Source organism: Dietzia sp. Alg238-R159 (assembly GCF_900537145.1).
Taxonomy (GTDB): domain Bacteria; phylum Actinomycetota; class Actinomycetes; order Mycobacteriales; family Mycobacteriaceae; genus Dietzia; species Dietzia kunjamensis.
On sequence record NZ_UNRI01000003.1, the window covers coordinates 276,655 to 334,325 of the forward strand.

44 protein-coding genes and 1 tRNA gene (2 of these 45 only partly in view) are annotated in these 57,671 nt (G+C 71.4%); 25 read left to right on the forward strand and 20 right to left on the reverse strand.

Going from position 1 to position 57,671, the window contains the following annotated elements:
* Nucleotides 1-865, reverse strand: partial view of an SRPBCC domain-containing protein gene (locus G6R20_RS09775; protein ID WP_163376272.1) — the 5' portion only. 77 nt of this gene lie to the left of the window's left edge; only the first 865 of its 942 coding nucleotides appear in the window; its start codon is at nt 863-865; its stop codon lies off the left edge, out of view.
* Between the two features lie 93 nt (nt 866-958).
* Here G6R20_RS09775 and G6R20_RS09780 point away from each other — a divergent pair, with 93 nt between their 5' ends.
* Nucleotides 959-2,278, forward strand: a complete 1,320-nt coding sequence (locus G6R20_RS09780; protein WP_163376273.1) for an MFS transporter — start codon at nt 959-961, stop codon at nt 2,276-2,278.
* Between the two features lie 8 nt (nt 2,279-2,286).
* Entirely contained in the window at nt 2,287-3,093 is an 807-nt protein-coding gene (locus G6R20_RS09785; protein ID WP_163376436.1) for a fructosamine kinase family protein, read from the forward strand.
* Nucleotides 3,094-3,098: 5 nt separating this feature from the next.
* Here G6R20_RS09785 and G6R20_RS09790 read toward each other — a convergent pair whose 3' ends face one another.
* The 4 genes from G6R20_RS09790 to G6R20_RS09800 form a co-directional block, all read right to left on the reverse strand.
* A complete protein-coding gene (locus tag G6R20_RS09790) occupies nt 3,099-4,013 on the reverse strand; it encodes a PQQ-dependent sugar dehydrogenase (RefSeq protein WP_240341373.1) in 915 nt (304 codons plus the stop codon).
* Nucleotides 4,014-4,026: 13 nt separating this feature from the next.
* On the reverse strand, nt 4,027-4,404 hold the full coding sequence (locus G6R20_RS18715; RefSeq protein WP_240341374.1) for a hypothetical protein: 378 nt from the start codon (nt 4,402-4,404) through the stop codon (nt 4,027-4,029).
* 158 nt (nt 4,405-4,562) lie between these two features.
* Nucleotides 4,563-5,468 carry a MaoC/PaaZ C-terminal domain-containing protein gene (locus G6R20_RS09795; RefSeq protein ID WP_163376274.1) on the reverse strand — a complete coding sequence of 302 codons (906 nt, stop codon included), beginning with the start codon at nt 5,466-5,468 and terminating at the stop codon, nt 4,563-4,565.
* Nucleotides 5,469-5,474: 6 nt separating this feature from the next.
* The gene (locus G6R20_RS09800) at nt 5,475-6,830 is read right to left on the reverse strand and encodes a 3-oxoacyl-ACP reductase (RefSeq protein WP_205475827.1); all 1,356 of its coding nucleotides are present in this window, start codon (nt 6,828-6,830) and stop codon (nt 5,475-5,477) included.
* 117 nt (nt 6,831-6,947) lie between these two features.
* Between G6R20_RS09800 and G6R20_RS09805 the strand changes: the two genes are divergently transcribed.
* Together G6R20_RS09805 and G6R20_RS09810 are read left to right on the forward strand one after the other, a co-directional pair.
* Nucleotides 6,948-8,261, forward strand: a complete 1,314-nt coding sequence (locus G6R20_RS09805) for an acetyl-CoA C-acetyltransferase (protein WP_163376276.1) — start codon at nt 6,948-6,950, stop codon at nt 8,259-8,261.
* A 195-nt stretch (nt 8,262-8,456) separates the two neighbouring features.
* Nucleotides 8,457-10,400 carry a peptidoglycan binding domain-containing protein gene (locus G6R20_RS09810; protein WP_163376277.1) on the forward strand — a complete coding sequence of 648 codons (1,944 nt, stop codon included), beginning with the start codon at nt 8,457-8,459 and terminating at the stop codon, nt 10,398-10,400.
* Between the two features lie 179 nt (nt 10,401-10,579).
* On the opposite strand, the gene G6R20_RS09815 is transcribed toward G6R20_RS09810, so the two are convergent.
* Together G6R20_RS09815 and ppsA are read right to left on the reverse strand one after the other, a co-directional pair.
* Entirely contained in the window at nt 10,580-12,418 is a 1,839-nt protein-coding gene (locus G6R20_RS09815; protein WP_163376278.1) for an acyl-CoA dehydrogenase, read from the reverse strand.
* Nucleotides 12,419-12,606: 188 nt separating this feature from the next.
* The gene (gene ppsA / locus G6R20_RS09820) at nt 12,607-14,943 is read right to left on the reverse strand and encodes a phosphoenolpyruvate synthase (protein ID WP_163376279.1); all 2,337 of its coding nucleotides are present in this window, start codon (nt 14,941-14,943) and stop codon (nt 12,607-12,609) included.
* Nucleotides 14,944-15,046: 103 nt separating this feature from the next.
* Here ppsA and G6R20_RS09825 point away from each other — a divergent pair, with 103 nt between their 5' ends.
* Entirely contained in the window at nt 15,047-16,063 is a 1,017-nt protein-coding gene (locus G6R20_RS09825; RefSeq protein WP_163376280.1) for a methyl-accepting chemotaxis protein, read from the forward strand.
* Nucleotides 16,064-16,116: 53 nt separating this feature from the next.
* Here G6R20_RS09825 and G6R20_RS09830 read toward each other — a convergent pair.
* Nucleotides 16,117-16,187 (reverse strand) — tRNA-Gly (locus G6R20_RS09830).
* Between the two features lie 61 nt (nt 16,188-16,248).
* A complete protein-coding gene (locus tag G6R20_RS09835) occupies nt 16,249-16,503 on the reverse strand; it encodes a hypothetical protein (RefSeq protein WP_067719492.1) in 255 nt (84 codons plus the stop codon).
* Nucleotides 16,504-16,719: 216 nt separating this feature from the next.
* Here G6R20_RS09835 and G6R20_RS09840 point away from each other — a divergent pair, with 216 nt between their 5' ends.
* From G6R20_RS09840 to G6R20_RS09855, 4 genes are all read left to right on the forward strand, one after another.
* Nucleotides 16,720-17,568 (forward strand): DUF2470 domain-containing protein, encoded by an 849-nt coding sequence (locus tag G6R20_RS09840; RefSeq protein WP_240341375.1) that lies wholly within the window; start codon nt 16,720-16,722, stop codon nt 17,566-17,568.
* A 170-nt stretch (nt 17,569-17,738) separates the two neighbouring features.
* Complete coding sequence (locus G6R20_RS09845; protein WP_163376281.1) at nt 17,739-18,569, forward strand: hypothetical protein; 831 nt, start codon at nt 17,739-17,741, stop codon at nt 18,567-18,569.
* Nucleotides 18,550-19,113, forward strand: coding sequence for a dCTP deaminase (dcd, locus tag G6R20_RS09850; RefSeq protein ID WP_067719486.1), 564 nt, complete (start codon nt 18,550-18,552; stop codon nt 19,111-19,113). Before G6R20_RS09845 ends, dcd begins: the two co-directional genes overlap by 20 nt.
* Before the next feature lie 95 nt (nt 19,114-19,208).
* Nucleotides 19,209-20,630 (forward strand): UDP-glucose/GDP-mannose dehydrogenase family protein, encoded by a 1,422-nt coding sequence (locus G6R20_RS09855; RefSeq protein ID WP_163376282.1) that lies wholly within the window; start codon nt 19,209-19,211, stop codon nt 20,628-20,630.
* A gap of 51 nt (nt 20,631-20,681) precedes the next feature.
* Here the strand turns inward: G6R20_RS09855 and G6R20_RS09860 are convergent, their stop codons facing one another.
* Both G6R20_RS09860 and G6R20_RS09865 read right to left on the reverse strand, forming a co-directional pair.
* Nucleotides 20,682-21,935, reverse strand: coding sequence for a pyridoxal phosphate-dependent aminotransferase (locus G6R20_RS09860; protein WP_163376283.1), 1,254 nt, complete (start codon nt 21,933-21,935; stop codon nt 20,682-20,684).
* 66 nt (nt 21,936-22,001) lie between these two features.
* Entirely contained in the window at nt 22,002-23,084 is a 1,083-nt protein-coding gene (locus tag G6R20_RS09865) for a helix-turn-helix domain-containing protein (RefSeq protein WP_163376284.1), read from the reverse strand.
* A gap of 68 nt (nt 23,085-23,152) precedes the next feature.
* Between G6R20_RS09865 and G6R20_RS09870 the strand changes: the two genes are divergently transcribed.
* Complete coding sequence (locus G6R20_RS09870) at nt 23,153-24,997, forward strand: NAD(P)/FAD-dependent oxidoreductase (protein WP_163376285.1); 1,845 nt, start codon at nt 23,153-23,155, stop codon at nt 24,995-24,997.
* Between the two features lie 81 nt (nt 24,998-25,078).
* On the opposite strand, the gene G6R20_RS09875 is transcribed toward G6R20_RS09870, so the two are convergent.
* Together G6R20_RS09875 and G6R20_RS09880 are read right to left on the reverse strand one after the other, a co-directional pair.
* Nucleotides 25,079-28,315: a (Fe-S)-binding protein gene (locus G6R20_RS09875; protein ID WP_163376286.1), complete on the reverse strand. Its 3,237-nt coding sequence runs from the start codon at nt 28,313-28,315 to the stop codon at nt 25,079-25,081.
* Nucleotides 28,316-28,489: 174 nt separating this feature from the next.
* Complete coding sequence (locus G6R20_RS09880; protein ID WP_163376287.1) at nt 28,490-30,118, reverse strand: S1 family peptidase; 1,629 nt, start codon at nt 30,116-30,118, stop codon at nt 28,490-28,492.
* A 239-nt stretch (nt 30,119-30,357) separates the two neighbouring features.
* Between G6R20_RS09880 and gdhA the strand changes: the two genes are divergently transcribed.
* The 8 genes from gdhA to G6R20_RS09920 all read left to right on the forward strand — a co-directional run bounded on the left by gdhA (nt 30,358) and on the right by G6R20_RS09920 (nt 40,944).
* Complete coding sequence (gene gdhA, locus G6R20_RS09885; protein WP_069388614.1) at nt 30,358-31,704, forward strand: NADP-specific glutamate dehydrogenase; 1,347 nt, start codon at nt 30,358-30,360, stop codon at nt 31,702-31,704.
* Between the two features lie 345 nt (nt 31,705-32,049).
* Nucleotides 32,050-33,903 carry a molecular chaperone DnaK gene (gene dnaK, locus G6R20_RS09890; RefSeq protein WP_069388613.1) on the forward strand — a complete coding sequence of 618 codons (1,854 nt, stop codon included), beginning with the start codon at nt 32,050-32,052 and terminating at the stop codon, nt 33,901-33,903.
* Complete coding sequence (grpE, locus tag G6R20_RS09895) at nt 33,900-34,517, forward strand: nucleotide exchange factor GrpE (protein WP_163376288.1); 618 nt, start codon at nt 33,900-33,902, stop codon at nt 34,515-34,517. Before dnaK ends, grpE begins: the two co-directional genes overlap by 4 nt.
* A gap of 105 nt (nt 34,518-34,622) precedes the next feature.
* Nucleotides 34,623-35,804 carry a molecular chaperone DnaJ gene (dnaJ, locus tag G6R20_RS09900; protein WP_120286435.1) on the forward strand — a complete coding sequence of 394 codons (1,182 nt, stop codon included), beginning with the start codon at nt 34,623-34,625 and terminating at the stop codon, nt 35,802-35,804.
* Nucleotides 35,801-36,241: a MerR family transcriptional regulator gene (locus tag G6R20_RS09905; RefSeq protein WP_163376289.1), complete on the forward strand. Its 441-nt coding sequence runs from the start codon at nt 35,801-35,803 to the stop codon at nt 36,239-36,241. The genes dnaJ and G6R20_RS09905 overlap by 4 nt, the downstream gene beginning before the upstream one ends.
* Nucleotides 36,242-36,292: 51 nt before the next feature.
* Nucleotides 36,293-38,941 carry an AMP-binding protein gene (locus G6R20_RS09910; protein WP_163376290.1) on the forward strand — a complete coding sequence of 883 codons (2,649 nt, stop codon included), beginning with the start codon at nt 36,293-36,295 and terminating at the stop codon, nt 38,939-38,941.
* A gap of 63 nt (nt 38,942-39,004) precedes the next feature.
* A complete protein-coding gene (locus G6R20_RS09915) occupies nt 39,005-39,859 on the forward strand; it encodes a carbon-nitrogen hydrolase family protein (protein WP_163376291.1) in 855 nt (284 codons plus the stop codon).
* Nucleotides 39,856-40,944 (forward strand): hypothetical protein, encoded by a 1,089-nt coding sequence (locus G6R20_RS09920; protein WP_205475811.1) that lies wholly within the window; start codon nt 39,856-39,858, stop codon nt 40,942-40,944. The genes G6R20_RS09915 and G6R20_RS09920 overlap by 4 nt, the downstream gene beginning before the upstream one ends.
* A gap of 174 nt (nt 40,945-41,118) precedes the next feature.
* Here the strand turns inward: G6R20_RS09920 and G6R20_RS09925 are convergent, their stop codons facing one another.
* Nucleotides 41,119-42,423: an FAD-binding oxidoreductase gene (locus G6R20_RS09925; protein WP_163376292.1), complete on the reverse strand. Its 1,305-nt coding sequence runs from the start codon at nt 42,421-42,423 to the stop codon at nt 41,119-41,121.
* Between the two features lie 160 nt (nt 42,424-42,583).
* Complete coding sequence (locus G6R20_RS09930; protein ID WP_163376293.1) at nt 42,584-43,279, reverse strand: hypothetical protein; 696 nt, start codon at nt 43,277-43,279, stop codon at nt 42,584-42,586.
* Nucleotides 43,280-43,411: 132 nt separating this feature from the next.
* Between G6R20_RS09930 and G6R20_RS09935 the strand changes: the two genes are divergently transcribed.
* Nucleotides 43,412-44,464 (forward strand): DUF368 domain-containing protein, encoded by a 1,053-nt coding sequence (locus G6R20_RS09935; RefSeq protein WP_163376294.1) that lies wholly within the window; start codon nt 43,412-43,414, stop codon nt 44,462-44,464.
* A gap of 52 nt (nt 44,465-44,516) precedes the next feature.
* Here the strand turns inward: G6R20_RS09935 and G6R20_RS09940 are convergent, their stop codons facing one another.
* Together G6R20_RS09940 and G6R20_RS09945 are read right to left on the reverse strand one after the other, a co-directional pair.
* Nucleotides 44,517-45,500, reverse strand: coding sequence for an SRPBCC family protein (locus tag G6R20_RS09940; protein WP_163376295.1), 984 nt, complete (start codon nt 45,498-45,500; stop codon nt 44,517-44,519).
* A 39-nt stretch (nt 45,501-45,539) separates the two neighbouring features.
* Entirely contained in the window at nt 45,540-45,902 is a 363-nt protein-coding gene (locus G6R20_RS09945; RefSeq protein ID WP_163376296.1) for a metalloregulator ArsR/SmtB family transcription factor, read from the reverse strand.
* A 166-nt stretch (nt 45,903-46,068) separates the two neighbouring features.
* Here G6R20_RS09945 and G6R20_RS09950 point away from each other — a divergent pair, with 166 nt between their 5' ends.
* Nucleotides 46,069-49,482 (forward strand): DEAD/DEAH box helicase, encoded by a 3,414-nt coding sequence (locus G6R20_RS09950; RefSeq protein WP_163376297.1) that lies wholly within the window; start codon nt 46,069-46,071, stop codon nt 49,480-49,482.
* A 42-nt stretch (nt 49,483-49,524) separates the two neighbouring features.
* Here the strand turns inward: G6R20_RS09950 and G6R20_RS09955 are convergent, their stop codons facing one another.
* From G6R20_RS09955 to G6R20_RS18720, 3 genes are all read right to left on the reverse strand, one after another.
* Nucleotides 49,525-50,316, reverse strand: coding sequence for an ROK family protein (locus tag G6R20_RS09955; RefSeq protein ID WP_067719438.1), 792 nt, complete (start codon nt 50,314-50,316; stop codon nt 49,525-49,527).
* A gap of 113 nt (nt 50,317-50,429) precedes the next feature.
* A complete protein-coding gene (locus tag G6R20_RS09960) occupies nt 50,430-50,720 on the reverse strand; it encodes a hypothetical protein (protein ID WP_154829744.1) in 291 nt (96 codons plus the stop codon).
* A gap of 86 nt (nt 50,721-50,806) precedes the next feature.
* Complete coding sequence (locus G6R20_RS18720; RefSeq protein WP_240341376.1) at nt 50,807-51,250, reverse strand: hypothetical protein; 444 nt, start codon at nt 51,248-51,250, stop codon at nt 50,807-50,809.
* A 595-nt stretch (nt 51,251-51,845) separates the two neighbouring features.
* Here G6R20_RS18720 and clpB point away from each other — a divergent pair.
* From clpB to G6R20_RS09990, 5 genes are all read left to right on the forward strand, one after another.
* Entirely contained in the window at nt 51,846-54,398 is a 2,553-nt protein-coding gene (clpB, locus tag G6R20_RS09970; protein ID WP_163376298.1) for an ATP-dependent chaperone ClpB, read from the forward strand.
* Between the two features lie 530 nt (nt 54,399-54,928).
* Nucleotides 54,929-55,609: a hypothetical protein gene (locus G6R20_RS09975; protein ID WP_163376299.1), complete on the forward strand. Its 681-nt coding sequence runs from the start codon at nt 54,929-54,931 to the stop codon at nt 55,607-55,609.
* A gap of 1 nt (nt 55,610) precedes the next feature.
* Nucleotides 55,611-56,552, forward strand: coding sequence for a hypothetical protein (locus G6R20_RS09980; protein ID WP_120286423.1), 942 nt, complete (start codon nt 55,611-55,613; stop codon nt 56,550-56,552).
* 129 nt (nt 56,553-56,681) lie between these two features.
* A complete protein-coding gene (locus tag G6R20_RS09985) occupies nt 56,682-57,560 on the forward strand; it encodes a sulfurtransferase (protein WP_120286422.1) in 879 nt (292 codons plus the stop codon).
* A 103-nt stretch (nt 57,561-57,663) separates the two neighbouring features.
* Nucleotides 57,664-57,671, forward strand: partial view of a hypothetical protein gene (locus tag G6R20_RS09990; RefSeq protein ID WP_240341377.1) — the beginning only. It continues 2,269 nt past the right edge of the window; only the first 8 of its 2,277 coding nucleotides appear in the window; the start codon lies at nt 57,664-57,666; its stop codon lies off the right edge, out of view.

Here is a 57,671-nt window from a genome sequence, read left to right on the forward strand (position 1 = left end):
CGCCGAGCGGGCGGCCGTCGCCACAGGGGGCGTCGACGTACTCGAACACCCGCACCGCCAGCGCGGCCCGGCCCGCGGCGTCCTCGTGCGTCTGGCCGGCGGGGAAGGCGAACAGCTCGAGCATGCCGTCGGCCGGCGCGGACAGGATGAGCGTCCGCGAGGCCTGCGACTCGGCCGCGACGATCCCGCCCACCTCACCGGACCTGGCCACCACGCCACCGTCGCCCGGGTTCCCGCCCACATCGGAGGCCGGGGCGATGAGCGCCGCCGTCACCCGGGCCCACAGCTCCGGCACCGTGGCCTCGACCGGATCGGTGGCCGCGTCTACGGTCACCACCCCGTCGGCCGGGCGATGGGTCAGCCGGTGGGCCAGCACCGTCAGCGCCTGCACCCACCCGTCGACACTGCCGTCCACGGACTCCTCCGCCAGTTGCCCGCCGGAGCCGAACCCCGACCGCAGGGTGAGCACGCTGCCGCCCTCGCCGTCGTCGACGACCTCACAGGACGTCTCCCACGGCGGCACCGGGACACCCTCGCCCATCCAGTCCCGCTCGGCGTAGGAGAACAGGCCGGGGACGCTCCCGGTGGGCGGCGTGTAGACGGTGATCTCGCCGACCGTCGCGGTGAGCATCGCCTCGGCGGCGGCTTCCGGGCCGGCCGTGGGGTCGGGGGCGCCGGGGTCAGCGAACTGCACGATCCTCCCCGCCACCTGCGGTTCCAGCGCGCATGGGACGAACCAGGACGAGATCCCCTCACCGGTGGCCACCGCGTCCCACACCACCGTGGGTGCCACGGGCAGCGGCACCCGGCACGCCACGCGCCGACCGCCGTCCTCGGTCTCGATCCCCGCCGTCACGTCGTACACGGGCGTACTCCCCTCACCGGTTCGCTGCTCTCGGCCGCAACGCTACCGCCGAGCGCGCGGGCCCTCGTGGGCGCGGGACGTAGAGTAGCGGTCGTGGCCTCGACGACCGGGACGCGAGAGGGTCGCGGCAGTGCCCGGGCCGGAGCCGTCCGAGGGCCGATCGCCGCCACCGCACTGCTCTTCGCCGCCAACGGGGCGATCTTCGGCGCGATCGTGCCCCGACTGCCCGACCTCAAGGACGCCCTCGACCTGGGCCCGGCCGCCTTCGGCCTGGCCATGGCCTGTTACCCGGCCGGCGCGCTGGTGGGCGGGCTCCTCACCCCCGCGTTCATGCGACGGCGGTCGGACGGGACGGTCGCCGTCGCCGCGATGGTCGTGGCGTCCGCCATCGCGGCACTCGTCGGATTCTCGCCCGTGGTGGCCGTGTTCGCGGGGTTGCTGCTGCTGTTCGGGCTGTGCGACGCGATCACCGACGTGGCGATGAACGCCCACGGCATCCGAGTGCAGCTGCGCCACGGTCGGTCCGTCATCAACCGCTTCCACGCGGTGTGGTCGCTCGGCGCGGCGCTCGGGGCGGCGGGGGGATCGGTGGCCGCGGGGGCCGGCACGCCGGTGGTGGGACAGATGATCGTGGCGGGCGCCGTCTGCGCACTCGCCGCGCTGGCCGCGTTCCCTCTCCGGTTGGGCCCGGCCGTCGCCGAGGACGAGGTCGGCCGCGACCTCGACAGGGTGCCCGCAGACAGGGTGCCCGCAGACAGGGTGCCCGCGTCGGTCGCGGCGCCGTCCCCCACCGGGCGCCGCGTTCCGGGCCGGCGCGCGCTGCTGCTCCTGCTGGCACTGGGGCTGCTCGCCTGCTGCGCCACGATCGTCGAGGACTTCGCCCAGACCTGGTCCGCGCTCTATCTGCGCGAGACCACGATCGCGGGCGCCGGGCTGTCCGGGCTCGGGTTCATCGCGGTGCAGGGCGCGCAGCTCGTCGGGCGGTTCACGGGCGACCGCCTGGTCGAGGGCGTGGGGGCCGCGCGCGTCGGCCGCATGGGAGGGATGTGCGTCGTTGCGGGCATCGGCTCGGTGTTCTCCGCCTCGTTCCTCCTCGACGGCCCCGTCCTGCTGGCGGTGCTGCTCGCCGGGTTCGTGCTGGCCGGCTGGGGGATCGCCACCGTGATCCCGGGCGCGATGGTCGGCGCCGACTCCGTCCCCGGCCTCGCCCCGGGCGCCGGGCTGGCAGTCCTCAACTGGGTCCTCCGCCTGGGTTTCCTGGCCTCCCCGCCGATGGTCGGTCTCATTGCCGAGCATGCCGGGTTGCGCTGGACCGTCGTGCCGATGCTCGTGGGCGGAGTACTCATCGCCGCGCTCGCCGGGCCGCTGCTCGGCCGGGCAGGCCGCACCGACCCCGGGGAGGACGTGACGTGAGTGACGACGTGCATGACCGGGTGTTCGTCAAGAAGAGCTCCCGCCACGGGCCCGATTTCTTCCGGCACGAGGCCGCGGGTCTCGCGTGGCTCGCCGCGGCCCCCGGCGGGCCGAGGGTGGTCGAGGTGGTGGGGGTCGACGACGACGAGATCGTCCTCGAGCGGATCCCCGCAGGTCGCGCGACGACGCGAGCGGCTCTGCGGTTCGGTCGGTCGCTGGCTGCGATGCACGATGCGGGCGCTGCCGCCTGGGGCGCACCCGCCGACGGCTGGGCGGGCCGGTGCTTCATCGGGAACCGTCCCCAGGAGTGCGTCCCCTCCGGGTCGTGGGGCGAGTTCTACGCCGAGCAGCGGGTCCGACCGTTCGTCCGGATCGCGGTGGACCTCGGCGTCCTCGGCGGCGCCGACCGCGCCGTGGTCGAGCGGGCCTGCGACCGCGTCGCGTCCGGCGAGCTCGACGATCCCGACGACGTCCCCGCCCGCATCCACGGCGACCTGTGGACCGGCAACGTCCTGTGGGCCCCGGCGCGGGCCGGCGGGGAGGGCGGCCCGGAGGGGAACACCGAGGCGGTGCTCATCGACCCCGCCGCGCACGGCGGCCACCGCGAGACCGACCTCGCGATGCTCGGGCTGTTCGGCGCCCCGCACCTGGACGAGATCCTGCGCGGGTACGACGAGGCGCACCCGCTTCGAGTGGGCTGGCGCGACAGGGTCCCGCTGCATCAGCTGCACCCGCTGGCCACCCACGCTGCCGGGCACGGCGCCGGCTACGCGATCGCGCTGGCCGACGCCGCCCGGCAGGTGCTGCGGCTCTAGGCCGGTCAGCCCGCCGCCGGGCTGATGCGCAGCACCTGATCCCGGTTGTCGGAGTCGGAGGTGGTCACCAGCAGTGAGCCGTCGGGCTCGGGGGCCAGGGAACGCAGGCGGCCGAACTCGCCCTCGAGCAGAATCGATGCGTCGACGACCGAGCGCCCGTCCTCACTCAGCCGGAGCAGGACCAACTTCTGGGTCTTGAGATTGGCCATGGCCAGCGCACCCGCCCACTCTCCCCACTCGGGCCCGAGGAACTCGATGTCGGCGGGCGCGAGGGTCGGCTTGCCGGACGACCAGACGGCCTCGACCGCGTCGGGGAACCTGCCCGTGTCGGTCATCGGCACGTTCTGGTTGTACTGCCCGCCGACGTCGGGGTTCCAGCCGTAGTTCCCGCCGGGCTGGAGGAGGTTGACCTCGTCGTCGACGTCCGGGCCGTGTTCGGCGGAGTAGACGCGGCCGGGGCGCGGTTCGATCGCCAGGCCCTGGACGTTGCGGTGGCCGATCGTGTGGATCACCGAGTCGCCCGTCGCGGGGTCGCCATCAGGGGTGATGTGCAGGGTCTTACCGGCGAGCGACTCGGGCGACTGGGGCCCGGTCGGGCCGTAGGTGTCGCCGGTGCCCACGTAGATCGACCCGTCGGGAGCGGTGGCCAGTCGGCAGCCGCTGTGGATGCCCTCGGCTCCTAGCGGCATCCCGGTGAGCGTGTCCCGGACCTCGGCCATGGCGGACCAGTCCTCGGCGGCGCGGAACGTAGTGATCCGGTTGTCGCGTTCGCCGCCGACCGCCCGCGACCAGCACACGTGGATCTCGCGGTTCTGCTCGAAGCCCGCGTCCACGGCCATGCCCATCAGGCCGCTCTCGGACTGGCGGACGAGGCCGAGCAGGTCTATCGCGACCGTGCGCTGCCCCCGCTGGACGACCATCCGGCCGCCGCGCTCACCGGTAAGGATGGTGCCGTCCGGGGGTGCGGACCACGTCCCACGGGACGTTCAACCCGTCCATGACGACGGTGGTGTCGACCTCCGGGCCGTCGACGACCGCGACACCCTCGCCGGCGCCGATGCCGGGGGTCGGCGGGAACAGCACGCCCGGCGGGACGGAACCCGTGTCCACCAGGCCGGTCGAGCCGGTCCCGAGGGAGCCGAACTGGGCGGACGCCACGGCGGGGCCCGCGAGGGTGACGGCGGTGGCAGCGGCGGCGAGACCGACGACGAATCGGGCGCGGGAGCGGGTGGTGGCGCGGGACGTGCGACGGGCGGAGCTGAACGGGAGCGAATCGGGGTCCGGGGACGCGGGCGGCTGAGCCCGCTCCACTCGACCCCGGGGCCGGAGATCACCGTCGAGTCGCTGATAGGCGGCCTGACCGACGCCCCACCGTCACCGCCCGGTCAACGAGAAGACCGCTCCGCATACCCGCCTCTCGGGCGATGTGTGCGGAACGGTCTTGTCGACGCCGGCGGGTCCCGCCGAAGTTACAGCTCTTCGATGCTCGCGGTCGCGTGCACGGTGCCGAGCTTCTTGGGGTTGCGCACCGTCAACGACCAGGCCGGGTCACCGGCGCCGCCGCGGCGGGCATAGATACCCAGCTTGGCCGGCAGGATCACGGGCTTGCCGAACTCGACCGAGTAGCGGGCCCGCTCGGGGATCCCGCCCTCGACCGTGCCGAGCAGCGTGGCGGCCGTCCACATGCCGTGGGCGATGACGTTCGGGAAGCCGAACGCCTTCGCGCCCACCTTGGACACGTGGATGGGATTGCGGTCCCCGGACACGGCCGCGTACTCCGCGATCTGCGCCTCGGACACCGACTTCACCACGGTGGGGTCGCCGATCTCGGCCGCGGTCGGCGGCTCGGGCCTCGGCGGGCGCGGGGCGTCCTTGGCCGGGGTCAGCGAGGTCCGCCGCTTCGAGAGCAGGCCCGACCGTTGCACCCAGGCGGGCTCGTCGTCGTCACCGGTACGGATCTCGGTGACCACGTCCAGCAGCAACCCGGCGGGGTGCTCACGCAGGTTCTCGGCGTGCGCCCGGATGGTGAGCTCGTCGCCGACCCGCAGCGGGCGGCGCGATTCGATCTCGTTGGTCAGGTGCACCGACCCCATCGCCGGCACCGGGTAGTCCGGATCCAGCATGAGCTGCATGCTCAGCGGGAACGCCAGGGTGAACGGGTAGGTCAGCGGCAGCTCGTCGGTCAGCCGCAGGCCACAGACGCGGGCGTAGGCGGCCAGGTTGGCCACGTCCACGCGCACGCCGGCGACCTCGACGCCCTTCGACGGCATGGACTTGCCGTCGCGGGAGCCGCCCACGACGGGCAGGGCTCCCACCGCGGCCTTGCCGTACTGGGCGAGCAGGTTGGGGATGGCGGGAAGGCGGGTGTACTCCACGTCAGATCACGCACCCAGCAGGGACTGGCCGCACACGCGGATCACGTTGTTGGTGACCGTGGACGAGGCGGGGTTGGCGAAGTAGGCGATCGTCTCGGCCACGTCGACCGGCAGACCGCCCTGCTGCATGGAGTTCATGCGACGGCCGGCCTCGCGGGTGGCGAACGGGATGGCGGCCGTCATCTGCGTCTCGATGAAGCCCGGCGCCACGGCGTTGACGGTGACGTTCTTCGAGGCCAGCTCGGCCGAGGCGCCGTTGACGAACCCGATGACACCGGCCTTCGAGGCCGCGTAGTTGGTCTGGCCGCGGTTACCGGCGATGCCGGCCATCGAGGACACACCCACGACGCGCGAGCCCTCGCCCAGCACGCCCTTCTCGGCGAGCTCGGCGGTGATGCGCTCGGGGGCGATGAGGTTGACGGCCATGACGGAGTCCCAGCGGGCGCTGTCCATGCCGGCCAGCGTCTTGTCACGGGTGATGCCGGCGTTGTGGACGAGCACGTCGACGCGGCCGTCGTGACGTTCGGTCACGTGCTTGGCCAGGACCTCGGCGGCGTCGGCGGCGGTGACGTCCAGCGGCAGCGAGGTGCCGCCGACCTTGTTGGCGGTGGCGGACAGCGACTCTCCGGCGGCCGGGATGTCGCAGCAGATCACGTGCGCGCCGTCGCGGGAGAGCACGGCCGCGATCTCGGCGCCGATACCGCGGGCGGCGCCGGTGACGACGGCGAGCTTGCCCTCGAGCGGGCGGTCCCACGATGCCGGGGCGGTGGCCGAGCCGGCCCCCACGCGGAACACCTGCGCGTCGACGTACGCCGACTTGCCGGACAGGATGAACCGCAGGGTGGACTCGAGCCCGGAGGCTCCCGCGTCGGCGTCGGGGGAGACGTACACGAGCTGGACGGTGGAGCCGCGCTTCATCTCCTTGCCGAGCGAGCGGGTGAAGCCCTCGAGCGCGCGCTGGGCGATGCGCTCCTCGACCGAGCCCGTCTCCTCCGGGGTGGTGCCCAGCACGACGATGCGGCCGCTGGCGGCGACGTTGCGGACGACCGGGTTGAAGAACTCGAACAGGGCCTTGAGGTCCTCCGGGCGACGCAGCGACGTGGCGTCGAAGACGAGGCCGGCGAACTTGCCCTCGGCGCCCGCGGCGGCCAGCTCGTAGTCGCCGGCCAACATCTCCCGGACAGGCTCGGCCAGGCGGCCCTTGCCGCCGATGAGGACGGGACCGTGCAGGGCGGGCTGTCCGGCCTCGTACCGGCGCAGCTGCTCCGGCTGCGGGAGGCCGACCTTGCCGGCGATGAACGACCCCGGGGCCGAGGTCACGAACTGCGAGTAGAGGTCGAGGTTGCCCTGTGCCATGGCGATCATCTCCTGGAGAGGTGCGGTACTACGGGTCGACAAGTAACTTACTGCTGAGTAACAATACGTGCAGGGCCGCGTTTCGGGCCACCGGACACCGAGAACACAACGGGAGTGACACACGTGACCACCAGCCCCCGCAAGGTCGCCATCGTCGGCGGCAACCGAATCCCCTTCGCCCGCTCGAACGGCAAGTACGCGGACGCCTCCAACCAGGACATGCTCACCGCCGCGATCGACGGACTGGCCAGCCGCTACAACCTCCAGGGCAAGCGCGTCGGGTCGGTCGTCGCCGGCGCCGTGCTCAAGCACTCCCGCGACTTCAATCTCACCCGCGAGTCGGTCATCGGCTCGGTGCTCGACTCGGCCAGCCCGGCCTACGACGTCCAGCAGGCCTGCGGCACCGGCCTGGCCGCCGCGATCCAGGTGGCCGACGCGATCGCCCTCGGGCGTATCGAGTCCGGCATCGCCGGAGGCACCGACACCACCTCGGATGCGCCGCTCTCGGTGAACGATGACCTGCGCAAGACCCTCATCAAGGTCAGCTCCGCCAAGTCCACCGTCGACCGCCTGAAGCTCCTCGGTGAGATCCGCCCGCAGGGCCTCGTACCCGAGCAGCCGCAGAACGCCGAGCCGCGTACCGGGCTGTCGATGGGTGAGCACGCCGCCATCACCGCCCGCGAGATGGGGGTGACGCGCGCCGACCAGGACGCCCTGGCCGTCGCCAGCCACCACAACCTCGCCGCCTCCTACGACTCCGGGTTCCAGGACGACCTGGTGACGCCGTACCTCGGCGTCGCCCGCGACGACAACATGCGGCCCGACTCCTCCGAAGAGAAGCTGGGCAAGCTCAAGCCGGTCTTCGGCAAGCGCGACGCCGAGGCCCACGGCACCGAGGCCACCATGACGGCCGGCAACTCCACCCCGCTGACCGACGGCGCCTCCACCGTGCTGCTGGCCAGCGAGGAGTGGGCGAAGGAGAACAAACTGCCGGTCCGCGCCTACCTGGTGGACTCGGAGACCGCCTCGGTGGACTTCATCCACGGCCACGACGGTCGCACGCCCGACGGGCTGCTCATGGCCCCCACCTACGCGGTGCCGCGGCTGCTGGCCCGCAACGGCCTGACCCTGCAGGACTTCGACTACTACGAGATCCACGAGGCGTTCGCCTCGCAGGTGCTGGCCACCCTGGCCGCGTGGGAGTCCGAGGAGTACTGCACCGAGCGCCTGGGTCTGGACAAGGCCCTGGGGTCGATCGACCGCTCCAAGCTCAACGTCAACGGCTCGTCGCTGGCGGCAGGTCACCCGTTCGCCGCCACCGGCGGCCGCATCCTGGCCGCCGCGGCGAAGCTGCTCGAGCAGAAGGGCTCCGGCCGGGCGCTCATCTCCGTCTGCGCCGCCGGCGGCCAGGGCGTCACCGCGATCGTGGAGCGCTGACCCCCGCACGTCGTCCAACTCGCCGCGGGCTCGTCCCGTGAGTCCGGCGAGTGCAGCCCCCGCGTCCGGCGCGGGGGCTGCACTCATCGGTATCGGTCCGTCATAGTGGTGTTCACAGTGGTTCGGGCGGGGACGTCCCCGGCCGGCGGCCCGCGGGGTTCCGCCGTCCCCCGCTCGGGAGGAGGTGGATGACGCGTGGTCGAGTCCCACGATGACGACACCCCGGCACGCCCCGTCGCGATCGAGGGCGCGGGCCCGCACCCGGCTGCGTCCGACCGACATCGGTACCGGGTGCGGTCGCGGTGGATCTACACCGGTGTGGGCCTGTTCATGGCACTCGCGGTCCTGTACGGCTTCGATCTCGTGCACAGCATCGGCCGGGTCCCGCGCGGGACGGAGGTCGCCGGCATCCAGGTGGGCGGGATGCGGACCGCCGACGCCGAACAGCGACTGATCGCCGAGCTCGGACCGCGGGTCGACGACGAGGTGGATCTGCGCGCCGGGGCCGTGTCGACCACGCTGGACCCCGACTCGGTCGGCCTGTCGGTGGACTGGCAGGGCACGCTCGACCGGGGCGGTGAACAGCCCCTCAACCCGCTGAAGCGGCTGATCAGCGTGGTGTGGTCGACCGAGGTCGGGATCGCCAGCGTCATCCCGGACGCCCGGCTGACCGATTTCCTCGAGCGCCTCGCCCTCCAGGCGGACTTCGAACCCCGCGAGGGCGCCATCTGGTTCGACCGGGATCAGGTCCGCTCGGCCATCCCGCTCGACGGGCAGCGCCTACAGATCGAGAACTCCCGCGACGCGGTGCTTGAGCACTGGCTCGACGACGACGGAGTGGACCTGCCCGTCGACTACACGCCAACCGAGACCGACGCCGAGCAGGTGCGGGCGCTGATCCGGGACGTGGCCGAGCCCGCCGCCTCCCGGGACCTGACGCTGCTGGCCTCGCGGATGCGCGACGACGGCACCGAGCCGGCGACCACCACCGTCACCACCAGGCTCCCCGCCCCGCCACCGGCCCCCGGGCGCGAGCGGCCCGAGCCCGCCGAGCGGGAGATCGAGATGGTCGACCCGGACGACCCGGGCGCGGTGCCGGTGCTGTTCCCCCGCGACCGGATCGGGGAGTACCTCAGCTTCGTCCGCGAGGGCGACGTGCTCGAGCCCCGCTTCGACGCCGACGCCGCCAAGGGGATCCTGGACCCGCTCCTGGAGGAGACCGAGCAGGTGGGCAGGGACGCGAGTTTCGAGTTCAGCGGGTCGAGCGCCACCATCGTGCCCGCGGTCCAGGGACGCACCGTCGAATGGGGCCCGCTGCTCGGTCGGCTGCCCGGGCAACTCACCGACGTCGACGGCCCGCGCGTGCTCCCCGTCGGCTACGTGGGCCGCGACCCCGAGCTGACCACCGCGGAGGCCGAGCGGGCCGGCATCCGCGAGCCCGTCGGCCAGTTCACCGTGGCCGTCAGCGCGAGCGGACAGGCCCAGTCGATGATCGCCTCGCTGGCCGGGCACTTCATCCCGGCAGGCGGGAGCTTCTCCATGGCGGAGGTCGCCGGCACGGTCTCCGGAGACGTGTCCGCCGACGCCGTCGCCACTGCCCTGTTCAACGCGGCGTTCGACTCCGGCGCACAGGACCTCGTCCGCAGCTCCCGCGGTGTCGACGGCGACGCGTTCCCGGCGGGCCGCGATGCCACCGCCTCGGCCGACGTCGGATTCCGAAACGCCCAGGACACCGGCCTGGTGATCGATGCATCGGGTAGCGGCAACTCGGTGACGGTCCGGCTGTGGGGGACGCCCGAGTACACGGTGAGGGTCTCGACGGCCCCCCGGACCGACATCCGGCGGGCCCAGACCCGGGTCGTCAGCACGGCCGGGTGTACCCCGAGTCCGGGCGCAGACGGGTACACCGCCCGCGTGACCCGGGTCGTCCTGCGCGGCGGCGACACCGTGAGCACCGATACCGTGTCGTCGAGCTACGCGCCGCGAGACCGGATCGTCTGCCGGGCCGAGACTCCGGAGGACGACGATCCCACCTCGTCGCCGCCACCACCGCCGCCGCCCCCGCTCCCCGGTCCCGGTGACCCGATCCGGATCCCGGGCCTGCCGGAGTTCCGCATTCCCGGCGTACCCGGCAACTAGAGCGCCGAATCCGCTACCCGGATTCCGGATCCGCTACTCCCATAGGCATAGCGGATCCGGAATCCGGGTAGCGGATTCGTGGGGTGGGCTGCCCGCATCCGGCGAAACGAGTCGATCCGCCGCCCGGGCAGGGGCGGCGGATCGACGGTGGGGACCCGGAAGGGCCCGTCAGGTGGGGATCAGAACGCGGACTCGTCCAGCTCCATCAGCTCGTTGTCGAGGTCTGCGACGATCGCGCGGGTGGCGCTGATCAGGGGCAGCTCGTTCTTGGCGAACCACCGGGCGGCGGCGATCTTGCCGTTGTAGAAGTCCTTGTCGTCGTCGGACGCCCCGTCCAGCGCGCCGAGGGCGACCTCTGCGCCGACCAGGAGACGCCAGCCCATCATGAGGTCACCGAACGCCATGAGGACGCGCACCGACGCGAACCCGACCGTGTACAGGCGCTTGGGGTCGTCCTGCGAACCCATGAGGTGATCGAAGCACGTGCCGATCATGGCCTCGACGTCCGCGAGAGCGGTCGCGAGCAGCTCCCGCTCGGCCGCCAGTCGGCCGCCGCACGCGTCGCTGTCCAGGAACTGCTTGATCTGCGCCGACACGTGGCCCACGGCGGTGCCGCGGTCACGGGCGATCTTGCGGAAGAAGAAGTCCTGTGCCTGGATCGCGGTGGTGCCCTCGTAGAGGGAGTCGATCTTGGCGTCGCGGATGTACTGCTCGATCGGGTAGTCCTGCAGGAAGCCCGACCCGCCGAACGTCTGAAGCGACTCGGTGAGCAGCTCGTAGGCGCGCTCGGAACCGACGCCCTTGACGATCGGCAGCAGCAGATCGTTGACCCGATGGGCCAGCTCGCCGTCGGCGCCGGAGACGCGCGCGGCGGTCTCGACGTCCTGGTGGGCCGCCGTGTACATGTACACCGCGCGCAGACCCTCGGCGAACGCCTTCTGGCGGATCAGCGCACGCCGCACGTCCGGGTGGTGGGTGATGGTGACGCGCGGGGCGGTCTTGTCGGCCATCTCGGTCATGTCGCCGCCCTGGACACGCTCCTTGGCGAATTCGAGCGCGTTGAGGTAGCCGGTCGACAGGGTGGAGATGGCCTTGGTGCCGACCATCATGCGCGCGTGCTCGATGACATCGAACATCTGACGGATGCCCTGGTTGAGCTCGTCGCCGCCGACCATCCAGCCCTTGGCGGGCACGCCGTGACCGCCGAAGGTCAGTTCGCAGGTCGTGGAGACCTTGAGGCCCATTTTGTGCTCGACGCCGGTGACGAACACCCCGTTGCGCTCGCCCATCTCGTTCTTCTCGAAGTCGAAGTGGAACTTGGGCACGAAGAACAGCGACAGGCCCTTGGTGCCGGGGCCGGCGCCCTCGGGGCGCGCCAGGACCAGGTGGAAGATGTTCTCGAACATGTCGTCGGAGTCGGCCGAGGTGATGAAGCGCTTGACGCCCTCGATGTGCCAGGAGCCGTCGTCCTGCTTGACCGCCTTCGTGCGGCCGGAACCGACATCGGAGCCGGCGTCGGGCTCGGTGAGGACCATGGTCGCTCCCCAGCCGCGCTCGACGCAGGTGGCGGCCCACTGCTTCTGCTCCTCGGCGCCGTTCTCGTAGAGGACGGCGGCGAAGGCGGGGCCGGCGCCGTACATGAACGCCGCCGGGTTGGCCCCGAGCATCATCTCGCCGGTGGCCCACACCATCGCGCGGGGGGCCGGCATCCCGCCGAGCTCCTCCGGCAGTCCCATCGACCAGTAGCCGGCGTCGTACCAGGCCTTGAAGGACTTCTTGAAATCCTCCGGGATGGAGACCGAGTGGGTCTCGGGGTCGAACACCGGCGGGTTGCGGTCGGCGGAGGCGAAGGACTCCGCGACAGGGCCCTCGGTCAGGGTCGCGACCTCGGAGAGGATGCCCTTGGCGGTCTCGGTGTCCATGTCGCCGAACTCGCCGGCGTCGAGTGCCTCGTTCATACGCAGGACCTCGAACATGTTGAACTCGAGGTCGCGGACGTTGCTCTTGTAGTGACCCATTACGGTCTTCTCCGTTCGGAGTGCGGTGTCATGACTGTGTCGCGCCCGAGGAGTCGGTGCACGTAACCACTGGTACGCCTGAACCTACTCGCCGGTAACAAAACTGATGCTAGTGCGTTGTCAGCAAACAGTCCAAGGTGAGGGAAGACTCTGATTTCGGCGCGGACCTGCGAGGGCGCGCCGCGCGGTCAGTCACGCCCGGGACGGGCGGCGGCCCGGGCGGCGTCGAGCAGGATGGTCCGCTCGGCCCGCGCGACGGTGCGCCGGGTCATCTCCGCGTAGTCCGGCGTGACGGAGACCGACGTGACCCCCTTCCGGACGAGGTGCTCGGCCATCCGGGGATCGGTCGACGCCGCCTGTCCGCACAGGGACACGGTGAGGCCGGACTCGTGGCAGCGGTCGATGATCTGGTCGATGAACGCGAGCACCGCCGGGTCCATCGAGTCGAACAGGTCCGCACACACCTCCGAGTCGCGGTCGACCCCCAACGTCAACTGGGTGAGATCGTTGGAACCGATCGATACGCCGTCTATTCCCATGGCGGCGTACTCGGGGATCCAGTGCACCACCGAGGGCACCTCGGCCATTATCCAGCGCTTGAGCCCCGTGTCCCGACCGATCGGATGGGCGTCGATGATGTCCAGACAGGCACGCAGTTCCCACCCGGTCCGGACGAACGGGATCATCAGGTGCAGGTGCAGGTTCCGGTGCCGCCGCCGCACCCGCTCGAGCGCGTCCAGTTCCAACCGGAACAGGTCAGGTTCCCGGGTGTAGCGGAAGCAGCCCCGGTAGCCGATCATCGGATTGCGCTCCTCGGCCTCCACCTCCCCTCCGAGCAGCCCCCGGAACTCGTTGGACCGCAGGTCGGTGGCGCGGTACACCACGGGCCTCGGATCGAAGGCGGCGGCGATGGTGCTGATCCCCGAGGCCATCCGCTCCACGTACTCTTCCGTCCTGCCCTCCGCGATGAGCCGGCGCGGGTGCAACCCCTGCAGAGCGCTGGTGATGAGGAACTCCGCCCGCAGCAGGCCGACGCCGTCGACGTCCATCGCCGCGACCCGCGCCGCTGCGTCGGGCGTCGCGAGGTTGACGTAGACGGCTGTGGCGGTGACCTCGCGTGTGCGCACCTCGGGAGCCGCACCGGCATCGGCGGGAGCCTGCGGTGCCGTGGCCGCGCGGACCTCTCCCGGGTAGACGACGCCGGCGGTGCCGTCGACGGTGATGGTCTGCCCGTCGGCGATGTCGGCGGTCGCCGACCGCGTGCCCACGATCACGGGACGCCCCAGTTCGCGCCCCACGATGGCGGCGTGACAGGTCACGCCCCCCTCGTCGGTGACGATCGCGGCGGCGCGCTGGAGGATCGGCAGCCAGTCGGGGTCGGTCATCGTGGCGACCAATATCTCGCCGGCCGCCAGGTTCACTCCGTCCGACAGCTCTGTCAGGACGCGTGCGGTCCCGATCGCGGTGCCGGGCCCGGCGCCGAGGCCGGAGACGATCGGCTCCACCTCATCCCCCGTGGCCCCGGCAGCCCCGCCTGCCTCCCCAGCCCCGGGACCGCCCGTACGCCCGGCGTCGGCGTCCAGCGTGGTGATCGGGCGGGTCTGCACGATGTACAGCTCACCGTCCTCGAACGCGAACTCGGTGTCCTGTGGTACGCCGTAGTGCTGCTCGGACATCACTGCGAGGCGGGCGACCCGCCGCACCTGGTCGTCATCGAGCACCCGGTCCAACTGCTCGGCCTCCGGGACGGGGACGAGCCCGTCCGCCGTCCGGCCCGCGATGATCCGTGCGACCTTCCGGCCGACGTGCACGGTGAGGAGGCGGAGGTCGGACTTGGAGACGACGTAGGTGTCCGGCTCGACCTTGCCGCCCACCACCACCTCGCCGAGCCCGAACGCGGCCTCGATCACCACCCTGTCGACCTGGGAGGTGCGAGGGTCGGCGGTGAAGGCCACGCCCGACGTGTCGGAACGGACCATCTTCTGCACCACGACCGCGATCGACGGTTCGTCGTCGTACCCCGACACGGCCCGGTAGGTCATGGCGCGCGGCGTCCACAACGAACACCAGCAGTCCTGAATCGCCTCGAGCACGGCCTCCTCGCCGACGACGTCCGTGTAGGACTCGTGGATCCCCGCGAAGGAGGTGTCACCGGCGTCCTCCGCGGGCGCGGAGCTGCGGACCGCCACCGGGACGTCCGGCCCCAGCGACCGGTAGTGCGCCACGACCTCCTCGCGCAGTCGGGACGGCATCTCCACCCCGGCGACGGTGCTGCTCAACTCCGCCGCGCGAGACATCAGTTCCGCCTCGCTCATTCCCTCCTCCGGGACCCGCCCGTCGTGGAGAAGGGATCGGACACCGGCCGTCTCCATCGCGGCGAGGTAGGCGGACTGGCCCACCGAGAAGCCCGGCGGCACCGGGAACCCCGCGCCCGTCATCTCCCCGAGATTCGCGGACTTCCCGCCGTACTCCGGTGCGTCCGCGAGCCGTAGCTCGGCGAAATCGGCGACCCATCGTGCGTCCATCGCTCGCTCCTTCGAGATCGCGGCCCGACCGGTCGGAACCGTCGCTGTCTCCATGGTGCGCAGTCCGGCTGCCCGGTGTGGGTGGTTCAGGCACAATCAGCGCATGGCAGACATCCAGCTCCGCGTTCCCTCCGCTTCCTCCGTGGTGGGAACGGCGTTCCGTGTCGTGGAGTGGGAGTTGAGAATGGCCAGGGAACTGCTGATGCTGCCCGCCCGCGTCCTCGTGCTGCTCGCGGACGTGGAGGACGTGGTCGTCCGGATCCAGGACCTGCTCGACGAGGTCAGCCGCACCGTGCGCCAGATCGACGGGATCGTTGCCACCGCCGTCGACACGGTCGACGGTGTCCGCACCACGGTGGCGAGGGCCAACAGGGTCGTCGACGAGGTCGCCGACACGGTCTCCGCCGCCGAGGGGATCGTGGGCCGGGTGGGCTCGACCGTCGACTCGGCCGAGGGCGTGGTGCGGCGCGTGGACGGCACCGTCGATTCCGCCGAGGGCGTGGTGCGGCGCGTGGACGGCACCATCGATTCCGCAGAGGGCGTGGTGCGGCGCGTGGACGGCACCGTCGATTCCGCCGAGGGCGTGGTGCGGCGCGTGGACGGCACCATCGATTCCGCCGAGAGCGTGGTGGCTCGAGTCCGGACGACGGTGGACACCGCCGACGATCTGGTCCTCGACGCTGGCGGGCTCATCGAACGGGTCGTCCCGCTCGTCGACTTCGCGGACTCCACCTTCGCTCAGGTCAGGCCGGTCGTCGAGGCACTGCTCGTGGACGCCGACCTGGATGCGGAAACCGCCCGAGTCGTCGCGACCCGGATGACCGAGGTCCTGGCGTGGGCGGACAAGACGATCCGGCTGCTCGAGCCGATCGCCGACGACGTCCTCGAGTCGGTCGACCCGGACGAGATCAAGGCGGTCATCCAGTTCATCGACCATCTGCCGGCGCTGGGAGACACCCTCGAGAACGATGTCATGCCGGTCCTGGCCTCCCTGGACACCGTCGCGCCCGAGGTCCACCAGATCCTCGAGGTGGCGCAACAGTGCCTCGAGGCGGTCGCCGGCATCCCCGGATTCCAACTCCTGCGCCGCCGCGGCGGGGACAACGGCAAGACCGAGTGATCTCCTGAATGACGAGAGGCCCTCCCGATCTGGGAAGGCCTCTCGTCTTGCGGAGCCGATGACGGGAATCGAACCCGCGCTGTCTGCTTGGGAAGCAGAAGTTCTACCATTGAACTACATCGGCAGTGCCTGCTGGAGGCGGCTTCAGATTAGCACGAGCCCCGGTGGCCGCAGGCGCGGTGGGGTCACTTCCGGGCGGACTTGCGCTTCGCGCCCGTGGTCATCGGTCGCTTGGGCTGGTTGAGCGACGCGCGGGGGACGAATCCGAACGCCACGCCCCCGATCACCGCCACCGCGATCGCGCCGATGATCCACGGCGTGACCGATCCGCCGCCGGTGATCCCCATCAGCACGATGAGTACGGCGACGCCGACACACACCCACGACCACTGGGTCCAGCGCCAGAAGTACCTCGAGGGCTCGTCCCTGATCTCGTCCATGCGCCTATTTCACCACGTCAGCGGGGGTCGGTGCATATCCGCCAGGCCCTCCAGGGGGTCGCCGGGTCGGGAGGGCGCCGGGATGTGGCAGGTCTCACGTGGTCTCGAGGGTCGGTTCGGGAACGAAAGGGGTGTGCCATGCGCTGAACTGGAGGACAGTCCGATTTGTGCGACCGGATGGCCGGTCCGCGGGCTCAGCCCTGCAGGAGGTGCGTGGTGGACGTGCACGAAGCCATGGAGCGGCCGATCGCCGAGCGGGTGCGGACGGTGCTCGCCCGCGGTGCGGCCGGCACCATCGAGGCCGGCATGCTCAGGCGGCCGCTGCGCTCGGCGCGCGTCCGGGGCGACGGGGTGATCGTCCTGGTGGTCGACGTGGGGGGCATGTCGCGTGAGGCCGGTGACGTCGACCGGGTCGCGGCCGCCGGGGCCACCGCCACCGTCGAGATCGTCGACACGGTGTGTACCGGTCGGTGCCGGGGTTCCGCGCCGCGCCCGTCGTTCGCTCTCGACGGCCGACCCGCGTCGTGTGGTGCGGGACGCGGAGGGGCCGGTGGTGGGGGGCGCGCTGCCGGGGGCGACGACGACGGCTGCGCTGTCGCCCGGGGAGTTGTCACCCTCTCCGGGATCGTAACGGCCTCGTCCCCGGCGCGTCGGCGCAGGTTGGTCACCGCCGACGGGGGCGGGACGGGCCCGAACGCGGAGGGCGGGTCGCTCCGCCTGAGCGAGTTGCAGCCGCTCGAGATCACCTACCTCACCGCGGACGGCGTCCACGTGGTTCCCCGGGCGGCCCTCGCCGCCGCAGCGGTCGACCCGATCGGCGTCGACGAGCAGGTCTGGCTGCACCGCCTCGCCGCCGACACCGGGCTCGCCTCCCGTCTCGCGTTGCGTGCCGGGCGGCAGATCGCGGGCACGGATCCGCGGATCGTCGCGATCGACCGGTACGGGGTCGACCTACGCATCGGATCGACCGGTGGCGGGTTCCGCGACCTCGTCAGACTCCCGTTCGCGCAGGTCTGCGCCGATTCCGACGACGTTCTCGCCCAACTCTCCGCGCTGACGCGGTGAATCACTTCACAAGAATTCGCTGAAAGCCCTTGCCTTTACAGGTAAGCCTTACCTAAGTTATTCGCTGCGGGTAGTCACGTCCCCGCTCCGGTGTTTTCCGTTCCGGCGCCACTACCCCTGAGGCGCCGGAACGGAAAAGGCCGGGACCGCGATGACGAGAGGGCGAAGGCATGCGATCACTGGTGGGACCCGTTCCCGAGCCGGCCGAACGGGCGAGCTCGGCACTGCGGCGCTGCGCGAGGGCCACGCTGAGTCTCCCCGCTCCCACCGCCGGCTCCCGCGGGACCACCGACGGGTCCCGCGAGAACACCGCCGGCTCCCGCGTGAACGCCACTCCCGCGGTCGCGCTCGCGCACCGGACTTCCGGAACGGCCGACCTCAGCCTCGTCATCCCGACGGCCGACGCCGCGGCGATCCCGCCCGGGGGAGTGCACGCCCGTCTCGAGGTGCTCGACGAGATCCTCGGCGGGGCAGCCCGGGGCCGGTGTCGCCGCCTCGTCGTCGTCGACGGACTGGTCGAACAGATCGACACGCGCGCCCAACGCCACGCCGCCACCCGCATCGCGCGAGACCTGCCCGACTCGGCCCTGCTCGGGGTCGGATCCGAGTCGGCGCTCGTCCGGCTCCGGACGGAGCGGATCCTGCTCACCGACGACTCCGGCGTCACCGACATCGCCCTCGACGACCTCGCCACCTCCGGGCCCGACCCCTTCACCGACCTCGAGGGGCACTGGCTCGACCACCTCAACGATCCGCGCTGCCAGGTGGTGCCGCGGCTGGCCCTGCGTGTCTGCCGGTGCCTGCCCGCCGAGCGCCCCCTCCTGATCGGCATCGACCGCGCCGGCGTCGACCTCGAGCTGACGGACCGCGAGGGCCGCGCGCGGCGCGAACGGCTGCCGTTCGCCGAGGCCTGCACGGACGTCACCGAGCTGGGGACCCAGCTCCGGTTGCTCGCCGGGGGCGCGCGGTACCCTCAGGACCGTGCTGCTCTCCGACCGTGACCTCCGTACCGAGCTCGCCGACGGGCGGCTGGGCATCGACCCTCTCGACCCCGCGCTGATCCAGCCGTCGAGCATCGACGTCCGGCTCGACCGGATGTTCCGGGTCTTCAACAACTCGCGCTACACCCACATCGACCCCGCGCAGCAGCAGGACGAGCTCACCGAACTGGTCGAGCCCGCCGAGGGGGACCCGTTCGTCCTGCACCCCGGGGAGTTCGTCCTGGGGGCCACCCTCGAGCGACTCCGCCTGCCCGACGACCTGGCCGGCCGGCTCGAGGGCAAGTCGTCGCTCGGTCGACTCGGGCTGCTCACGCACTCCACCGCCGGCTTCATCGACCCCGGGTTCGACGGCCACATCACCCTCGAGCTGTCGAACGTGGCGAACCTGCCCATCACGCTGTGGCCCGGGATGAAGATCGGCCAGCTGTGCCTGTTCCGGCTCTCCAGTCCCGCCGAGACCCCGTACGGCAGTGCCTCCGTGGGCTCGAAGTACCAGGGCCAGCGCGGCCCCACCGCCTCCAAGGCGTACCTGAACTTCCGGTGACCCGGCGGACGGCGGCGGCCATCCGGCGCGCACTGCTCGCCCTCCGTTCACCAGCCCGTTCCCACCGCGCCGCGTCGACGGGGTAGAACAGCGCCATGCGTATGACCGTGTTCGGGACCGGGTACCTCGGTGCCACCCACGCCGCCTGCATGGCCGAGCTGGGCCACGAGGTGCTGGGGGTGGACGTCGACGAGGCCAAGATCGAGCGGCTGCGCCGGGGCGAGGTGCCGTTCTACGAGCCGGGGCTGCCGGAGATCCTGCTGCGGCACGTGGAGTCGGGGCGGTTGCGGTTCACCACCGACTACGCCGAGGCGGCCGCGTTCGCGGACCTGCACTTCATCGGGGTCGGGACCCCGCAGCGCAAGGGTGAGTTCGCTGCCGACACCTCGCACGTGGAGGACGTCGTGGCGCGGCTGACGCCCCTGCTGTCCGCGGATGCGGCGGTGGTGGGCAAGTCGACGGTGCCGGTGGGCACGGCCGCGCGGTTGCAACAGATCGCCGATTCCCGCGCCCCGGACGGGGTGCGCGTCGAGGTGCTGTGGAACCCGGAGTTCCTCCGCGAGGGCTTCGCCGTGGCGGACACCCTGACGCCGGATCGGATCGTGATCGGCCTGGCCGGCGGTGAGTCGGCACTGGGGCTCGCGCGGGAGTTGGTGTCCGAGGCGTACGCGCCGATCCTGGAGTCGGATCCGTGCCCGGTGATCGTCACCGACCTGGCTACGGCAGAGTTGGTCAAGGTCAGCGCGAATGCGTTCCTGGCGACCAAGATCAGCTTCATCAACGCGGTGTCGGAGGTGTGTGAGGCCGCCGGCGCCGATGTGACGGTGTTGGCCGATGCGATCGGCATGGACAAGCGGATCGGGCGGCGCTTCCTCAATGCCGGCCTGGGCTTCGGTGGTGGGTGTCTGCCCAAGGACATTCGCGCCTTCATGGCCCGCGCCGGTGAGCTGGGCGCGGACGAGGCGATGACGTTCCTGCGGGAGGTCGACTCGATCAACATGCGCCGACGCGAGCGGATGGTGGACCTGGCCGTCGAGGCGTGCGGCGGGACGGTCATCGGCAAGACCGTCGCCGTGCTGGGGGCGGCGTTCAAGCCGAACTCCGATGACGTGCGGGACTCGCCGGCGCTGAACGTGGCGGGCATGCTCTCGCTCAAGGGCGCGAGCACCGTCGTGTACGACCCACAGGCCCTGGACAATGCCCGCGCCCTGTTTCCCACGCTGACGTACGCCGGGTCGGCGCTGGCCGCCTGTGAGGGCGCCGACGTGGTGCTGGTGGCCACCGAGTGGCCCGAGTTCGTCGAGCTGGACCCGGCCGCGGTCACCGGGGTGGCGCGCGGCCGGGTCCTGCTGGACGGGCGCAACTGCATGCCCGCCGACCGCTGGCGCGCCGCCGGATGGACCTACCGCGCCCTCGGACGCGGGGTGCCGGCGGAGGGCGCCGCCCGCCGCACGGGGGCCGGCCCCGCCGGGCCGGGGGTCGTCTCGCCGATGCGCTCAGGACACCCGTCGACCTGACCCGGCCGACCTGGCACTGGCCGACCTGACACCGGCCGACGCGGCCCCGGGCTACTGCCGGTACGAGGCCAGGAAGTTGCCGATCCGCTCGATCGCCACGCCCAGATCGCGGGAGGCGGGCAGGGTGACCACCCGGAAGTGATCGGGGTCCGGCCAGTTGAAGCCCGTGCCCTGGGTGATGAGGATCCGCTCCTGCTCGAGCAGGTCGAGGGCGAACAGCCGATCGTCGTGGATCTCGTGGACGTTCGGGTCCAGCTTGGGGAAGGCGTACAGCGCACCCATGGGCTTGACGCAGCTCACGCCCGGGATCGTGTTGAGCTTCTCCCACGCGATGCCTCGCTGCTCGTGCAGCCGGCCGCCGGGCTCGATGAGCTCGTTGATGGACTGGTAGCCGCCGAGAGCCACCTGGATGGCGTGCTGCGCCGGGACGTTCGGGCACAGTCGGGTGGACGCGAGGAGTTCGAGCCCCTCGAGGAACCCGGCCGCATGCGCCTTGGGCCCGGTGATGGCCACCCAGCCGGCCCGGTACCCGGCCACCCGGTACGTCTTGGACAACCCGTTGAAGGTCAGCACCAGCAGGTCGTGCGCGAGGGTGGCGATGGAGGTGTGCTCGGCCTCGTCGTAGACGATCCGGTCGTATATCTCGTCCGCCAGGATGAGCAGGCTGTGCTCGCGGGCGAGGTCGACGATCCCCTGCAGGACCTCGCGCGAGTAGACCGCCCCGGTCGGGTTGTTGGGGTTGATCACCACGATTGCCTTGGTGCGCGGCGTGATCTTGGAGGCGATGTCCTCCAACGACGGATTCCAGTCGTCGTCCTCGTCCGCGAGGTAGTGGACGGGCTTGCCGCCCGCTAGCGACGTCATGGCCGTCCACAGCGGGTAGTCGGGTGCCGGGATGAGGACCTCGTCGCCATCGTCGAGCAGCGCCTGCATGGTCATGGTGATGAGCTCGGAGACGCCGTTGCCCAGGTAGATGTCGTCGACGCTGAGACGGGGGAAGTCCGGGACGAGCTCGTAGCGGGTGAAGATCGCCCGCCGGGCCGACAAGATTCCCTTGGACTCGGAGTAACCCTGCGCGTGGGGGAGCGCGGCGATCATGTCCCGCATGATCACGTCCGGCGCCTCGAACCCGAACGGCGCGGGGTTGCCGATGTTCAGCTTGAGGATGCGGTGACCTTCGGCCTCGAGCTGGTTGGCCCTGGCCAGTACCGGCCCGCGGATCTCGTAGAGGACGTCCTTGAGCTTGGAGGACTGGTCGAGAGTGCGCAGCTGGTGGAGCGTTCGTCCCGTGGTCTCAGGCGTCATACCTTGCGATTGTGCCACCTTGGTCCGCGTGTCCGCTGTCACGGACCGGCCGGGAGGGGTGCGGGGTCAGATCCCGTACCGCAGGTCGACGATCGCCGGGATTTCCGAGTCCGGCAGGAGGTCATCAGGATGCTCGACGGACAAGTAGTCCACACACTGCCGCTCGTGCGCCGCCAGACAGTAGGGCTGCGATCCGATGCTCAGACCGGTGGCCTGGCGAAGTCTCCGGACCTCGCCCCTCACCGTGGTCGTGGCGGACCCGTCGTCATAGAGGGCCTCGGACAGGGCGCGCGCTGACCACGCCTCCCGCGAGGCCAGGAGCGCGAGGAGTTCTGCCCGCCTCGGGGTCAGGGCGACGGAGGTCCCGTCGGCACGGACCACCGCCGGCTTCCACCCGAGAAGACGGATCGAGGTCACGGGGGAGCGCGTCCCGTCGGGTTCGGGATGTGGGTCGTGCGGGCCGGGGGCATCCGGCCCGGGGGCGACGGCGGGGGTCGCGGTGCCCCGGGCGGTCAACAGCGTCTCGGCGAGCCGGACACCGCACCGGACCAGCGAGACGGTCTCGGCGCACGAGAACCGGAGGGGATGCGAGACGTCGAGGACACCGAGGACCCGTCCGTGGGGGGCCCTGATGGGACTCGCCGTACACGTCCACCCGTGGTGGGCGCGCACGAAGTGCTCCCCCGCCGTGGCGTGCGCGAGCGTCCCTGCGTCCAGCGCCATCGAGATCCCGTTGGCGCCGATACCCCGCTCGGACCAGTCGGCCCCCTCGGCGAACGCGATCGAGTCCGCCCGACGGAGCACCTGCGCACTGCCCGATCGCCAGAGCACCCGACCACGGACATCGGAGATGACGACCACGTGTCGCCCGGCCGCGGAGGTGTCCGCCAGTGAGGAGACGACGTCGTCCGCGATGTGACGCAGCGGGGTGTCCGCTCGAGCGGTCACGAGTTCGTCGCCGGACAGCACGCTCGCCGGGAGTTCCTGGTCGGGGGAGACGCCGGCCTCCCCGCTGCGCCTCCATGCGCGCAGGAGCCGTGAGTCCAGATCGGGGGGGAGCCCACCGGCCAGGGCGGACTCGTGCGCCCTGATCGACTGCGCCGCGAACGCCCCCGGGTCGGAGAACCGCAACGTCGCGTGCAACGACATTGCCACCCCCTAGGGAAGAAAGTGTGATCTACGTCATCCCAGAAGCTACAGGAAGTGGAGGAGTGGACATGACCGAGACTCAGCAGGCACCGGCAGACCGCAGCCCCGGGGGTCCGGAGGTCGACCGCGTTCAGCCGGACAAAGTGGTCGAACGGTGGTTGGCTGCCTTCGACGAGGCCCTGCGATCGGGGGACCCGGGCCGGGCGGCCGACCTGTTCGACGCCGACGGGTACTGGCGCGACTTCGTCGCCTTCACCTGGAACCTCAGAACACTCGAGGGCCGCGACCAGATCCGCGACATGCTGAGCCGCCAGCTCGCAGCCGTCGAACCGTCCGGGTGGGCCCTCGACGAACCCGCCACCGACAGCGACGGGGTGGTGGAGGCGTGGGTGCGTTTCGAGACGGCCACGGGCCGCGGGTGGGGCCACCTCCGACTGAGGGACGGGCGGGCTTGGACTCTTCTGACGACCCTGCAGGAACTCAAGGGCCACGAGGAGAAGAAGCGCCACAGTCGCGACCAGGGTGTCGACCACGTCATCACCCGGGGCCGGAAGACCTGGCTCGAGCAGAAGATCGAGCGCCAGGAGACCCTCGGGTACACCGAGCAGCCCTACGCCGTCATCATCGGCGGAGGCCAGGGCGGTATCGGGCTCGCCGCTCGTCTCAAGCGCCTCGGGGTACCCACCATCGTCATCGAGAAGAACGAACGCGCGGGTGACTCATGGCGCAAGCGCTACAAGTCGCTCCATCTCCACGACCCGGTCTGGTACGACCACCTGCCGTACATCCCTTTCCCCGAAGACTGGCCGGTGTTCCCCGCGAAGGACAAAGTCGGTGACTGGCTCGAGCACTACACCGCCATCATGGACCTCGACTACTGGTCCGGGACGGAGTGTCTCAAGGCGGACTTCGACGAGGACTCGGGGACGTGGCGTGTCGAGGTCGACCGCCGCGGCGAGAAGGTCGTGCTGCGCCCGACCCAACTCGTGTTCGCGCTCGGGGTGTCGGGGTACCCGAACATCCCGCGGTTCGAGGGCTCGGAGGACTTCGCCGGCCGGCAGTGGCACTCGTCCGAGTTCACGGGCGAGGGCGACGTCGCGGGCAAACGGGCCGTGGTGATCGGGTCGAACAACTCGGCTCACGACATCTGCGCGGCTCTGTGGGATCACGGTGCGCACGTCACGATGGTGCAGCGCTCATCCACGCACATCTCCCGCAGTGAATCCCTGATGTCCCTCGCGCTGGGCCCCCTCTACTCGGAAGAGGCTCTCGACGCCGGTGTCACCACGGAGAAGGCGGACATGCTCTTCGCCTCATGGCCCTACCGACTGCTCCCGGGGGCGCAGATCCCGGTCTACGAGCAGATGGCGGAGAAGGACGCGGAGTTCTACCACCAGTTGCGCGAGGTGGGATTCGACCTCGACTTCGGGGAGGACGGTTCCGGTCTGTTCCTCAAGTACCTCAGGCGCGGGTCGGGTTACTACATCGACGTCGGTGCGAGTCAGCTGTTGATCGACGGCGAGGTCGCGCTCGAGAGTGGCCAGGTGTCACGCATCCTGCCCGACGGCGTCGAGCTCGACGGCAGCCGGGTGCTTCCGGCGGACATCATCGTGTACGCCACCGGGTACGGGTCGATGAACCAGTGGCTCGTGGACCTGGTGTCCCAGGAGGTCGCCGACCGGGTGGGGAAGGTGTGGGGCTACGGGTCGGACACGACACGCGACCCCGGCCCGTGGGAGGGCGAGCTGCGCAACATGTGGAAGCCGACCAACGTCGAGCAACTGTGGATCCACGGGGGCAACCTGCATCAGTCCCGCCACTACTCGAGGTACCTCGCGCTGCAGCTCAAGGCCCGGATGGAGGGTATCCCGACACCCGTCTACCAGGTTCAAGAAGCTCACCACCCCTGCTGACGCTGGACAACACGGAAATGAAACGACCGCGGCCCGTGATCAGGAGACCTGATCACGGGCCGCGGTGGCGTCCGGTGGGCGTCAGCCCAGAGAGAGGCCGTAACCTCCGGACTTCTTCGAGCGGGGGATCGTCCCGCCCGACGCGGGCTTCGCCGGGGCGTCGGTCGACGTCGACTCAGCCTGGGTGGACTCGGTCGACGTCGACTCAGCCTGGTCGGCGGAACCGGTCGCGGACTCGGCGGTGTCGGCAGTGTCGGCGGGCTCGGCTTTCGCCGGGGCCTCGGTCGCCGGGGCGGCGGGCTCGGCCTTCGGAGCGCCGGGTGCCTTCGGAGCACCGGGTGCCTTGGGCGCGCCGGGCGCCTTCGCTCCACCCTTGAGGCCCAGGCCGACGGCCGGCTTCGCGGGCGCGGCCGGTGCGGTGTCCGTGGCGGACCCGGCATCGGCGGTCTCGGTCTGCGCGGCGGCGGACTCGCCCGCGGACGGCTCGGACGCCGCTGCCTTGGCCGTGCCCGGGGCCTTCGCGCCGCCCGGAGCCTTGGCCCCGCCGGGCGCCTTGGCCCCGCCACCCAGGGTGAGCCCGCCGGACTTCGGCGCACCGGCGCTCGGCTTGGGAGCGCCGGTGGTGGCCGGAGCGGAACCCTGCGCGGCCTCGCGGGTCTCCTCCGTGCGCTCGGCGTCCTTCACCGCGGACTGGGCCTCGGTGGCGGACTCGCCGCTCCCGGCGGCGCCGGGGGCCTTCGGAGCGCCGGGGGCCTTGGGGCCGCCGGGGGCCTTGCCGCCGCCACCGAGCTTGAGGCCACCCGACTTGGGTGCGCCCGTCGAATCGGCGGCCGACGGGCCGGCCTCGGCCGCGCTGGCCGCGCCACCGGTGCCGGCGGCGGCGACCTCCGCGCCCTCGCCCTCGTCGACGACGGCGTTGTCCGGCGCGGCCTCGGCCGGGGCAGCGGGGGCGGCGGCCGTGGCGGACTCCGCCTCGGCGGCGTCGCGCTCGGCCTGCTCGGCCTCCTTCTCCGCCTTCGTCTTCTCACGCGTGGGCTGCTCCAGCCACGCGGCCTCGCGAGGCTCGGGCAGGCCGCCGTCACGGGAGACGGACTCCAGGAGCAGCTGGGCGACGTCCACGACCTCGACCTGGCCCTCCTGCTCGGTGCCGTCGGTCTGGGCGGTGGCCCCGTCCGAGAGCATCACGCGACAGAACGGGCAGCCCGTGGCGATCTTCGTGGCCTTGGTCGACAGGGCCTCGTCGACACGGTCGATGTTGATCCGCTTGCCGACCGTCTCCTCCATCCACATGCGCGCGCCACCGGCGCCACAGCACATGGACCGCTGCCCGTGACGGGGCATCTCCGTGAGGGTCACGCCCGAGCCGTCCATGAGCTCACGCGGGGCCTCGTAGACCTGGTTGTGGCGGCCGAGGTAACACGGGTCGTGGTAGGTGACGCCACCGTCGATCGGGGCCACCGGCACGAGGCGCTTCTCGCGCACCAGACGGTTGAGCAGCTGCGTGTGGTGGACCACCTGGTAGTCGCCGCCGAAGTCGCCGTACTCGTTCTTCAGCGCGTTGAGGCAGTGGGCACACGTCACGACGACCTTGCGCTGCGCGGCGGGCACGCCGTCGAACGCGTCGTTCATGACCTCGATGTTCTGCTGGGCGAGCATCTGGAACAGAAACTCGTTGCCCGCGCGGCGGGCCGAGTCGCCGGTACAGGTCTCGCCCTGGCCCAGCACCGCGAACTTCACACCGGCGGTGTGCAGCAGCGAGGCCACGGCCTGGGTGGTCTTCTTGGCGCGGTCCTCGAAGGCGCCGGCACAGCCCACCCAGAACAGGTACTCGGTGTCGGCGAAGTCCTCGATGTCCTTGCCGATCACGGGGATCTCGAAGTCGAGGGAGTTCATCCACTCGTCGCGACCGGAGTTGTTCTGGCCCCAGGGGTTGCCCTTGTTCTCGAGGTTCTTGAACAGGCCCGCGAGCTCGGTCGGGAACTCGGACTCGATGAGGACCTGGTAGCGGCGCATGTCGATGAAGTGGTCGACGTGCTCGATGTCCACCGGGCACTGCTCGACGCAGGCGCCACACGTGGTGCAGGACCACAGGGCCTCGGGGTCGATGATGCCGGCGGCCATCGGGTCGTCGGAGAGGTCCGCGGTGGTGTGACCGACGAGGGGGCGCTGGGCCTCGAGGCGGGCCGCCTCCGGGATCTTGGCGAGCTTGGCCTCGTCGGGGTTGCCCTCGGCGTCGACCAGTCCGGTCTCCTCGCCCATCGTGGTCTGCCCACCGGCGAGCAGGTACGGCGCCTTCGCGGCACCGTGGTCGCGCAGGGACATGATCATGAGCTTGGGGCTCAGCGGCTTGCCGGTGTTCCAGGCGGGGCACTGCTCCTGGCAGCGGCCGCACTCGGTGCAGGTGGAGAAGTCCAGCCAGCCCTTCCACGAGAAGTCCTCGATGGCGCCCGCGCCGAGCTTGGGCTCGAAGTCCTCGTCGGCCTCGGTGAGCTCCTCGACCTTCTCCATGGTCAGCGGGACGCCGTCCATGGTCATCGGCTTGAGCGGGCCGAGCGCGGTGCGGCCGTCGGCCTCGCGCTTGAAGTAGATGTTGAAGAACGCGGAGAAGCGGTGCCAGGCGACGCCCCACGTGATGTTGCGGCCCACGACGTACAGCCAGATCATGCCGGTGAGCAGCTTGATCAGCGCGAAGACCGAGACCATGAGCTCGTTGGCCGGCAGGATCGTCGACAGCGGGCCGGTGACCCAGTCCGTGGACCAGTGGAAGTCGTACCCGTCGGCGGCCTGCAGCGACAGCTTGCCGGCCTTGACGAAGATCATGCCCAGGCCCTCGAGGAGCACGACGGTCTCGACGAAGTAGGCGGCCTTGCGGTCCGAGCCGACGAAGCGGTTGAGGCCGCGACGCTGGTTGATCTGACGGATGATGATCAGCACGGTGATGCCGATGACGGTGCCCAGGCCCAGGAACTCGTCGACGGCGTGGTACCAGGCCTGGTCGGACAGCCAGGGCCAGCCGCCGCGGGGGTTGAACGTCTGGATGTAGGCCTCGAACCAGACGATCGAGCCGAGCAGGAAGCCCACCATGACGAACCAGTGGAAGAAGCCCACCGAACGTTTGCGGGCCATCCGGGTGTGGGCGCCCACCTCGACGATGACGTTCTTCAATCGGGGCAGGATCGGCCGCAGCCGGTCGAATCCGTCCTTCTGTCCCAGGAACAGGCTGCGCACCATGCGGGTGACGCCGCCTATGAAGGATGCCCAGCAGAACAGACTGAGCAGGACGCCGATCGTCCCGAGTGTGATGGTCACGCCTGACATGGTTCGCGGCCTTTCGTCGCACTTCTCGACGCACGAGCACTCATAGGACCCTGTGGGCGCCCGTCGACTGTGTCGAGGTCAAAGGTAAGCCACGCGGGCCCCGTCTGCCGAGTTGAGGCTGCCCTTACCGGAGCAGACTCCACTCGCAGGCGGGGCGCGCGTGGAAGGGGAGGATCAGTTGGTCCGGAGCGTCAGCCCGGGGTGTGCGGCGAGGACGTCGGCGATCGGGACGGCCGACAGGCGCGGGGTGAACCCGGCCGTCCGGGCCACGGCATCGGCGTCGGCGCAGGTGACGGAGTCCGCGACGTTGGACGCGCTCGAGATACCCAGGGCCCGGTCGCCGGAGAAGACGACGCCGCCGCTGTCGCCGGGCAGGGCGCACAGGTCCACGGTGAAGGCGTTCGAGATGGTGCGCGTGCCCGCCACGTCGATTGTCGTGCCGACCTGCGAGATCGTGCCGCAGGAGAAGCCGGTCCGGAACCCCGTCTTGCAGGCCTTCTGGCCGACGACCGGGTCCGCGGTGCCGATGATCCCCTGGGTGCTGTCCGGCCCGTCTCCCACCAGGTTGGTGCGGAACCGGTCCGCCACGTCGTCGTCGACCGCGATGAGGGCGGTGTCGATGCCCTCCCGCTCGCTGCGGGTCATGGTGCCGAACTCCTCGCCGTCGGCGAGGGCCGCGCGGGTGCCGTCGGCGCCGGCACAGTGCGCGGCGGTGATGACGACGGGCTTGCCGTCCAGTTCACCGTTGAACCCGGTCGAGCACTCGAGGATTCCTCCCGGGACGCCCACCTGGTACCCGGTACCGCCCGTGACGGGCCCCGCCGGAGCGGGGACCGATTCGATGGCCCGCGGCTGGTCCTCGGGCACGGGGGTGCCGGGGTCGACCATGGTCTGGGCCATCATCCCGTCGATGATCGACCCGGTGCCGGGGGTCAGGCCGGCGAGGAGGTCGATGACCGTGCGCATGGGGCCCTCGGGGACGAGGCCGGCGTCATTGAGCAGGGCCAGGCTGCCGAGCGAGCCGGAGTCGCCGCCGCTACCGGGCGCCGCGCCGGTCCCGTCCGGGTCGTCCGCGCGGGTGGTGGCCGGCTCGATGCCGTCGACGGTCGGCTCGCCGTCGGACCCGGTGCCCCCCTCGCTGCCGAACGGGGCCGTGTCGAACGCCGGGTCAGGGGCCTCGATCATGTCGATCTCGGCGAGGTCCCGCAGTCGGGCGTCGAGGTTGCCGAGCTGCGCGGCCTCGCCGCCGCGGGTCGTGACGACGACCGCGTTGCGGGTGGGATCGACGCGGACGTCGGTGACGAGGTCCTGCATGTCCTCGGGGGTGCCCTCGATGATCTTGATGACCTGACGCTCGCGCGCCTCGAGTTCACTCGTGGTCAGCGCCACATCCTTGACCGTGAACCCGGACCGGGTGGCCTCGTCGCGCAGCTCGTCTCCGGCGGCGCCGGCCACCACGCCGACCAGGCCGGTGCCCTCCTCGTCCAGCCAGACGCCGCCGAACGACTGACGGAACTGCTGCTCCCACCGGGGACGGGCCTCGGCCAGACGTTCCCCGATGCCGGCCTGGGCGAGGAACTGCTCGGGAGTGAGTCCGAGATCACGTCGCAGTGCCTCGACGAGTGAGGTCAGCTCCGGACCGAGGGCATCGGCCAACGCCGGCAGGGGCTGTGCGACGGCGGGTCGGGAGGCGGACGGAGCCGGGTTACCGGGTGTGGGGGAGGGGGCCGCGCCGGCAGGGGTCGCGGTGACCACCAGTGCCGCGGCGGCGGCGACGGCGGCGAACTTCGAGGTGATACGCATGATGGCCTTCCGGAATGCACGGCTGGGCGACGGCGCGTCGACCGGCAGTGGCTCGGGTTGTCGCGGCTCAGATTACGGAGATGTGATTAGTGAGTCCAGTGTGACACGTGTGATTAATGGGATTCGATTGTCGATTGATGTGACGACGCTGAGTCGGAGAATCGCGGGCCCTGCCGCTAGGCTGCCTCTTCGGCAACGACGTACGCGTCATCACCGAAGACTTATTACCCGGAGGTCCCATGTCCGACGCTGACGCCGCACTTCACGACGCCCTTGACACCGTGGTGCGACGCAATCCCGGACAGCACCTCTTCCGGCAGGCTGTGCACGAGGTGCTGGAGTCGCTCGCACCCGTGGTCAAGCAGCACCCGGAATATGTCGAGGGCGGGATCCTCAAGCGGATCATCGAGCCCGAGCGCGTGGTGTCCTTCCGGGTGCCGTGGGTCGACGACGCCGGCGCGGTCCAGGTCAACCGGGGCTTCCGTGTGCAGTTCAGCTCCGATCTCGGCCCGTATAAGGGCGGATTGCGCTTCCACAAGTCCGTGGACGAGGACACGTTGAAGTTCCTCGGGTTCGAGCAGGTCTTCAAGAACGCCCTCACCGGTCTCGGCCTGGGCGGCGGCAAGGGCGGTTCGGACTTCGACCCGCACGGCCGCAGCGACGCGGAGGTGATGCGCTTCTGCCAGTCCTTCATGTCCGAGCTCGCGCACCACATCGGTGCCGACCTCGACGTCCCGGCCGGTGACATCGGCGTGGGCGGGCGCGAGATCGGGTACCTGTACGGCCAGTACCGGAAGGTGACCGGCCGCAACGAGGCGGGCGTCATCACGGGCAAAGGCGTCGGCTACGGCGGCTCGTGGGCGCGCACCGAGGCGACCGGCTACGGGCTCGTCTACTTCGTCCGCGAGATGCTCCGCGACACCGAGTACAGCCTCGAGGGCTCCCGGGTGGTCGTCTCCGGCTCCGGCAACGTCGCGATCTACGCGGCCAAGAAGGCGGCCCAGCTCGGCGCGACCGTCGTGGCCTGCTCGGACAGTCAGGGCTACGTCCACGACGAGGACGGTCTCGACCTGGACCTGCTCCTGGACGTCAAGGAGGTCCGCCGCGAACGGCTGTCGGCCTACGCCCGGGAGCGGGGCAACTGCACCTACCTGGAGACCGGTTCCGTGTGGGACGTGGAGTGCGACATCGCGCTGCCCTGTGCCACCCAGAACGAGCTCGACGCCGAGGAGGCGCGCACGCTCGCCAAGAACGGGTGCCGCGTGATCGCCGAGGGCGCCAACATGCCGTGCACGGAGCAGGCGGTGGAGGTCATCCACCGGGCCGGCATCCTCTTCGGGCCCGCCAAGGCCGCCAACGCCGGCGGCGTGGCCACCAGCGGTCTCGAGATGCGGCAGAACGCCGGTCGGCTGCTGTGGGACTTCGAGCGGGTGGACTCCGAGCTCGACCGCATCATGACCTCCATCCACGCCACCGCGGCGGCGACCGCCGAGGAGTACGGCGCCCCGGGTGACCTGGTGGCCGGGGCGAACATCGCCGCGTTCCGCAAGGTCGCCGACGCCATGCTCGCGCAGGGTGTCATCTGATCTGATCCGGGTGACGGCGGACCTCGTCGTCGTCGTACCTCCTTCTCCTTCCCGCACCTTCCCCTTCCCATACGAAGAGCGCTCCGAGCCGCACCGCCGAGAGGCGGCGGCCGGGGCGCTCTTCCCGTTGTTGAGCCCGGCGGGCTCAATCAATGGTGTGAGTTGCGCCACCGCCGGAATGGATTCGACAGAGTGGGGGTTATACGGGGCGACAAACCTCAGCGGGCCAGGCTCAACTCGGGTTGACGCGGCAGGCCACCGGCAGGCAGGGTGGAGCCATCGATCCGAGCCTTGAGCCGGGTCCGCTTAGAGAGAACCCGTACACGTCAGTAGAAGGAGAACATCATGGGACGTGCAGTAGGCATCGACCTCGGCACCACCAACTCGGCCGTCGCGGTCCTCGAGGGCGGCGACGCCACGGTCATCGCCAACGCCGAGGGCGCGCGCACGACCCCGTCGGTCGTCGCGTTCGCCAAGAACGGCGAGGTCCTCGTCGGTCAGCCGGCGAAGAACCAGGCGGTCACCAACGTCGACCGCACCATCCGCTCGGTCAAGCGCCACATCGGCACGGACTGGAAGTCGGACTCGATCGACGGCAAGACCTACACCCCGCAGGAGATCAGCGCCCGCACGCTGCAGAAGCTCAAGCGCGACGCCGAGTCCTACCTCGGTGAGGACGTCACCGACGCCGTCATCACCGTTCCGGCCTACTTCAATGACGCCCAGCGTCAGGCCACCAAGGACGCCGGTCAGATCGCGGGCCTCAACGTCCTGCGCATCGTCAACGAGCCCACCGCGGCAGCCCTGGCCTACGGCCTCGACAAGGGCGACAAGGAGCAGACCATCCTGGTCTTCGACCTCGGTGGCGGCACCTTCGACGTCTCCCTGCTCGACATCGGCGACGGCGTCGTGGAGGTCCGTGCGACCTCCGGCGACAACCACCTCGGTGGCGACGACTGGGACCAGCGGATCGTCAACTGGCTCGTCGACAAGTTCAAGGCGCAGAACGGCATCGACCTGACCAAGGACAAGATGGCCCTGCAGCGCCTGCGCGAGGCGGCCGAGAAGGCCAAGATCGAGCTGTCCAGCGGGCAGTCCACCTCGATCAACCTCCCGTACATCACCGTCGACGCGGACAAGAACCCGCTCTTCCTGGACGAGACGCTCTCGCGCGCCGAGTTCCAGAAGATCACGCAGGACCTGCTCGATCGCTGCCGCAACCCGTTCCAGGCCGTGATCAAGGACGCCGGCATCTCGGTCGGCTCCATCGACCACGTCGTGCTGGTCGGCGGTTCGACCCGTATGCCCGCCGTGACCGACCTGGTCAAGGAGCTCACCGGCGGCAAGGAGCCCAACAAGGGCGTCAACCCGGACGAGGTCGTGGCCGTGGGTGCCGCGCTGCAGGCCGGCGTGCTCCGCGGTGAGGTCAAGGACGTCCTGCTGCTCGACGTGACCCCGCTGTCGCTGGGCATCGAGACCAAGGGTGGCGTGATGACCAAGCTCATCGAGCGCAACACCACGATCCCGACCAAGCGTTCGGAGACCTTCACGACCGCCGACGACAACCAGCCGTCCGTGCAGATCCAGGTCTTCCAGGGCGAGCGCGAGATGGCGGCGCAGAACAAGCTGCTCGGTTCGTTCGAGCTCGCCGGTATCGCCCCCGCGCCGCGTGGCGTGCCGCAGATCGAGGTCACCTTTGACATCGACGCCAACGGCATCGTCCACGTCACCGCCAAGGACAAGGGCACCGGCAAGGAGAACACGATCATCATCCAGGACGGCTCCGGCCTGTCCAAGGAGGAGATCGACCAGATGATCAAGGACGCCGAGGAGCACGCCGCCGAGGACCACAAGCGTCGCGAGGAGGCGGACGCCCGCAACCAGGCCGAGTCCACGATCTACCAGACGGAGAAGTTCGTCTCGGAGAACGAGGACAAGATCCCGGCCGACAAGAAGGAGTCGCTCCAGGCCGCGATCGCCGACGCCAAGACCGCCCTCGAGGGCTCGGACGTCGACGCCATCAAGTCCGCGGTCGAGAAGGTCAACACCGAGGCGCAGGCCGTCGGCCAGGCCATCTACGAGGCCTCCGCGGCCGAGGGTGCCGAGGCCGGCGACGCGTCGGGTGCGGGCTCGGCCGACGATGATGTCGTGGACGCCGAGGTGGTCGACGAGGACGAGTCGAAGGGTGAGTCCAAGTGACCCGCCCCGAGCAGACCGACGCCTCCGAGAAGGCGGCGTGGGCCGGCGCTGACGACGAGGCCGAGCAGGCCGCCGAGGCGGTCGAGGCCGAGATCGTCGACGACGCCCCGCCGTCGACCGACAGCGACGCCGACGGCACCGCAGCCGATGCCGCTGACGCGGGGGGCGCCCCGACCGGGGACGTTCCCGCGGACGATCCGGCCGCCGCGCTGCAGGCGCAGCTCGACGAGCGGACCGCGGACCTGCAGCGGGTGTCGGCGGAGTTCGCCAACTACCGGCGCCGCGTCGAACGTGACCGCCAATCGATCATCGACACCGCCAAGGGCTCGGTCCTCACCGAGCTGCTGGGTATCGTCGACGACCTCGACCGGGCCGAGGCGCACGGCGACCTCGCCGAGGGGCCGCTCAAGGTCTTCGCCGACAAGGTCCGCGCGCTACTGGCATCCCAGGGTGTCGAGTCCTTCGGAAACGAGGGCGATCCGTTCGACCCGGCCCTCCACGAGGCCGTGCAGGACGAGTCCGAGGGATCCGATCCCGTGCTGGGCACGATCCTGCGCAAGGGCTACCGCCACGGTGAGCGGACCCTGCGGACGGCGATGGTGATCGTCCGCTGAGCCACCCGGCTCACCACCCCGGACGTGCCGGGGAACTGAGAGAATTCGTAGACCCGAACACTGCAATAAGAAGACGAACTGCAACAAGAAGAAGGGAGGCGTCTGGTGAGTCAGCGCGAATGGGTCGAGAAGGACTACTACGCCGAACTGGGCGTCTCCAAGTCCGCCACCCAGGACGAGATCCGCAAGGCCTACCGCAAGCTCGCGCGGGAGAACCACCCGGACTCCAACCCGGGCAACGCGGCCGCGGAGGACAAGTTCAAGCGGATCAGCGAGGCCAACGACGTCATCGGCGATCCCGCCCGGCGCAAGGAGTACGACGCCTTCCGCGACCAGGTCACCTCCGGCGGGTTCAGCGGCTTCGCCCCGGGTGGCGGGGGCCGGTACACCGCCTCCGGCGGTGACTTCGACATCAACGACCTCTTCGGTGGCGGCGGGCCCGCCGGCGGTGCCGGGGGATTCTCCGACCTGTTCGGCGGCCTGTTCAACCAGGCCCGCCCGGGTGGCGGCGGGGCCGGCCGCGGCCGGGCACAGCGCCCGCGGGGCGGCCAGGACGTCGAGACCGCCCTGACCCTGTCCTTCCGTGAGGCCGCCCTCGGCGAGACGGTCCAGATCAAACTCTCCTCCGCCTCGCCGTGTCTGATCTGCCACGGCAGTGGCGCGAAGCCGGGGACCAGCCCCAAGGTGTGCGGCACCTGCCACGGTGCCGGCGTCACCCAGCGCACCCAGGGGGCCTTCGGCTTCGCCGAGCCCTGCACCGACTGCGGCGGCACCGGGTCCAAGATCGACGACCCGTGCACCGAGTGCGCGGGCAGCGGCGTCACGGACCGCACCCGCACCATCAACGTCAAGGTCCCGGCCGGCGTCTCCGACGGCCAGCGCATCCGGCTCTCCGGCCAGGGCGAGGCCGGTTTCCGCGGCGCGCCGTCGGGCGACCTGTACGTGACGGTCACCGTCCAGAAGGACCAGGTGTTCGACCGCGACGGGGCCGACCTGCTCGTCGACCTGCCGGTGTCCTACCCGGAGTTGGTCCGCGGCGCCCAGGTGTCGGTACCCACGCTCACCGGGCGGGTGACCGTCAAGATCCCCGCCGGCTCCCGCGACGGACAGATCCTTCGGGTGCGCGGCCGGGGTATCGCACGCAAGTCCGGAACCGGTGACCTCAAGGTCACTCTCCGGGTGGCCACGCCCCCCGCCGGGATGGCCGAAGCCGAGCTCGCCGCCTATGACGACGCGTTGCGCGCCGCCGGCTTCGATCCGCGGTCGGGCTGGGCCGGGTCGGCATGAGCCGCCGGCGGGACGTCGGGGAGCTGGGGCCCGACGACAGCGTCCTGGTGATTTCGGTGGCCGCCGAACTGTCCGGGCTGCACGCCCAGACCCTGCGAACCTACGACCGCCTCGGGATCGTCACCCCCGAGCGCACCAGCGGCGGTGGGCGACGCTACTCGCTGCGGGACGTGGCACTGCTCCGCGAGGTCCAGCGCCTCAGCCAGGAGGAGGGCGTCAACCTCGCCGGCATCAAGCGGATCATTGAGCTGACCAATCAGGTCGACGCCCTGCGCAGCCGCGTGTCAGAACTGGTCGAGGAGGTCGCCGAACTTCGTCGCCGTTCCGGGTCCTCCGGCCGGGCGGGCGGTGAACTCGTCCACGTGCCCCGCTCGACGTCGGTGGTCGTGTGGCGGCCCCGTCACCAGCGGGAGACGGGCCGCCGCGACGGTGGATGACCGGATCCGCCCGACTTTCATAGCGAAGCCTCACCTAATATAGTTCGGCGCGTGACCGTCGCACGTACGCATCAGGGGCAGGCTCCGCCCGGCCTGTTCGACGAGTCCGCCGGGCGCGGCACCGCGGTCGCCGTGGTGACCGACGAGGCGGAGTACACCTACTCCGCGCTCTCCCGGATGAGCGCCGAGCGCGCCGCCGAGTACCCGCCCGTGACGACCGGTCGTCACCTGATCGGCCTGGTGGCAACGAACACCATCGAGTTCCTCGTGGACTATCTCGCCGCCCACTCCGCCGGCCACGTCGTGCTCCTCCTGCCGCCGGACGGCGCGGCCACCGACAACCTCCTCGCGGCGTGGCACCCCGACGTTGTCGCGGGGGACGGCCGACCCCTCCCGGCCGGGGTGCGCACGGCGCCGCCGCGGCACGACCTGCATCCCGACCTCGCACTGCTCGTGAGCACCTCCGGGTCCACGGGCGCACCCAAGCTCGTCCGGCAGTCCCGGCGGGCGGTGCTGGCCAACGCGCGGTCGATCGTGGACTACCTGGGCATCGTGCCGGGGGACCGGGCGATCACCACCCTGCCGCCGCACTACTGCTACGGCCTGTCCGTCCTGCACAGTCACCTGCTGGCCGGCGCGTCCGTGGTGCTCAACTCCGACTCCGTCTCCGCACCGGCGTTCTGGGACCGGGCGGAGGCCGGGCAGGTGACGACGTTCGCCGCCGTCCCGCACACGGTCGAACTCCTCGAGCGCGTCGGTCTCGACCGGCTGGACCGCCTCACCCGCCTGCGCTACCTCACCCAGGCGGGCGGGCGCCTCGCGCCGGAGGCGGTGCGTCGCCTGGCCGCGCACCTGGAAGCACGCGGGGCAGAACTGGTCGTGATGTACGGCCAGACCGAGGCGACCGCGCGTATGGCGTACCTCCCCCCTCACCTCGCGCGGACCCGTGCGGGGGCCATCGGGATCGCGATCCCCGGCGGCTCCTTCCGCGTCGACCGTCCGCGGGGAACCGATCCGCACGCCCCCGGTGAGCTGGTGTACCGCGGCCCCAACGTGATGATGGGGTACGCCCGCACCTCGGCCGACCTCGCCCGCGGGCCCGAGCTCGACGAGCTGCGGACCGGGGACCTCGCCCGCATCGCCGACGACGGCCTCGTGGAGATCGTCGGGCGGATGGGGCGCGAGACCAAGATCTTCGGGCACCGGATCGACCTGGGTCGGGTGGAATCGACCCTGGCGGACGGCGGGTTCGACGCCTGGTGCGTCGGGGAGCCCGACCGGTTGGTCGTGGTCACCCGCGAGCGCTCGCAGGCCCTCGCCACCGCCGCCGCGACGGCCTCGGGACTGCCCACCTCGGCGGTCGAGCAGGTCGTCGTCGTCGACCCTCCCCGCACTCCCGCCGGCAAGGTCGACCAGGCCGCACTCCGTGCACTCGTCGCCGACCGCGCGCGGACGGGCGCCGGGGCGGACGCCGACGCGCCCAGTACGCTCGTGGCCCATGCGCTCGGCCTGGACTCCTGCCCGCCGGACGCCACGTTCGTCGACCTCGGCGGGGACTCCCTGACCTACGTGGTGCTCTCGACCCGGCTCGAGGAGCGGGTGCCCGGCCTACCCCGCGACTGGCACCTGCGCCCACTGGGGGAGCTCGACACCCGCGCTGCCGGACCGCGTCCCCCGGCGGCCTCCCGCTGGACCCCCTGGCGGGCGTGGGCCCGCGTCGACACCTCGGTGGTGCTGCGCGCCCTGTTCATCCTCACGATCGTGGGCGGGCACACCCGGGCGTTCGCGGTCTACGGCGGCGCCCACGTCCTGGTGGCTCTGACCGGCTACTCCCTGGCCCGCTTCCGGCTGCACTCCGCCAGCGCCCGCGAGCGGGCCCGGGGCGTGCTCACGACGGTCGGGAGGATCGCGGTCCCCGCCGTGGTGTGGCTGCTGCTCGTTACCCCCCTGACCAGTCGCTACCACTGGTACTCGCCGCTGCTGGCCACCCACTTCCTGGGTCCCCGCTCCTGGTCCGACGACCGCTGGTGGAATCCGTGGCAGATGTGGTTCGTCGAGGCGACGGTCTACCTGTTGCTCGGCGTGGCCGCGCTCATGGCCGTCCCCGCGGTCAGCAGGCTCGACCGGCGGTGGCCGTACGCGCTGCCGGCCACGCTGGTCGGGCTCGGATTGCTCGTGCGCTACGCCGTCATCGACCTCGGCGGCGGGCCCCTCGTGTGGTACTCGGCGCCGGCGGTGCTGTGGCTGTTCGCGCTCGGCTGGGCCGTGGCGCGGGCCGAACCCGGGGGGGCCGGACCGGGCGGGCCGGGCGGACCGGGAGGGCACCGCGCAGCGCTCACCGCGATGTGGGCGCGGCTCGCCTGCTCCGCGGTAGCGCTCGTGTGCGTGCCGGGCTGGTTCGGCGATCCCGGGCGGGAGGTGGTGATCGTGGCCGGGATCCTCGCCCTGATCTGGATCCCCGTCGTCCGGCTGCCCCGGCCGGTGGTCCGGGTGGTGACCCCCCTCGCGGCGGCCTCACTCTTCATCTACCTCACCCACTTCCTCGTCTATCCGCCGATCCGGGACGCGGGCCACCCGTGGCTCTCGTGGGCCGCCTCGCTCGCGGTGGGGGTGTGCGTGTGGTGGCTGTGGGAGCGCGGTGCCGGGATCGCGCGGCAGGTCGCCGCCCGGGGCGGGGACGCCGACCCCGCACGCGGGTAGCGTCGGGGGGAGACGCCCCAGCCGGCTGAGACGACAGCCCGCCGCCGACGAGGAGGACGACCCGTGCGCATCGCCGCCGCCCAGATCCTGACCGGACGCGACCCGCAGGACAACCTTCGGCTGGTCCGCGAGTCGGTCGCCGAGGCCGCCGCGCAGGGGGCCCGGATCGTGGTGTTCCCCGAGGCCACCATGCGGGCGTTCGGTGCGGGCCGGCTGGACGAGATCGCCGAACCCCTTGACGGCCCGTGGGCGACCTCGGTGGCTGAATCGGCTCGTGAGTACGGTGTCCTCGTCGTCGTCGGCATGTTCACGCCCGGGCAGGGCGGCCGCGTCCGCAACACCCTCCTGGTCACCGGCCCGGCCGGCGACGCCGGCGGCGGGCCGGACCGCGACCTCCACCTGGGCTACGACAAGATCCACCTGTTCGACGCGTTCGGGTTCGCCGAGTCCGACACCGTCGAGCCGGGCGACGCCACGCACGTGGTGACGGTCGACGGCGTGGGCGTGGGTCTGAGCGTCTGCTATGACATCCGCTTCCCGGGCCAGTACACGGCGCTCGCCACCGCCGGCGCCCGGATCACCCTGTGCAGCGCATCGTGGGGTGCGGGCGAGGGGAAGGTCGACCAGTGGCGGCTGCTCGCCCGCGCCCGCGCGCTCGACTCGACCACGTTCCTGTTCGCCGTCGGGCAGGCCGACCCGGAGGTGGAGGGCGTGGAGGTCAAGCCCGGCGCCCCCACCGGCGTCGGTCACTCGCTGCTCGTCGGCCCGGACGGGACCGTGCGCGCCGAGGCCGGCGCCGGATCGGAGCTACTGGTGGTGGATGTCGACGACGACGAGGCCACCGGTATCCGGAAGGTGATCCCGGTGCTCGCCAACGGACGGGTCACGGAGCCCTCCGGCGGGCAGGTCCCGCGGTGACCGGGCCGGACGGCCCGGACCGGGGCGGCCGACCCGCTGATCCGGATCACCCGGGCGACGACGCCGTCACCGAGCCGAATCCGGCGGTCGAGCCGGGTGCCGACCCGCCGACGCAGCAACTCCCGCCCACCGACCCTCCGACCGAGCACCTCCCGCCGGTCGGCTCGGGGGAGGGCAGCACGGCGTGGTCGCAGTACCCGGCGGACGGCGGAGCCGCGGCCGCCGGGGCCGGGGCCTCCGGGGCCGGTCCCGGCACGTCCGGCTATCCGACCGCCGCGGGCGTCCCCGACCCCGGCCACGCCGCCGGGGACGTGCCGCCTCCTGGGGACGTCCCGACCCCGGACGACGGCGACGCCTGGGACGACGGTGGCGGTGACGGCGGGTCCACGCCGTGGATGATCGCCGCCATCCTGCTCGCGGTCGCATTGGTGGCGGCGCTGGTGGTGTGGCTGGTCTCCGCGACCGGCGGCGACGAGGACCCGGTCGCCACCCCCACCACGACGACGCAGACCACCACCTCGCAGAGCACGCGGACCACGCCGCCGACGACGCAGCCCACGACGACCGGCCCGCCGAGTCCGGCCGAACGCTGTAGCCCGGGTTTCGTGGCCGATGAGCTGGGCAGCGGCACGACCGTGCGGGAATGCGACGAGCGGTTCCTGCTGGTCACCCGCGACGACGGGGAGATCGAGCTGCTCTCGTGGCGCGACGACGACTGGGAGTTCCTGGCCGAGCCCACCTCGGACGTGTGCCGCGAGCAACTCGAGCAGCTGGGCGTCCCCGACCGGTTCCGCCGCGTGTTCCAGCCGTGCGAGACGACCAGCACCCGCACCAGCAGCAACACCTCGCAGACCAGCCCGACGAGTCCCACCACCACGACGGGCACCTCCACCACTCCGCAGACCAGCGTCGCGACCCCGACCCCGCCGGCGGGCGACCCCCAGGCGGCCGGCGACGGCGAGGGAGAGGGCGAGGGCGCCGCCGCCGGCGTCGGCGGGGACGGCGCTACCGCTGATGGCGGCACGGCGGCAGACGACACGGAGACGGACGATACAGAGACCGAGGCGGACGAGACCGAGGCCTGAACCGTCGTCATCGTGGAGTCGCTGACTTACGCGTCGTCTTTGGTCCACAGAGGCAGCACAGCCTCGGGAAAAGCGTGCATTCCGCGTGCGCAATTCGATGAGGCCGTGCCGGCGGCGGCGGTGTGCTGCCTCTCTGCGCGCGGGGACTCGTCTCGACGTGGGTGGCCGCGCCGCTCAGGGGCGGTCGAAGCTGATGTTCTCCCGCGGGGTGCCCGCCGCGACGAGACCGCGGACCGTCGCGCGCAGCATCTCGGGTGAGCCCGAGACGATGACCTGCCGGTCGGCCCACGACCCCCACTGCGTGACCGCCCGGACCAGGGTCCCGGTCTGCCGACGGTGCAGGGTGCGGGGCAGGTCCTGCCGGGGGCCGGCCCACCAGGGATCCTCGTCCTCCTCGGCGACGGGCTGGATCGTCAACCACGGGGCGGTGGCGGCGAGGTCGACCAACGTCGGCAGGTCGTAGAGATCGCCGGGAAAGCGGGCCCCGTAGAACAGGTGGACGCGCGGGTTGTCGGCGTAGCGCATCATGTCCAGCAGCAGGCACCGCAGGGGCGCGATCCCGGTGCCGCCGGCGATCATGAGCACGTCCCGGGTCGGCTCGGACCGGTCGACCTCGAGCATCCCCAGCGGGCGGGCGAGCACCCAGCGGTCACCGACGCCGACGCTGCGGACCAGTGAGCCGCTGAGCGCGCCGCCGGGCACGTCGCGGACGTGGAACTCGATCTGCCCGGCCGGGTTCGACGGGATCGACGGGCTGAGCCGCCGCCACACGCCGGGCGCGTAGGGCGTGAGCACGCTGAGGTACTGCCCCGGGTGGTAGTCGACCATCACGTCGCTGATGAGCCGCACCACCACCACGTCCCGAGTGGGGCGCAGGATCTCCACCACGGTCGCGCCGACGCGTGCGGGGCCCTCGTCGACGGCGGCGCCCTGTTGCAGGGCGGTCGAGAGCACCCGGTAGGCGGTGCCCAGGGTGGTCTCCAGCCGGTCGTCCCAGGCGCGGCCGGCGAGGTGCCGCAGGGTGTGGGCCAGCGCTTCCCCGAAGCGCCGGTGATGCCCGGGCGTCAGTTCGAGTTTGCGGTGATCGGCGCCCAGGTGGCGGGTGAACTCGACGACCTCATCGACCTTGGCGCGGTCGCCGCGCGCGTACTCGGTGGTCTCGAACGCCCACCGCATCGCCCGCGCGAAGTCCCGGAGTACCGGCGTGGCGTCGCGGGGGAACAGTTCACGGAAGTCGGGGTCGGCCGCGCGCAGCGCCCGGGCGAACAGCTCCGGGAACCGCTCGTCGACCAGGAGGTCCCTCAGGACCAGCAGCGGCGGGGTCTCCGCCTCGACGGGCACCGGCTGCTCGAGCGGCTCGGCCAACGGGGCGACAGGCGTACCGAGGAACGGGTCGAGGTCGATGTCCCCCACGAGGCGCTCCACCTCGGAGGCACGGAACGCCTCGTCACCATGGTCCGGTCCGGGGCCGTTGCTCACCGTTGCACGCCTCCCGTCTCGTCGTCGTCGCTGTCCCCACCCTATCCGCGCGCCCGGCACCCCCGCCGGGAGTGCGCGCGACCCCGGCCCGCCTTCGCGCCTGGCGCCCTCCCCGCCCGACGCTGCTCACCGCCCGACGCTGATCACCGACCGGCCCGGCTCACCGACCGAGGGTGATGTCGACGCCCGCGCGCAGTTCGCCCTCGGTGTAGGTCAGCTGGCCGCGGCCGGGCAGTTCGACCATGTAGAACGAGCCGCCGGCGGGGACGTCGGGGAACTCGAAGGTGAAGGTGCACGAGGACAGGTCGCCGCCGGAGTAGACGAGCATGGCGGTGCCGATCTGCGCGGCGCCGCTGTCGATGAGCGTGATGGTGGTGCCCTCGCCGATGTCGGACAGGGTGATGGGCAGATCGCAGCTGGTGCGGTCGCCGGAGACCGGTTCCGCGGGCGTCGAGACGACGGTGAACGTGCCGTCGACCGTGAACGATCCGGACCCCGGTGCCCGCTCGGCCGGGGGGAGGACCTGCGGGAAGGGGTCGCGCGACGGGTCGGTACCGCGGCCGGGGTCGGATCCGGGGCCGAGGAAGACCACGCCCAGGACCACGACGACGACGAGGGCCGCCACCCCGATGATCGCCGCGGCCGCCGCGGTGCCGGGAGGGCGGCCCTCCGCGGGGGCCGCGGCGGGCGGTGGGCCGTCGCCGGGGCGGCCATCGGGGGCCGGGGGCGGGTACGCGGAGCCCGGATCAGGGGCAGGAGAGCTCGGATCCGGCCCGGGGACGGGGGAGGGCAGCGGCTGCGGCGGGTCGCCGTACCGGTAGGTGCCGTCGGGCAGCGGGGGGTAGTGCATCGGCATGTCCCGACCTCCCACGCCGGCCCGGGGGCACGTCGCCGGATGACGCGCCGCTGGACTGTCGAGCCTAGTCATCCCCCCGCGCCCCGGGTGCGTCGCTTGGATCGAGGGGCGTGGTTCGGGGAAGCTGTAACGATGACTGCCGATTCGTCGAGGCCCGCTCACGACCCCCACGGCCCGGCCGGGTCCGTCCACGACCCGGTCGACGACGCCGATCTCGACCCCCGCACGCCGGTGCCGGCCCGGCCCGGACCGCTGGGGATGGCCGGCAACGTCGTCCGCGGCGCGCTCATCGGGATGGCCGAGCTCGTCCCCGGCGTCTCCGGTGGAACGGTGGCACTGGTGACCGGCGTCTATCCGCGTCTGTTGGACTCCGGGGCGCACGTCGTGGACGGCCTGCGCTCGGCCGCCCTCGGGCCGGAGCGCCGGACCCGCACCCGCGCGGCATTCCGGCACGTCGACTGGTGGCTGCTGCTGCCGCTGGCGCTGGGCATGCTCGTCATGGTCTTCACCATGGCCGGTGTGCTCAAGGGCTTCGTCGAGGGCAGTCCCGAGATCGCCCGCGGGCTGTTCCTCGGCATGGTCGCCGCCAGCATCGCCGTGCCGCTGGGGATGGCGCGCGCCACCCCGGGTGGGCGCAACTGGGTGCTGGGCCTGATCTTCGTCCTCGGTGCCGCGTTCGCGTTCGTCCTGTCCGGGCTGCCGAGCGGCTCGATCAGTGACCCCTCCTACCTGCTGGTGTTCGTCGCGGCGGCGGTGGCGATCTGCGCCCTGGTCCTGCCCGGCGTCTCGGGGTCCTACCTGTTGCTGGCGATGGGGCTCTACGCCCCGACGCTCGGCGCCGTCGACGACCGGAACTTCGCCTACCTCGGCGTGTTCGCCCTGGGCGCGCTCGTCGGGATCTCCCTGTTCGTCAAGGTCCTCGACCGCCTGCTCGAGGACTTCCGCAAGCCCACACTGGTGGCCATGGCCGGACTTATGCTGGGGTCGCTGCGCGCGCTGTGGCCGTGGCAGACCGAGGAGGCCGAGGTCCTGGCCCCCGGTGCAAACTGGCCGACGGTCCTGGCCGCCGTGGCCGCCGGCATCGTCGTGGTGCTGATCGTGCTGGCCGTCGAGCGGGTGTTCGCGGACAAGACCGCCACCACCGACCCCGACCCGCGGACCTCCGCACTCGAGGACCGCGGGTAGGCCATAGCCGGTCGGGCGGCGGGCGGCGCGGCCGTGATCTGCGCAGCCGTGGTCAGGGGCTGGTCAGCACCTCCGCCTCCAGCCGGCGGTAGCCGGCCTCCATCCCGTCAACCATGCCGGTGCCGAGGATCGTCTCGCGCAGGTCGGCGCTGTCGTAGGTGATGACGAGCGTCATGAGGGTCCCGTCCTCGACGGCCGTGAGGGTCTGCTCGTTGCGCGTCGGCGGTGCGTCGACGCCCTCCATCGTCTCGGTGAAGACCTCCCGGTGGGGTGGGTCGGTCTCCAGGAGCTGCCCGGTGAGGGCGAACGCCTCGCCCTCGACCCCGTCGTCGGGGGCCCACTCGAAGCGGGTGGTCTCGCCGGGCGCCGAGGCGACCCGGCAGCCGACCAGCGCCCAGCCGTCGGGTCCGTGGAACCACCTGTTCAGCAGCTCCGGCTCGTGGTGGGCGTCCCAGACCTGCCGGGGCGTGCCGTGCAGGATCCGGGTGACGCGCACGGTCCGCTCGTCGAGGAGCTGCGACTGCGTGCCGGTGTCGGCGGCGAAGGTGGCGTCGTCGGTGACCACGGCCTCGATCTGGCCCATCGCTTCGCGGGTCCCCTCCTCCATGCCCATCTCGATGAGCTGCTCGAGCTCGGCCAGGCTGGTGAAGTAGGTGGTGGTCTCGAGGCGGGAGCCGGTGTCCGTCTCGCCGAACGTGAACACCGCCCGCATGGTGGGCAGGTCGGTGTTGGGCCGGCCGTCGTCGTGGCTGAAGCCGTCGAGCACCTCGAACGACCGGCACTCGTCCACCGACAGGTACTCCCAGTACCCGCACGCGCGGCTGCCGTCCGGCCCGGTCATGTAGTAGTCCGAGCGGCCGCCGGGGAACACGTCGTGCCGGGTGAAGGTGGCCGGCCACGTGGGCGGTCCCCAGAACTTCTCGAGCTGGCGCGGGTCGACGTACGCGTCCCACAGTCGACGGACCGGCACCGGGAACTCCGCGGTGATGGTCAGGGTCAGCCGGTCGAGGTCTCTGTCCACTGATGTCACAGGCATGGCCTGCCTCTTTCCTCGTGTGTGTCCTGCGGTGACGGGTCAGTCCTCGGCGAGGAGGGCGTCGAGTCTGCCGACGCGTGCCCGCCAGATGTCCTCGAAGGCGTCGAGGAGGCGCTGGGCTCCCCGGATCGCCCGGAGGTCTCCCCGGATCCTGCGCTCGCGGCCGATCCGGTGGTCGGTGATCAGTCCTGCCTCCTCCAGTACGTTGACGTGCTTGCGGACGGCCGCGAACGACATGTCGTAGCGGTCCGCGAGTTCGGAGACGGTGGATTCCCCGGCCAGGGTGCGCCGGAGGATGTCCCGCCTGGTCGCGTCGGCCAGGGCCCGGAAGATCCGGTCCACCTCGTCGTCGCTGTAGTCCGGACCGCCGGGGTCCACCTCGAGTGCCCGATATGAAACCATTTGGTATCACGATAGGCCGGTGGGCGAGGCCGGTCAAGAGTCGGTTTCGAACCTCCATCCGGTTCTCGGCATCCGGTTCTCCACAGCCCGTTCCGCCTCCACAGGAGTGGGCTCACCGACTCCGGTGTCCGGGCACCTCGTCGTCGTCGTCCTCTAGCCTGGCGGCGTGCTGACATCGACCGTCCGGGTTCCCGAGTCCGACGTCGAGTCCTTCGTGGGCTCGGCGGCGCTGGGGCGCGCCCGCGGCTACGCCAACGCGACGCGGATCCGCGACGTGGCGTACGACGCCGCCACCCGTCGGCTCACCGCGAACATCAAGGGCAGCGGCGCCGCGGGGAGCGGGCGCTGGTACTCCACGGCCGTTCACCTCACCGTGCCGGCCGCGGACGGGTCCAGCCGCCCGCTGCGCAGCATGTGCTCGTGCCCCGTCGGGCTGAACTGCAAACACGCCGCCGCCCTCATGCTGTTCGTCAGCGCGCAGGCGAGCCAGGACGAGTCGATCCCCGCCTGGCGACGGCAGGCCGAGGACTCCCTGCGCGCGCTCGACACCCCGCGGTGGCAACCCGAGGCCCCGGTGGTGGGACTGCAACTCTCGGTGGTCCCGGACGAACTGGCGCCGGACGACGGCTCGGGCGGCCTGCGTCCCGGATTGGGCAACCGCCTCAAGGCCCGGATCGTCGTCCCCGGCAGTGGCGGACGGTGGAAGTCGGCCGGGGTGGAGTGGGACCGCCTCCGCTACGGCTGGGACGGCGCGCTGTCGATGGCCCAGGCCGGGTGGCTGCGCGCCGTGGACGCCCTCGCCCGCAGCCACCGGCAGGCACGCGTGTGGTTGGACCTGTGCGACGCCGAGGTCCCCGCACTGTGGCCGCTCATCGCGACCGCGGCCGAGGCGGAGATCGAGATCGTGCCCGGTGACGGCCTGCGCGAGGTCGTGCCCGGGCCACCCCGCCGAGTGGGATTGACCGCGTGGAGTCCCGACGGTTCCGAGGTGGTGCTGGTCGCCGCGGCCGAGGTGGAACCGGAACCGGACGGTACCCGGCCACTATCCGACGACGACGAGGAGGTCGACCGCCCCCTGCCCGGCGCCCTCGTGGGGGAGCACGGGGACATGGTCGCGCTGGTCAGGGGCCGGGTGCTGGAGCTCTCCCCGGTCGGGCGGCTCGACCCCGGCGTGGCCCGGCGACTGCGCGACTGGCGGGCGCTCAGCGTCCCGGACGAGGCCGTCGCGGAGTTCTGCGCCGACTTCCTGCCCGACCTCGCCGACCGGTTCCCGGTGGTCGACCGCGTCGGGCGGCTCGAACTGCCCGAGTGGGACCGCGTCGAGCTCGAACTGACGATCCGCCCCCTCGCGGGAGCGGGAGCCGGTGCACGCGGCGGCTCGGGTGCCGGGTCTGCTGCCGGGCAGGGCCTGGAGTTGGTCCTGCAGTGGCGGCGCGTCGACGTGATGCGCATGTCCGACGGCACCGAGGCCGAGCGCCGCCGCCCGCTGACCGCGGAAGACCTGGGCCAGCGGGGGCCCGTCCACGGCGACCCGGACGTCGTGGCCCTGGCGGCCGCGGTCGCGGGGGCCGGCTGGCCCTGGATCATCGCGGACGGTTCTGTCCGGATCTCCGGCCGTGACGCCGGCCTGGTGCTCACCGACGGGATCGAGCAACTCGGCGCTCTCGACGGCATCCGCGTGACGGTCCTCGACGGCGTGCCGCAGATCCGCCGTGCGAGCGAGGGGCCGCGGATCCACGTCGCCACCGAGGACGACAGGTCCGGCATCGACTGGCTGGGCCTGACGGTCTCGGTGACGGTGGAGGGCCGCCCCGTCCCGTTCGCGGAGGTGTTCCGGGCTGTGGTCACCGGCCAGGAGGAGTTCATCACCGCCGACGGTCTGCTGGTCCCCGTGGACCTCGAGCGCTTCGGGGAGCTGCGCGTACTGCTCGACGAGGCGATGGCGGCCTCCGCCGACCGCGTGGGCAGGGAGCCGGACTCCACGGGCGTGCGGATCGGCCTCGGGCAGGCGGGTCTCATCGCCGACCTCGCCGAGTTGGCCGACGACCTGGCCCCGCCCTCCGGCCGCGCCAGAGCGCTGCTCGAACTGGCCTCCGACACGCCCGCACCCGTGCCCGTCCCCGCCATGCTCGACGCCGACCTGCGGCCCTATCAGCAGCACGGGTTGGACTGGCTCGCCATGCTGTGGCGCCACCGGATCGGCGGCATCCTCGCCGACGACATGGGCCTCGGCAAGACCGTGCAGGCGCTCGCGCTCATCGCCCATGCCCACGAGACGGCCGACGGCGGGGCGACCGGGCCGAAGAGCGACGCGCCGGGCGCCGGGGCCGGCGCCGGGGCGCCCGGCCCGTTCCTGGTAGTGGCGCCGTCGTCGGTCGTCCCCAACTGGGAGGCCGAGGCCCGCCGGTTCGTGCCCTCGCTGCGCGTGGCGCGGCGGTCGGCGACCGAGGCCAAGTCCGGCACCACGGTCGCCGAGGACGCCGGTGCGCACGACATCGTGGTGACCTCGGCGACGGTCCTGCGGCTGGACGCCGAGTCCTACGCCGGCATCGAGTGGGCCGGCGTGATCCTCGACGAGGCCCAGCAGGCCAAGAACCCCACCTCCAAGCTCTTCGCCGCGCTGGCCGGGCTGCGGGCCGACTTCCTACTGGCGGTCACCGGCACACCGATGGAGAACAACCTCACCGAGCTGTGGGCGGTCGCGGCGCTGTCGTGCCGCGGTGTCCTGCCCGACGCCAAGGACTTCCGTGCCCAGTACCGCACGCCCATCGAGAAGAACGGTGACACGGCCGCGCTGGAACGGCTGCGGCGGCGTCTGCGGCCCTTCCTGCTCCGGCGGCGCAAGGAGCTCGTGGCCGGCGAACTGCCCCCGCGCACCGATGCGGTGATGGAGATCGAACTCTCGGCCACGCACCGCCGGCTCTATGAGCGGGAACTGGCGCGGCAACGCGCGTCCCTGCTGGCGCTGCTCGACGACTTCGAGGCCAACCGGATCAGCATCCTCGCCGGGCTGACCGTGCTCAGGCGTCTCTGCCTGGACGCCTCGCTGATCGACCCGGCCCACGCCGGGGTCGCCTCGGCCAAGACCGACGAGCTCATCGCCGCGCTGCGGGAGGTGGTGGCCGAGGGGCACCGCGCGCTGGTGTTCAGCCAGTTCACCACCTACCTCGACACGGTCGTGGACCGCCTGCGCGCAGAGGGGATCACGGTGGCGCACCTCGACGGCCGGACCACCGACCGGGCGGGGGCCGTGGGTGAGTTCACCGAGGGCGGCGCGCAGGTGTTCTGCCTCAGCCTCAAGGCCGGCGGCGTCGGGCTGAACCTCGTGGGCGCCGACTACGTCTTCCTGCTGGACCCGTGGTGGAACCCGGCGACCGAGGCCCAGGCCGTCGACCGCGCGCACCGCATCGGCCAGACCCGACCGGTGCTGGTGTACCGGATGGTCGCCCGGGACACGATCGAGGAACGGGTGGTCGAGCTGCAGCGGCGCAAGGCCGAGCTGTTCGCGTCCGTCCTGGACAGCGGTGAGCACTTCTCGGCCGCGCTCACCGCCGACGACCTGCGGGGGCTGCTCGACTAGAACGTGCGGGCCGGGTGTCGGGGCCAGGCCCCGAGCGTCGCCTCAGCGCCGCTCGGGGAAGGCCAGCCCCGCGGCGACGGCCGCCCCGAACAGCGCGGTGTCCCGCGACGGCGAGAAGACCACCCGAGGGGTGGACACCGAGATCGGCAGGGACTGGAGCTGTTCGGCGACCGGGCCGTGCAGGGCCTTGCCCAGACCGACCACGATGCCCCCCGTGAGCAGGACGGTCTGAGGGCGGAAGAGCTGGACGGCGTCCACGAGGAACGAGCCGAGCCGGTAGGCGTAGATCTCGGCTGCGCCGTCGCCGTGCTCGCGCTCGAGGTCGTACAGCCCGTGACCGCCGAGCCCCCACCAGGCCTCGGTGTTGGTGCCGTCGCCGACGATGCGCCAGTGCCCGAGGTCCCATCCGGTGTGGCCGCACGGGTGGATGAGCGCGCCGTGGTGATTGAGCGCACCGAACGCCAGGGAGGAGCCGAGCGAGATGGCGATCCCGCCGAACTCCACGTCGGGCAGTCGCGTCAGTGCCAGGGCATGGGCGTCACCGTCGCCGATGACGGAGACGGGCGCGTCGATCAGCGACACGAGTTCGGTACGCAGGTCGCCCTCCGCCCAGGCGGCGGCGCGCGAGGACACCACTCGTCCCCGGTCCGCATCGACGTGGCCGTGGAGGGACACGCCCACGCCGGCGGGGGAGTCGTCGACGGCGAGGACCGCTGCGGCGAGGTCCTCGGCCGTCGCGACCTCGGCCCCGTGGACGCCCACCACGTGGCCGTCGACCACGGCGCCGATCCGCGTACCACTGCCGCCGATGTCGACGACGACGCCGTTCCTCATCGCTGCACCTCCGGTTCGCCCGCCACTATTCTCACCACTCATTCGTAGCGGTCGAGCAGCGGGCTGGGTGTCGACTCCGGTCGGGTGGGGGTACGGGGTGAGATGCTCAGGGGTCACCCGGTCTCGGCGTTGCGGATCGGATCGCTGGTCTGACCCACGGTGCTGCAGTACAGCTTGGCCGCCTCCTGGTTGAGCGTGACCTCCATGCCGGCGGGATCGGACTGCCCCTTCTCGTCGAGGAAGGTGGTGATCACCTCGCGCTGGTCCTCGGGCGCCATCTCCATGTAGTCGCCACAGGTGGTGTCTCCTCCCTTGTTCGGGTCCATCGCACCGCAGCCGGTCAGCGCGGCGAGGGCGAGGGCGGTGGCGGCGGCCAGTGCCGCGGGGCGGGGACGGGTGGACATGGGAACCTCCGGGGAGGGTGTCGTCAGATGAGGCGAGCGTAGGCCCGCGGGGTCGGCGGCATTCCTCATTCGGGCGATGCCCGGGCTCAGCGGCACCCGACCATGTGCAGCGCGAACCGGTCGCCGTAGCCGAGGATCGTCTGGATCTCGCCGATCCGCTCCTCCGTCATGATCTCGGGACGGTGGGGTCCGGCGTGGTCGATCCCGACGGCGTGCATCAGTTCGTGCAGGGTCAGACTTCGGGACCAGGGGTCTCCGGGGACGGGACTGACCTGGCCGGGTTGGATCACGACGGTCCCCTGCAGGATGAGGCCCCGGGGCCAGACCGCGCCGCCGCCGACCCCCGCCGCGCCGTGGGTGTGGAACATCGGATGGTCGCCGTACGTCACCGACAGGGCACCCTCCGCGTCCTTCTGGTCGGGAGCGCCTGGTCCGGTGTAGCGCAGCGGTAGCCCGCTGGAGAAGGCGAGCGTATCCACCGCCCAGGCCAGATCGGTCTCGCTCCCCGGTGGGGCATCGAAGGACCGCACCGGGATCTCGTGCTCACACGGCCAGTGGGCCAGGTACCCGTCGTCGGTGGTCTCGACGGCGTAGTCGACGCCCTCGACGAGCCCGGCCGGCGGCGGGAAATCCTCCGGGCGTCGCCGGCGCGGAAGATCCCGCCGTTGCCACCGGAGAGCCGGACCGCGACCTCTCCGATCGCCGCGACCGTGTCGCGGTGCCGTTCTGGGACCTTGTCCAGTAGGTACGGGGTCGTGCCGACCACCGCGAGGGCGATCACCACCGGGACGGTGACCGCCAGGACGTAGATGGCGATCCTGGTCGCGCGGGCCAGGGGACTGTACTGATCCATGGCGCTACCGGTTGCTATCCGCAATCGACAGGACAGGGGAGGGGAAGGGCACGTCGGTCACGAGTTCTACCTGGGGGGTTGAGGGGGCGACGGTCGAGGGGGAGCCGCCAGAGGTCTAGGAATGTACTTATATCGTGACGGCGTTCACATCCGGGCGTTCTACTTGAGTGGAATAGACTCAAGGAGGCGGAGGTTGTACGAGGCGTCCGGCCGAAACGGAACCGGTATTGATTCCAGTACGCTCAACAATACGTCGAAGAAAGGACCGGTCGATGAGCCAGTTCAACCCCACGACCAAGACCCAGGCGGCTCTGTCGGCCGCAGTCCAAGCCGCCTCCGCGGCGGGTAACCCGGATGTGCGTCCGGGCCACCTGCTCGTGGCCCTGCTCGAACAACAGGACGGGATCGCGGGTCCCCTCCTCCAGGCCTGCGGGGTGGACCCGCAGCTCGCCCTGACCCAGGCGAAGGGCCTCGTCGGCGGCTACCCCAAGGCGTCCGGCTCGGGGCTCGCCGCCCCCAACTTCAACCGGGACGCCCTCGCCGTCATCAACTACTCCCAGACCCTCGCGGCGGAGATGGGCGACGACTACGTCTCCACCGAACACGTCCTCGTCGGGATCGCGGCCGGTCACACCGGTGGCGATGCGGCCAAGCTCCTCACCGAGCTCGGTGCCACCGAGGACGCCCTGAAGGCGGCGTTCACGGCGGTCCGCGGGAACACGCGCGTGACCACGGAGAACCCCGAGGACCAGTATCAGGCTCTCGAGAAGTACGCCACGGACCTCACCGCCCGTGCCCGCGAGGGCAAGATCGACCCGGTGATCGGGCGCGACTCCGAGATCCGGCGCGTCGTCCAGGTCCTCTCCCGCCGCACGAAGAACAACCCGGTGCTCATCGGCGAGCCCGGGGTCGGCAAGACCGCCATCGTCGAGGGGCTGGCCCGTCGCATCATCGCGGGCGACGTCCCCGAATCCCTCAAGGGCAAGACCCTGCTCTCGCTCGACCTGGGGTCGATGGTCGCCGGCGCGAAGTACCGCGGCGAGTTCGAGGAGCGCCTCAAGGCGGTGCTCGACGAGATCACGGCGGCCGAGGGGCAGATCATCACGTTCATCGACGAGATCCACACGATCGTCGGCGCGGGAGCGACCGGCGAGGGCTCGATGGACGCCGGCAACATGATCAAGCCGATGCTCGCCCGCGGTGAGCTGCGGCTGGTCGGCGCCACGACCCTCGACGAGTACCGCAAGTACATCGAGAAGGACGCGGCCCTGGAGCGCCGCTTCCAGCAGGTGTACGTGGGCGAGCCGAGCGTCGAGGACACCGTGGGGATCCTCCGCGGCCTCAAGGAGCGGTACGAGGTGCACCACGGTGTGCGCATCACCGACTCCGCCCTCGTCTCCGCCGCCGCGCTCTCGGATCGCTACATCACGCAGCGGTTCCTGCCGGACAAGGCGATCGACCTCGTCGACGAGGCCGCCAGCCGCCTCAAGATGGAGATCGACTCACGGCCCGAGGAGATCGACGCCGCCGAGCGGATCGTCCGCCGGCTCGAGATCGAGGAGGTGGCGCTGCAGAAGGAGACCGACGCGGCGTCCAAGGATCGACTGGTGGCCCTGCAGGCCGAGCTGGCCGACGCCAAGGAGCAGCTCTCCGAGCTCACCGCCCGCTGGCAGAACGAGAAGACCGCCATCGAGGGCGTGCAGAAGATCAAGGAGGAACTGGACGCCCTGCGCACCGAGTCCGAGAAGGCCGAGCGTGACGGCGACTACGCGCGGGTGGCCGAGATCCGCTACGGGCGTCTGCCGGAGCTGGAGAAGCAGCTCGCGGATGCCGAGGAGTCCGAGGCCGCGGCGGGCGCGATGCTCAAGGAGGAGGTCGGCCCGGAGGACGTCGCCGAGGTCGTCTCCGCGTGGACCGGAATCCCCGTGGGGAAGATGCTCGAGGGTGAGACCGAGAAGCTCCTGCGCATGGAGGATGAACTCGGTCGCCGGGTCGTGGGTCAGAGAGAGGCCGTCCAGGCCGTCTCCGACGCGGTCCGCCGCGCGCGCGCCGGGGTCGCCGATCCCAACCGCCCCACCGGGTCGTTCCTGTTCCTCGGCCCGACGGGCGTGGGCAAGACCGAGCTGGCTAAAGCGCTCGCGCAGTTCCTGTTCGACGACGAGCGGGCCATGGTCCGGATCGACATGAGCGAGTACTCCGAGAAGCACAGCGTCTCGCGGCTCGTGGGTGCCCCTCCGGGTTACGTCGGCTACGAGTCCGGCGGTCAGCTCACCGAGGCGGTGCGACGCAGGCCGTACACGATCGTCCTGCTCGACGAGGTCGAGAAGGCGCACCCGGACGTCTTCGACATCCTCCTGCAGGTGCTCGACGACGGTCGCCTCACCGACGGGCAGGGGCGCACGGTCGACTTCCGCAACACCATCCTGGTGCTCACGTCCAACCTGGGCGCGGGCGGGACGCGGGAGCAGATGATGGACGCGGTCAAGCGCGCGTTCAAGCCGGAGTTCATCAACCGGCTCGACGACGTCGTGGTCTTCGACGCACTCAGCGAGGAGCAGCTGGAGTCGATCGTCGACATCCAGATCGACGAGCTCGCGCGACGCCTCAAGGGTCGCCGCCTCACGCTCGAGGTGGACGACGCCGCAAAGGGCTGGCTCGCCCGGCGCGGTTACGACCCGGCTTACGGCGCCCGCCCGCTGCGCAGGCTGGTGCAGCAGGCGATTGGTGACAAGCTCGCCCGGTCCCTGCTGGGCGGCGACGTCCGTGACGGTGACACGGTCACCGTGTCACTGGCGGAGGACGGGGAGTCGCTCAGCCTCGACTGACCGGCGTCTGACGAGTCCGGTGCCTGACGGGCCCGACCACCGTGAATGGTGGTCGGGCCCGTCTCTCGTCATGTCGGGGATACGGACGGCCCCTCGACGTCTCTGTGACGAATATCACACAGACGATTCTCGAGGTGGGCGGCTGCGGTCGGGGCGTCCCCCCGGGGGGCGTTCGGACTTGGTCGAGGCCCGTGATCGTGCCCCGGGGACGGGCCTCCGGGGCGGGTGCCAGAGGTGTGCGCACCTGCCGCGGACCGGGGCGGCGGAGGTGGGCCGGGCGCATCGCCGCTGGTAGGAAATTTACCGATTTATCGATTCCTCCCGCATTTGACCCCGCACGATTTGTTCGAAAATTCGAGGGTTTTTCCGGTCCGGTAAGGGGCGGAGATCTATGGGGGACGGCGCAGTTTAAGTTCGATGTTTTCCTCGGTCTTTGCCGAACAAAATAGCACTTGACCTGCACTGTTCGGTGTGATCATCTTGTGGTCGACGGGCGCCCGGCCCGCCGACCCGAAGCCACAGGAGCCCTCGTGAACAACGACCACCATTCGAACATCGTGCCCTTCCTCCACACCCGCACCGAATCCGTCTCGGTGATCGTGGACGGATGGAATGTCCTACTCGGAGCCGCGGACGGCTTCGGCTACTCGCGACGCCCCCTCTCGACATTCACACTCGACATGCCCCGCCTCGCGGACGGCGTTGTCGCCCGGCGCCGACGGCCGGGCGGGGCGGTGCGGATCGGGATCATCCTGGGTAGGCACGAGAGAGCCGCCAACCCGGCGGCCCGCGCCGCCCAGGACGCCGCCGCGCGACAGTGGGCCCGCGACCCCCGGGTCACCCTGATCGACCCCGGGATGGTCTCGGTCAGGGCCGCGGCCGAGGAGGCCCGCGCGGGAGACCGGACGCCGCACGACACCGTGGTTCCGATCCGTCGACATCGCGAGGAGAACGGGGACGCGGCGGTCCAGGAGTTGCTGACGCAGTGGACGGATGACGGCCTCACCGACGCGGCGATCCTCGTCAGTGCGGACGCGGACCACGCCGACTGCGTCGCCGACATTCGCAGGAGGCGACGGACCCACGTGGAGGTCGCCCGCTGGGAGTGGCAGGCCTCGAGGCTCTGGCAACCCGGCCTCTGGGTGCACCACCTGGCTCCCGACCTCCTCGACTCCGTCACCACAGACCGCGACCCCCGAAAGGTGGCCTGAGATGACCGACCCCGACCCGACCGACCCCGACCCGACCGACCCCACCCCGCCCGCCCCGCCGCCCACGGTCGGGGGCCCGACCGACGGTGACCTGACGGGAGGGTCCCCGGTCCTGTACACGACTGCCCACCTGTGCAAGGAGCATGACCGGGGCATGGACTACACGCTCGACGTGGTGGAGTACCTCACCGTGGACCTGGCCACCTGGCTCACGGACATCGCCCCGGACGGTTCCGGCCGCGGTCAGGAGGCCTCTGAGCGGGCCCGCCACCTGGGCAGGATGGTGGACCAGCTCTGCACCATGAGCACGCTGGTCGAGCTGTCCTTGCGCCAGCGCCGCGAGCTGGGTGACCCCACCACCGCCTGGGTCCTACTCGAACAGGCCCGCCAGCAGCTCGGCTGGGCGGCCAGTACCGCCGGGGCTCTCGCCCGGTCGATCGCCCGGGCGGAGGGGGACGTCGCCCGCGGCCCGGCCGATGCCGACGCCGGCCTGCCCGACGACGCGCTGCCCGACGACGAGACGACGATGATCGACGACGTCCTCGAGTTCTTCCTCGAGCGGGACCTGGCCCCGCGGCCCGACCACGCGAGGGAGGTGGTGGACATGGGAGACGGCGTCGGGGTGATCCCCGACCCGCGGCCCCTGACCCCGCTCGAGCTGGTCCCTCTTCAGCTGCTCTCGGCGACCGCCATGCAGTGCGGATCGGTGATCGACGACCCGGCCCCCCGGACACTCGTGGACCGGATGGCCTACGGGACCTACGTGGCCAGGCTGCTCGATGAGGCCTCGGAACTCCTCCGCGAGTACGGCCCCGCGGCCGGCCAGCGCGAGCTGGAGCGTCTCGCCGACACGGCACAGGAGGCCGCAGACATCATGTGGCAGCTGACGCCGGGGCCGCTGGAGGTGTTCGCGCCGCGCAGCGACGGGCCTGCGGCCGCCTGAACCGCGGTTCCCTGTGGCGGCGGGGCCGCGCCGGGGCGCGCCGCCCACCGCCGGGTGTTCACGTGAGACCGCTCACGGCGGGTCGATCGGGACCCGCCACCTCGTCGGCGGAAGGACTACTCTTAACACGTGACCCCAGACCCCGCCACCGATACCCAGGTCAGCCCCCTCCTCGTCACGGCTCGTGAGCTGATCGAGGACGTCGTCACGCTGCCGCCCCCGGTGATCCTCGATGTGCGCTGGCAGCTCGGGGACGCGAACGGTCGGGAGCACTACTGGTCCGGCCACATCCCCGGCGCGCAGTACCTGGACCTGCCCGGCGACCTCGCGGGGCAACGCAATGTCCGCGAGGGGCGTCATCCGCTCCCGTCGCCCGAGGACTTCGAGGACGCGATGCGCCGGGTCGGGATCGACGACGACAGTCGCGTGGTGATCTACGACGACTGCGGCAACACGTCGGCCGCCCGCGCCTGGTGGCTCATGCGCTGGGCCGGCAAGAAGGACGTCTACCTGCTCGACGGTGGACTCAAGGCGTGGATCGCGGAGGGTGAGGACCTCGCCGTGGGGCCCGGGAACCCGGTCTCGCGCGGCGACTTCACCTTCGATCTGGACCACATGCTCACCGTCGGGATCGAGGACACCGCGACGTGGCCCGAGCGGGGCGTGCTCATCGACGCCCGCACCCCGGAGCGCTACGAGGGCCGCACCGAGCCGATGGACTCGCGCGCCGGACACATCCCGGGCGCGGTGAACATGCCCACCGGGGACTTCCTCGACGAGCGCGGCCGCTTCCTGCCGGCCGACCAGATCCGCCGCATGTTCGCCGAGGTGGGCGTGACCAGTGGGTCCGACGCGGTCGTGTACTGCGGTTCGGGCATCCACGCATGCCACGCGTTGGCGGCGATGGAGGTCGCCGGGATCGAGGCGGGTCGGTTGTTCCCGGGCTCGTGGTCAGCGTGGTCGGCGGACCGGAGGCGGCCGGTCTCGATCGGCGAGCAGCCCCGCTGACCGCCCTCGGCGCCTCGCCCACGCCCGTCTCTCATCCGGCCGCGCCCCCACGCGCCGCTGCGCCTGGCCGGGCACACCGCCGCCCCTGACTACCCTTGGGGGCATGGTCTG

What these genes read in the sequence shown, in the direction of transcription:
- G6R20_RS09790 (WP_240341373.1), bottom strand. Translation starts at nt 4,013, where the DNA reads ATGGTCGTCCAGCGGGGGCAGCGCACGGTCGCGATAGACCTGCTCGGC.
- G6R20_RS09815 (WP_163376278.1), bottom strand. Translation starts at nt 12,418, where the DNA reads ATGGGTCACTACAAGAGCAACGTCCGCGACCTCGAGTTCAACATGTTC.
- ppsA (WP_163376279.1), bottom strand. Translation starts at nt 14,943, where the DNA reads ATGGACGCACGATGGGTCGCCGATTTCGCCGAGCTACGGCTCGCGGAC.
- G6R20_RS09825 (WP_163376280.1), top strand. Translation starts at nt 15,047, where the DNA reads ATGGCAGACATCCAGCTCCGCGTTCCCTCCGCTTCCTCCGTGGTGGGA.
- G6R20_RS09835 (WP_067719492.1), bottom strand. Translation starts at nt 16,503, where the DNA reads ATGGACGAGATCAGGGACGAGCCCTCGAGGTACTTCTGGCGCTGGACC.
- G6R20_RS09845 (WP_163376281.1), top strand. Translation starts at nt 17,739, where the DNA reads ATGCGATCACTGGTGGGACCCGTTCCCGAGCCGGCCGAACGGGCGAGC.
- G6R20_RS09855 (WP_163376282.1), top strand. Translation starts at nt 19,209, where the DNA reads ATGCGTATGACCGTGTTCGGGACCGGGTACCTCGGTGCCACCCACGCC.
- G6R20_RS09860 (WP_163376283.1), bottom strand. Translation starts at nt 21,935, where the DNA reads ATGACGCCTGAGACCACGGGACGAACGCTCCACCAGCTGCGCACTCTC.
- G6R20_RS09865 (WP_163376284.1), bottom strand. Translation starts at nt 23,084, where the DNA reads ATGTCGTTGCACGCGACGTTGCGGTTCTCCGACCCGGGGGCGTTCGCG.
- G6R20_RS09870 (WP_163376285.1), top strand. Translation starts at nt 23,153, where the DNA reads ATGACCGAGACTCAGCAGGCACCGGCAGACCGCAGCCCCGGGGGTCCG.
- G6R20_RS09875 (WP_163376286.1), bottom strand. Translation starts at nt 28,315, where the DNA reads ATGTCAGGCGTGACCATCACACTCGGGACGATCGGCGTCCTGCTCAGT.
- G6R20_RS09880 (WP_163376287.1), bottom strand. Translation starts at nt 30,118, where the DNA reads ATGCGTATCACCTCGAAGTTCGCCGCCGTCGCCGCCGCCGCGGCACTG.
- gdhA (WP_069388614.1), top strand. Translation starts at nt 30,358, where the DNA reads ATGTCCGACGCTGACGCCGCACTTCACGACGCCCTTGACACCGTGGTG.
- dnaK (WP_069388613.1), top strand. Translation starts at nt 32,050, where the DNA reads ATGGGACGTGCAGTAGGCATCGACCTCGGCACCACCAACTCGGCCGTC.
- G6R20_RS09905 (WP_163376289.1), top strand. Translation starts at nt 35,801, where the DNA reads ATGAGCCGCCGGCGGGACGTCGGGGAGCTGGGGCCCGACGACAGCGTC.
- G6R20_RS09930 (WP_163376293.1), bottom strand. Translation starts at nt 43,279, where the DNA reads ATGCCGATGCACTACCCCCCGCTGCCCGACGGCACCTACCGGTACGGC.
- G6R20_RS09935 (WP_163376294.1), top strand. Translation starts at nt 43,412, where the DNA reads ATGACTGCCGATTCGTCGAGGCCCGCTCACGACCCCCACGGCCCGGCC.
- G6R20_RS09940 (WP_163376295.1), bottom strand. Translation starts at nt 45,500, where the DNA reads ATGCCTGTGACATCAGTGGACAGAGACCTCGACCGGCTGACCCTGACC.
- G6R20_RS09945 (WP_163376296.1), bottom strand. Translation starts at nt 45,902, where the DNA reads ATGGTTTCATATCGGGCACTCGAGGTGGACCCCGGCGGTCCGGACTAC.
- G6R20_RS09955 (WP_067719438.1), bottom strand. Translation starts at nt 50,316, where the DNA reads ATGAGGAACGGCGTCGTCGTCGACATCGGCGGCAGTGGTACGCGGATC.
- G6R20_RS09960 (WP_154829744.1), bottom strand. Translation starts at nt 50,720, where the DNA reads ATGTCCACCCGTCCCCGCCCCGCGGCACTGGCCGCCGCCACCGCCCTC.
- clpB (WP_163376298.1), top strand. Translation starts at nt 51,846, where the DNA reads ATGAGCCAGTTCAACCCCACGACCAAGACCCAGGCGGCTCTGTCGGCC.
- G6R20_RS09980 (WP_120286423.1), top strand. Translation starts at nt 55,611, where the DNA reads ATGACCGACCCCGACCCGACCGACCCCGACCCGACCGACCCCACCCCG.